The sequence below is a fragment of the Bacillus sp. 7_6_55CFAA_CT2 genome, from assembly GCF_000238655.1.
GTDB lineage: Bacteria > Bacillota > Bacilli > Bacillales > Bacillaceae_G > Bacillus_A > Bacillus_A cereus.
The window spans coordinates 1,307,948-1,365,618 of record NZ_JH414708.1; the positions used below are offsets into that span (position 1 = coordinate 1,307,948).

Sequence of the window (57,671 nt, forward strand, 5' to 3'; positions counted from 1 at the left end):
CAAATGGCCTTGAAGTTGCAAGGTTAGTGAATCAAAAAAAGAAAATTCCATATTTACTCCTGACATCAAGAAGCGAACCGCTAGATATTATGCAAGGCTTAGATATGGGAGCAGAAGACTATATAACAAAACCATATGACTTAACGGTGTTGCTTGCGAGAATCCGAACAGTTTTAAGAAGAAGTTGTAGTAACGATATTTCTAACGGAGGAATTACTCGATGCGGTAATATTGAGATTAATTTATTAACGCACAAAGTAATTGTTGAGGGTAAGCATGTTCATTTAACTAAACAACTTTTCGAATTATTACATTACTTCATCATTCATAAGGGACAAATTATTTCTAAAGAAGAATTATATAAAAATATTTGGGGATATGATCCTTCAGAACTTCAAGAAACAAATACTCTGGAAGTAAATATCCGTAGGTTAAGAAATTCACTTGATATTGATATAATCAAAACAGTTCGAGGTAAGGGTTATGTTCTTGAAGTCTCTAGTTGCTAGAAGGATAAAAAATAATAAATTACATATGAAGATAATGGCGGTGGCAGTCATTGCTGTTACCTTAATTACAATACCCATTCAGCTACTATTTTTTATTTCTGTTGTTTTAAAAAATGGGGAAGAAGCGTTTAGTCATATCAAGTACAGAGCGATTCAGATTGAAAATGAAGCTTGGAGAATTGGCGGGGTTGATAAGATACATCAGGAATTTTTTGATGGAATTCTATTAAAAGGTGAAGAAATAAAAGTTTCATCTGCAGCAAAAAACATTGAATACACTTTCTACATTAAACAAAACGAAGAAGCAATAAGTAGTGTAGATAAATACTTTGCAGCCTTTTTAATAGAAACTTTAGTTAAAAGACATCAAAAAGAAATAAATAAATTAGGTAACATATCAATTCGTAACGATGAAACAAATGGCCTTTATTATATGACTTATAAGCATACTTTTAAACATGGAGATAATAATGAAACGATTATAGTAAAAAGAAACGTAACACCAATTGTTATAAAGCTAATAGAGAAATATCAAAAAGAATTTTTTATTTACTTATTGTATTTCATTATTGCTATAAGTATATTTATCTATTTTGGGATTGGCCTAGTATTTCGCTTCTTTGGGAAAGCTCTTGATAAATCATTTGTGGAGTTAAAAGAAAAGGATTACAAGGCTAGAATAGACATAAAGGATAGTTATGGAAAAGAAATAAGCAATGTTCAGCATCAAATCAATGATATTCTTGAGCAAATGCAAAATCATATTGAAGTTAATATAGAGTCCATGCAGGATGTTTCACATGAGGTAAACAATAAGTTAACCTCAATTAAACAATCTATTGATATGCTACGATTTTACGGAACAAATAATAAACTAATTGTAGAACAAAAATTAAAGTCAATAGATGATAATATTGAACAAATTACAAAAGTTATGTCTACATTTCTCGATCTTGCAAAATTAGACCGGGGAATTCATATGGATGCTACAAAATCTCGGGATGTAAAAGAAATGATTGAGAATTACCTACAATATATAAAAAAGGTTTTTCCTGATTTTGATTTTATTGGTAAATATGATGTAAGCTCGCCAATTATTCATTTTAATAAAGAACATTTTGTATTAGCCTTAAATCCTATTATTGAAAATGCAGTTAGGTATTCATTGCATAGTAATGAGATAGTCATTCATATTCGAGAAGGTAAATATTCAAACTATGTATATATTGATATTATTAATTGGGGTATTCAAATTGAAAAAGAGGAAATCTCACAGTTATTTAATAGATATTACAGAGGGAAGAATATTGAAAATTCAATGAAAGGGTTCGGAATGGGTTTAACAATATCCAAAAAAGTGATGCATTTATATAAGGGGAAAATTCATGTAAAGAGTTATGAAGATGGCAAAAACATTTTTACATTAATCATACCCTTGCATCAGGAATCGAGAGGTGATACCTAATGGGAAATAAGATTAGGAAATTTCTCAATAATTTTGTGAAACGTGATAAACTACGTGTGCAAGTAGTTTTATTAACCCTTATACTTGTTCTTGTTTCAGCAATACCAGTCAATTTATTTTCTATTTATAATGAGCTACAACTAACAACTCAAAGAGAATTTGAATCTATGTTTTCCAGGGTAGAGAAAATACAGGACAAAATAGTTTCTTCAGGAATAGGTGCATCACAGGAACTTGATTCTGAGTTCTTTAAGCAGATTAGCTATCCAGGTGAATCAATGAAAATTCGCATGGGTGAACAAGGAGCACAAGATTATCATTATGCAGCTGAGTATGAACAGAATGATAAATTTGGTATGTTTGAAGCTCAAATACTGACCTTATTCGTCCCAACCTTTTTTGATTCTATTAAAGCACATATGAAATCACTAGATGCTACTGCTGATAAAGATAGTTATAGTTTTTATATTGATGAAAAAAATAAAGCATATGGTGAGATTTTACATTCTTTTAAACATAAAGGTCATTATGACACGATAATCATAAAAAAAGATATAACACCTAATTTGAAGATGCAAATGGTTAATAGCATGGAAAACTTCTTATATATGTTCATTTGGTTTTTCTTCTTTTCAGTTGTGTCAGTATTAGTATGTTTAAAATTTATTTTTAAACCATTACAAAGTGCAATCGATTCAAGTTTTGAAAATGTAGTAGATAATAATTATCAAACAAGGATTGAAGATCCTTTGTATGGAGAAGAAATATCAAAAATTGTTCATCGTTTTAATGCAGTGTTAGACAGGATGCATGATCTTGTACAAAACAATCTTAATTCCATGCAAGATGTATCGCATGAGATAAAGACATATCTTACGGCAATCAAACAATCTGTTGATGTTATTAAAATATATGGAAAAAGTGATGATAAACTAGTTGCTGAAAAACTAGATGCTATTGAAGATAATATAATTAGGGGAACGGCCATTATATCAACTACGCTGGAACTAGCCCGTTTGAAACAAATCCCAAATATTGATAGTGCCAATTACTATGACGTGAAATATTTAGTAAATTTCTTGTTAAGATTTAAGCAAGAAACCTATCCGAGTTTTATTTTTGAGACAGACTATGATTCTGAAGAAGTTGAGATATTTATAGACAGGAACCATTTTTTCTTAATGATGAATCCAATTCTTGATAATGCTGTTAAGTATTCAATGAATTCAAATATAGTTAAAATAGATACCATTTCTAAAAGAACTGATAATATGGTATATATTTCTATCACCAATACGGGGGTTGTTATTGATCAAAAAGAGATTCCTTTTCTCTTCGATCGTTATTATCGTGGGAAAAATTTGGGGAATTCAAAACAAGGATCTGGTTTAGGCTTGACCATAGCTAAAGAAGTAATGAATCTGTATAAAGGTCGAATAACTGTTCATGGCACAGCAGATGGAGTAACATCTTTTATATTAAGTTTTCCAAAGGCCATTAGAAGAGAAGACTCAGGAAATTTATCCTGAGTCTTTTTATTTTGATGGTGAGAAATAATAATTATATAGATACATTAATCTTAGGTGGCAAAGTATTTGTTGGAGTAATTTGAAAAATAATTTTTGGGGATTATAACTAGGGGCTGGACTATTTCTATCCCAATCTACTTCAAACTTGCTGTACATTCAAACAATAGAGATTGAATGTATTCATCTTGTGGAGCTTTAACGCTCGTATTTTTTTAAGTGGGCTAAGATATACTCCATTTTTGCAGTTGATTCATTTGAATTTTGTTTGCATTGGTACTCTGCAATTTCTTGGAATAGGCTTTCTTCAAGAGCTTGAATGTCATCTCTATTATAGTTCATTATTTCATCCATCTCCAATGTATATATGAGGTTGAGCAAGTCATCAATTTTCTCTTCATCTACTATAAGTCCGGAGAATTCTTCAAGAGATAAATCTACCCCTATATTACCACGGTAAATCTTCAAGCAACCACACCTCCCTTATGTAAGTCTACAAATATCTAACATAGACAGCACCTCTGAAATCATTGTATCTCTTACTTTTTGTATCTCTTAATTTATAGATGAAAATGATTTTATAGGAAGTGTCTTATTTCTTTACTTTACCGGTACTATAAAAGATTTTACGCTAACTAATCGTGTAGATAGGTTCTATCTCAGTCCTATATTTTTTATAAGATAAAGTATTGTGTCCAAAGCTTTTGTTAGTTTTTTTAATGTATTAATGTTTAAATTAATGGTTTAGTCCTTATAAAAGGTTTAGAAATTTTATATTCTCAAAAAGAGTATCAATTCACTCAATTCTTCTGTATTTTCTTTTTAGAGAGTTTTTAAGAAGAGAATTTTTAAATCTTAATTCAAAACGGTTATATCGTCGTTATCTGTCATTTCTATAACTTTTCACCTCAAACGTTAATAAATTTAAGCACAATAATTCCTTCCTGGACTAACTTATTTTAAGAATTTGAACCATTAGAAATGAGGGTGTAAAGTATTATCTCAAATATTTAAAGGTGAGTTAGCTCAATTTAGCATTTATAAGAAAAGGTACCTTTTAGCTTTTTAGCAAATGTGGTATAAAGGAAGATGGAGTGCTTGAGGGAGGAATTAGTCATGAATAAGCAAGAAGCGATAGAGATCATTAAGAATTCTTTTTATCATTTAATGTTCGAAGAAAATGTTAAAGTGGGTTCAATTAATGTTCTTTTGTATTTTCCATCTATAGGCATAGCAGTGTTAGAACCTAATAAAGATCGAAGACACTTACTTACAGAGGATAATATTGAAGATATGGATGAACTCTATATTAAAAAAGAATTAAAAGCTAAACCCATTTATTTAGATTTTGAAAACGATGAATTCAATATTGGATTTGTTATCAATGACATACTGTTGGAGGCAAGATTTGCACCAGCAGAGAATTTTTTGGAGAGTAGAGGTACCTAAGAGAAGGGGGTTAATTATTACATAACTCTTTTTGAAAGTCTCAAAATTTAATTATTGAGTCCTATTATAGGAGTATAAGACTTATCTTTCTTGATATGTACCTCACTATAAATGAACTATACTTGAAAGAAAGAGACGTATTTACGTCTCTCTTTTATTTTGAGGAAAATATAAGGTTTGTGAATTTCTGATATAACTCTAAGTTAGAATGTAACGTTTTAAAATCAAAAAGAGCTTGTTCCTCTTAATTATTAAATTGAAAAGTTAGGCGAACAAGTTAATTTACTAGAAGAAAGCACAGTGTTTTATAATCAAGTCCAACAGAGTGTGTTGTAATAAAATGTTTAGGTAATAGGTTTAAATATTTTATTCATTGTGAAATTAAAATAGTGGACACAGTAAAGAAGACTATGCTTCAAAAGGATTAAGAAAATTTGTATTCATAGAGTTTTTCCCTTCTTTAGAACATCTTAAAATTAAAGAGAGAAAAGAAATTTAAATTTTTATTTATTTGGTAAAAAATATCAAAATTTTGTTTTAATTTCTTATTATTTTTTATATAATAAGAACATCAGTTCGTAAAAGGTAGAAAAATCATAAACTAACAGAACAAGAGGGAATAGGAAAATGAGAGAAATGAGATATGGGTTATCGGGATATTTAGCACCGGATGGTATTTTCTATGAATGTGACTACGGTAAGCATAGCGAACTTGCCAATGAGCTTATTGAAAAATATAAAATAAAAAATAAAACGAACTATAACGAAATTGCAACTAGAGGAGAATTTTTAAAATTTGGTACATATCCTTGGTCAAGTAAAGAGGGGTGTAGTGGTTGCCACGTTTTTAAAAGTCTATTCCACCCATTATCTAATAAGCAATCTATATGGATAAATGAGAATTTGGATAAACTTACTGACAAGCAACGTTCTGAATTGAATAGATTACTTGATCAAGAAGAGCTCATAAGAAATAAATTAGCTATGGAGAGTAAGAAAGATGTGGAAAAAATACAGATTTCATATAGAGTTGGTACAAGATTATCAGCTGTCGGTGTTTAACGCTAACATTTTTATTAATTTTACTTAAATAGATAAAAAGTATTAATTAAATAGTTATTGATGCGGTCGTCGGAGTTAATAAATTTAGGGAAATGACAGCCTAGAAATACTAGGTTTAATCAAAAGGAAATTAAATTGTGGGGATAAGAACAATTAGAAAAGGAATTTGACTTATACTTTTCAATTGATAACACTTGCTTGTTTAAAGCACTTTAACTTTGTGTATTGAAGTGACTTTGAGGTTTCGAAATAAAATGTAACCGTATGGATAACAAATTCATTTTGGTGCAGTTACTAAAATTTTTGAATTCGATGAAGAAGTTTATGTTCCAACATAGCATAAATAACATATAGATGTGTATTTGACGTGGTACTATATGAGCATCATATAAAAAGAAAATACGTCAATTAAAAAACATATTATGGTTAATCTAATGATATTAATTATTTCAGATGTATACAGTAGATGCCAGATGATATCTTCTCAAGATACGAGGTATTTGGGGATTTTTTAAGAACCTATTAAATAATTCCAATCTACATATCGATTAATTATGCTGGTGATGATGTATTTCTTTCGTATCTTACAATAGTGTATAACCTGTTTATAGGATTTGAGCTAAATCCTTAATATAGTATTACAATTCTTTGTATAAATGCAGGCGGTTGAGTTTGCGGACATGATCATATTCAAGGTAATTTTGGAAAAGAAGATATTTAATTTCATATGAATATAATTGGTTGCCCGAATTATTATTCTAATTACCTTAAAAAAATGTAATACCAGAAGGGATGAAAAATGAACACAAACCAGTTGGTATTAAAGCATTTTATAATTTAGGCATAATAAAAAACCACGATTACTCGTAGTTTTCTTTTTTACTAACTTTAATCTTAACACTTTCAATTTCTTTCTCTAGATAATCAAAGTTTTGAGTGACTTTGTTTTCTAAGCTAGTGAAATTGAATTGTACCTCTTTTAATGTTGTAGCAATACCTTCAAGCTGTTGGGTGTTCTTTTCTAAGTTTACGAATAATTCTCTTTCACGATTGTCAGAGCGAAGCCGATCTTCCGCTATCATTTTATAATGGTCTTCACGCTGTTCTTTCATGTTTTCATTCATAGAGGTGATTTGTTCCTTGTGACTATCACTAACACTACGAACATATCCCATAACCTTTATGGACATAAAGATAACAAATAGCATGATAATCGCAAAGAGAACCATAAAAGGTTTATCACCCTCAGTAATGCTAACAAAAATCTTTTCGATAATGCCAATTTCATCCGGAGTCATGCAGCGACTACCTCCTTATCTGGAGCTAAATTTGTAATCCGTCGCAGTAGTTCATCATGGGGCAAGGTTTGCACATGAAACTTCACTGGCTTTTTTCGGTACGAACTCCTTTTAGTACGCCCTTAAGGCGTTTTGCTTTATTCTCGTCTCTATATAAAGACAAATTTTTATCTGTGTAATGTAAAAATAAAAAAATTAATCAAGCTTGGATTAGAATAGTTCATAAAAAGGATAATAGTAGTTACTCGTAGACTATGTTTGAGGGAAATTTAGAGGAAGTATCTGTTTTGTTATTGTTGATGTTAAAATTAATAATTTGAATCAAGCAATAATTGTGTGATTCAATTGATGAACTTTCCAATCAGTTTAAATTCGTCTGTTAGGAATAGGTTGTCTTAAATGGGAATAGTTATTTCGGGATATCTATGTTTTCTTTGTAGAAAACATAGATAATTTCTATACCCGGATTTAAAATCTGTGATGTTTGTTGTTGGTTTATTCATATACGTGAAGGTAAGAAGTGTCTAATTGCTTCAAAAATCAAGTAATATTGGTACGTATTTTTTATTCAAACTATTCAATGGTATCTTCACATTGTTTTAGTGTTGCTTCGTAATCAATCTCGCTCATCTTTTGTTCTTCTTCTATTAATGAAGAAATAGATTTTACCAATTTTTTAGCTAGTAAATTGTCAGAGTTTTTGAGTCGATACAATAATCGAACCTTGTTTTGAAAAGAATAGTTCGCCCATTCGTCTTCTCCAATATATATATTAACTTGTGGTTTATCTGAATTATTGTTTTCAATATATTCGCTCATTTTTTAAGCGCTCCAATTGCTATATTCACTTGCGGGATCTTCATGAGCATAGGAACCACAAACGGGGCAACCTTTTGTATCTCGCTCATCAATTACATACTCGATTACGTACTCTTGGGAACAGTTTAAGCATTCTACCCATTTTTCTGAAAATTCATATTCTTTTCTTTGACTTTTCAATTTTTATCACCTCTCTTACACGTATACAACAACCTTTAGTAATGTATATTGTCAATTTCTTGTTTGGACAATTCCTAACTGTAGTTCATGTTTAGTATTGATTTTTTAATAAAGGAAAGGTTGTAATAAGTTATTGTAGAGAGGTGGTGTTGAAAATGAATTATATGAAGAAGATTGATGAAGCGATTGAGTTATTCAAAAATTTAATTAGTGCAACTACAAATGAAGCAAAGTCGGCTGTTCTTGCAACTAACCAGGACAACGAGATTGCTGATAAACTTTTAGTTCTTTTAAAGAATAAAACGTTATATCTTCCAGCTCTGACTTTGTTGCCGTCCATTACTAAGAATGACAGCAATAAACGTTTAAGGAATTATGTTAGTTTTATTAATGCTATTGATAAGTTAGAAGGCAAAAAGCTAAATGCATATGTCTTTGATTACGTACTTCGTCATATTGATGAGGAAGAATTGAAAATGTACAAAGCTATTTTAACGAATGCTGACTTAGTACCAGTTGTTAAAGAACCAGTTGATGAGACTGTGTTAGAAGAAAAAATTCAAGAAGAAGTGGCTCAAGGAGAAAAGGTTCAAGAAGACGTTGAGTCAGCATAATTCTATATTTATGAGAAAACAAGCGGATAAGAGTTTCGGCTTGTTTTTTTTCTTGACTTTCTTCTAAAAAAGGTTATGTTACAAACGCTCCTGTGAGAGAAGCAAGACGTGAGACCAAAATGAATAATCAAATGCTTGTCCTTGCTCTAATGGTTATGGATGAAATTGTAAATTTAAAAAATCCTCACAGAAAAAACAACTATGACTCTAATCATGAATAATAAGTTATTAATGATATTGGAATTCGGCAAAATGAGTAGGGTTCAAGTGAGCAGGTGAGCGTTTCTTAAATCTGAATAGGAGGCATTTTTCTCTTTAAAAGCGTGATATAGTCTCAATTTGTGTAGTGAAATGTGGCTACACGTAATGGTGCGGGTTAGATGTAGTGAATCTACCTCAAGATAGTGGAATCCGTAAAGATTCTATATGAAGTAAAATTTGTAATGTTTTGCTACAAAGAAGTGTCTTGCTACGTGGTCAACAATCAATAGGTTATTAGCTGCGACCTGACATCAAAATAAACAATCAGTTTATGAGGTTCATATTATTAAAAATAATTTAAGTAGTTTTGGAGAGAGACTTTTCTTCGAATTCATACCTAAAATGGCATATTTAAGGGAAGTTTCTGAAGCAGGAGATAAGCAACTACGCTTAAATGGTAAATAGAGAGAGAGAGGAAGAAATGAAATATGAAGAAATTTATTGAGTCATTAAAAAAAGAAATAAAAGAGATTCTTGACTGCTGCAAGCAACCTTTATGGAAATTAAGATATTTCTTTTATGGATGGGCATTGGGGGGAGTTATAGGTACGGCTTATTTTTACAAAATTGGTGAGCTAGATGAATATGGAGTGCTTCTTCGTATAACCGCAGCCATAATTTTGTTTATTTTTCCATTGGCTTATGGAGAGAAAAATGAGGTAGGGCCTGGTTGAATCTATTGTTTAATGTTAATTCTGATATCAAGACAATGGAATCATTTATGTAACAAAAGATGATTTGTGAGGCAGGCAAAGAAGTACTGTAGAGGAACTATAACAAGATAAAAGAATTTCCAGGCCATCTTTATATACATGCATTGGGATTGAAAAGATTCCAAGAAAGAAAAATGGCATATTTGTTAAGAAAAAAGAGTAATTCTATACCGCAGTAGTGCATATGCACATTACTTGGAAGGTTTTTGAATTTTTAAATGGGTGTTTAATGGGTGACCTAAAAAGGAAATAAAAAGAATATATGATGAAGAAAAATATCATCACTTTAATTTGCATAGGTTTAGTTGCTGATGGAAAAGGGAAGAGAACCCTTCTTACTGGGATAATATTGTCGACGTTATCCAGTCGAGAGCTCGTGGTTTAGAAGATTGAGTGTTATATAGCAATAGCTTATATATAATGTAGCGTTCATCATATGATTTTAATGCTCATATGTGCTTGTTATGTTATTTACTCCTTTTTACTTCTCTCTTTTCTTGGGGGCCTCTAATTAGAGGTCCCTATTTTTTTGCTAAAATTGGAAAGGTGGTTTGCAATATGATAGTAGGCGATATTATTGTCGTAAGTGGAAAGTCTCTTATCTCAAAGATGATTCAAAAGGTGGCAGGTTCTAATTGGACACATGTAGCTTTGTATATTGGTGGAGGATATATCATAGAGATAGATTGGAATACTAAATCCTCTATAGTAAGGGAGACATATTCTATTAGTAATTTAGAATACATGGTGTTAAGAAATAAAAATGTGTTAACGAAAGAACAACAAGAAATTATTATCTCTACAGCGGTTTCATATCAGAGAAAAGGTTTTCAATATGATTGGCTCCGATTAATTTCTCTATATTTAAAGTCGAAATTTCCAAGTAGCAAACTAATAGATAAACTAGATAGAAGGAATAAATTTATTTGTACAGAACTGGTGGATGAGATTTTAAAAGAAGCAGGTATTGATCTTTTTCCAAACCAAGGTGGGGATATTTTCCCTCATGACTACCTCACTTGTGAACAATTAATAGCGTTGAACAAAGTTAAATGGTCGAGTTATAAAAGGGCTAACTGAATCTTTTTACCCAAGTAGTTGACTTGTAAGTTGCTAACTATTTATGTTTTATTTTTACTTTTGATGTTACTTTCTTAATGTTAATGACAAGAAGACCATCAATTTCAAGGTGCTCCTATTTATACTTTTATCTTGTAATGAAGTAGTTAGGAGATAAAATACTTTCCTATTGAACCTTCTAAAAAAAATGGTTATCTTTAGTAACTATTATAATTATAGGGGGATTTCAATGAAGTTTAAAATCCAATCAGATGTAATTGATATTCAATCAGTGGCACCTATACAAGTAATTGATTGGGGTGTTAATTTGATTCAAGCTCCTCAAATGTGGTCAATTACAAAAGGTGAGGGGATTAGGGTTGCTATACTAGATACGGGTATCGATGCTACCCATCCGGATCTTGCTGCCAATTACAAAAAAGGAATGAATTTTACTACAAATAATTTTACTGACATAATGGATAGGAAGGGGCACGGCACGCACTGTGCAGGTATAATTGCTGGGTGTGACAACTCAATTGGTATCGTTGGGGTTGCTCCTAAAGCTGAGCTTTACATTGCTAAGGTATTAGCAGACGATGGTTCTGGTTTAGTTGAGGCAATTGTAAAGGGAATTGATTGGGCTATTTCTGAACAAGTAGATATCATTTCTATGAGTCTAGGTTCTTCGAATGATCCTGGTCCTGTCCTACATGATGCAATTAAACGTGCCCATGAGGCAGGTATTATTATTGTTGCTGCTACTGGTAATGAAAATACTCATGTTGGGTGGCCAGCATCATATGATGAGGTAATTGCAGTGGGAGCGATTAATAGAAATCTTGATAGAGCCACCTTCTCTAACTTCGGCAGTGAAACAGATGTAGCTGCTCCAGGTGTAGATATTTATAGTACATATCCTGTCAATCGCTATGCAAAACTATCTGGTACGTCTATGGCTACACCAATGGTAGCGGGGGTAATCGCCCTTATTCTAGCTTACTATCGTGATATTGGCAAAAAGTTAACTCCTGATCAAATCATGCAACTAATTCGTGAGCATTCGGTTGACCTTGGAGAAAAAGGTGTCGATGATATGTTTGGTAATGGACTAGTAAATGTTTGTGAATTAATGAAAATTAGTTGAAAAGAGGGGGCTTCGGCTCTTTTTTTTGTTTTTAAAATTTATTTCTAGATTTTTTAAGAACCGTTTTATGTTATCTCAAAATTATCATATATCATAAGAGATGTAGTTTTAGTGTAAAAATATTTGAACCCTAACATAGACGGAATTACTTCTTTATAAAGGGATTATCGTGTTCTACGATGTGTTATGGATTTGAAATATGAAAAGGCTGCAAAGCTTTCCTGAAAAATCGCTTTGCAGCCTTTTAATTCGTTGTGTTGTTTAGGGGAAAATTATTTGTATTTTCTTTTGAATTAAAAATATCAAACAAATATATCTATTAAACTTTCACTTTGATATATGTTTCTTTCATTCTCCAAGAGTCATTTGCTTAAAGTGACGACGGATACGTTTATCCAATTCAGGTTCATGCTCACAATCTTAATATTACCTATATAATTCATATTTATATAGGACCGGATTCATGTAACCAAGTCGTTCAAGTTTTCTATAAGATGCTGCAGCCTTTTCATAGGAGGAGTAGCGATGAGATATATATTTTAATGTCATCCATGTATCAGAGTGATAGAATTGCAGTCCTATATAATAGGAACTATCATCCACTTTGATAACGGATACTCTCGTTGGATAGTTTTTCATGTAATCATCTTTCTATGTGTTTGTATGACAATTTGTTATTTTTCATAGTGACAGTAATGAATTCGTTCATGATAATCTCCTTCTATTTAATAGACGACTTAACCTAACCCTCTGACTGGAAAATTTATAGACTTGTAATATGGTTGAGAATGTGATATTGACATGGGAATTGGTAGTTATGTATTAAAAAAAGAGAGTAGTTATTCTTTAAATCTTAATTTTGTTTCACATCAGACATTAGCTTAGTCAACATCTGTTTAATTGTTTCAATATCTTCCTTAAAAGTTCTACCCGAGAGTTATCCTCTAATGGGATTTCTGCTTTATATAATTAAGGTGAAAATAAAAAGAACGCAATCTGTTGAGGATGCATTCTTTGTTGTGGATTCATAGTCGTGAACTTGTTCAGTGCAAATTCCGTATACCATTTTGTAATTCAAAAAGTACAAAAGATTCGCCTGTGTACCAAGTTAGATATAGGAGATTTGTTGATGAAGCTAACAGTATTTGATTGAGAAAATATGACAAATTGGTTAGGTTATGCCTGAAGTCATGAAAGGAGGGCGAGGACATGGAAGGACTTAGGTATGAACGATTTGAACAAAACTTACTTGATCATTGGGTGAAACGTAAGGAGTCAGCAAAGGTGGGACTAAAGACTACTGTTGTTTGTCTTCAAATGAACAATGGATTTGAAGTAGTTGGACAATCAGCTTGTATGAATCCAGATGAGTACGACTATGAACTAGGTGTCTATTACGCTACAAAAGACGCGCTTAAAAGAATCGCTGATATTGTAGCTTACATTGAACATGAAGGTACCTTTTAGGTGTTAAGTCAAACGAGAAGCGCGTGATGGATAATCTATGCTCTTAAGTGTTTTAACTTTTTCAAAATGAACCATACTTAAAAACCTTGAAATAACATTTATTTAAGTAACTCACCTATATGAGGAATCAAAATGAATTTTGGAAAGTATTAATTTTAGCTTTGGAAAAAAACTTTAAGAATAGTGTTAATTGTGTCATAGGCAAATTTCCTTGATGAGGAGAATCCATTATTGCAGACGTTAGATCAATCGCTGGTTAGTAATGCTTAGTTGAATCATTTTTATCATACACAGAAAGTAGGTACTATCTATGGCTACTAAAGAGCGTGAAATTGAAACTTACGATACATCTAGTTTTCTACAAAAGAACAAGTCAAAGGTTGCAATGGGGGCAGTTGGTAGTTTTGCCTATAGAGCGAAACACTTAATACAAACTCAACCTGTGCAAGGTTTAGTAAAAAGTGAAATTTTTGATGAAGAAAAAGGAATTTCCAAGAAAGCTAATAAGGGAAGTAGAATGCGATTTTCTGGAAAGAATCTTGAAACTGTTATGGGTAAGGGACATTATGCTGTTACTGCTGCTACTATTTTAGATGTAGGACGCCGAATTGAAGGATATGATGATACAGAAGAGATTAAAGGAGAACAAGAATTTCAACTTAGGAAAAAAATGAAGAAGCAAATAGAGAAGAATAGAAATTTATATGGGAACATAAATCAAGGAGAAGTCGTATTTAATCTTTTTGAATCCAGAACAGGTCATCATAAGATGGGGAATGCTAAATTTAATTAGAGTGGAGCAGTGTATGTTTTCAATTGCAGATAACTTGTTAGGAACCATAGAAAATACTAATAAACTACCTTAAAAAAAGTAATTGATGTAGAGAAGTTTATGCGTTCTAAAACAAATTGTTCAAGTATTTCTACTATTGGATATGTGAATCCCAATAATTGGGCATCAAATATAATGGGACTCAGAATTTAAAAGTAGGTATAAAAAAACTAAAATTTATTCATCTAGAAGCAAGAGCAGATAATCCAACAAACCCACTAGTCGAAAATTTTTAGAGGAGAAAAATTGGAAAACACTTCTTTAGTAGAGGTTATAAAATGAGCAATACAAGTACTCTTCAATAGGTAGGTGCACATGGTAAAACAAATTGATGACTAGTGCATTTTAGTACAAACGAGTGCTATACGAAGTTCTTTAGCAAGTGCTTGAAATTAATGATTAAATGCGTGTACATACGCAAATGTGGGGATTTACTACTAGACAAATATGTAGAATTTATACAAGAGCAAGAAACATCGCAATAAATTGATGTATCTATCCAATAAAACCAAGAATTACATCAAAAAAATTTTCTCAAGTAACAAAAGAAATTTTTAAATCTAATAAATAGGAGGATGAAAAATGGCTATTTTAAATTCACTCAAAAAATTAGCTGAACTAGGTGTTTTAAATACAAAAATCGGTTCAACGATGGCCGTGAATGGTGTTAAGAGTGCTCCAAAAAAGATTATTAAAAGTACCTTCATCGATACGAAAAATAAGGAAAAGAGCTGGCGTAATCTATACACTGGTAAAAAATTAAACCCAAAACACGTTTTGGTGGCTGGAGGGGGGTATCTTGCTTTTAAACAAGCTAAGTTTGGCTATGAATATCAAATGGAACCTCTTAAACGAGCTACGCTGAATAATTATCAGTACATTGGGCCGCCAGAAATTATGATGTATGATGGTGTAGGACAAGAAAGAGTTCCAAAAAATTTAAACGTTGATGGAAGCATTGTGTTTGATCTTCACAATAATAGAAGGGGGTAACCTAGATGAAAATAAGACCATTACTAAGTGGTGCTGGTTTTGGATACACTGCAGCAATGAGTTTGTATGGCGGTGATAGCTTAGGTACATCGGTGGCTAAAGCATCTGTCAAAAGTTTATTATCTTTTTCTAATCCTTATGCAATGGCAGCGATAAATGCTGTAGGTTTGGTGCAAAAAAAATTATGGGATCTACAAGAATTTAAACATCAAAAGGAACAATGGTGGAAAGCACAATATGCAACAAGTAACGTGGTTGGGGGGGATTTTGTAGATACGCGAGGGGCTCAAACAATGAGACAAGCAGCTGTACAGGCTATCCAAGGAAGTAAGATGAATGCAAGAAGTGCACTTGGTGGAGAAGCTAAAATATTAAGCCCTTACTAAGTTGCTACACGTCTAGAAGGTAATAGAGAAGAGGATTGGAAATATGAGTGGAATTATTAGTCTTGAACATGAAATGCTCGAAATTATTCATGATCCTGTTCAATGGGGAGAACAGAACCTAGGGGTAAGCCCAAGTTGGTATCAAGAGCAAATTATTCGACAGTCACATCATCGCGAAGGTTTACGTTATGGTGAATGTGTCGGCACATGTATAGAAGAAAACCAACGAATTATAAATCCTAACACGGGAGAATATAAGTCGATAGGAGAGCTTTATCAGTCCCAACTAGATGGTATCACTACACCATTATTAACATTGAATGAGTTCTATCAATTAAAGAACAGTAAAGCTTTTTCCATTGAAGATAACGGTGTTCAAGATACGTTCGCTGTTGTAACAAAACATGGGGCACGAGTTACCCTTACAAGAAATCATCCAGTACTAACAGTCGATGGATGGAAAGAAGTAGATGCACTCCGTATCGGAGAAAGAATTGCTACACCTAAGATCTTAACTGTGTATGGCACAAAACAAGTAGAAAAGAATAAACTTCGAATTCTTGCATATATGCTCGCTGCGGGGCGTTTAAATAAGAATAGCATTAGCTTCCAAGTACGTTATGAAGGTGTTGGTGAGTCGTTGCAAAAATCTTGTGAGGCAATTGGCATTACAACGTATCATGAGCATCATAAGAAGGCGACAGTCTATCTAATGGACTTTAGAAGTTTTGAGTTTTATAGGGAAATAGAAGAAAAAAAATCCCTTCTTTTATTTACGAGTTGGATAGGGATCACTTAGCGTTCTTCTTAGGAAGTCTGTATTCTGCAGGTGGGTGGTTTTGCGCCGGGCGTATTAGTGAAATCGGGTATGCTACTAAGTGTCGGCAATTTGCATTAGATTTAAAACACTTACTATTACGTTTTGGTATCCAAACGAATTTACTTCAGAAAGAAATGAACGGTTCTGTTTATTACCATCTTATGGTTTATCACTGTTCCTCTATTTTATTATTCCTCGAACATTTAGCTACACCAGAGCGTAATTATGAAGCAGTCCAACAAAGAGCACTGAAAATGAAACCTTCTGAACCAACACTCCCTAAAGAAGTATGGAAATACATTGAAAAGGAACGAATTGTTAAAGGAATGACGAAAGCTGAAGTGGTAGGAAAGGGTAATCGTCGCTATCGTACAGAAAAAGGTATCTCTTTAAGTAATGCTCGTGAATATGCAGAGAATTTACAAGTTGCAATGTTACATTACTTAATTGAATCTCATGTATTATGGGAAGAAGTAGTAGGAATCATTCCTTATGGTAAGAGACAGACTTATGATATCTTTGTTCCAGAGACTCATAACTTAGTAGTTGAAGATATTCTTGTATTTAGTCCATGTACAAATGTTTAGCATAGATAGTAATTGAATACACAAATGAAAAAAAGAGTAAGTGTTGTTACTATGATGTCTAACATCTTTACGATATATAACAACTTTGTAACGCCCCTTCAGGTAATCATTCCTGCTGGTAACGTGGTGAACATGGGGAAACTCTAATTTTTTAAAAGGAAATAACCCCCTGATCTGAGGCTATATAGAGTGCGTTCCTAATATCAATAACAAGGTGAAACGACTATTCCATTGGATGTGAAATGCATCAATATGAATTGAGTCCATACGGGCGGTTGAAGCACATTGATTCAGAGTATTACAATCTTCTTCTATATCTAGGGGGATGATAGAATCACGCATCATGTAAGAGTATGAATAGTTCATGAGGAAATAATAAAATAGTAGCGTGTTTTATGAAAATAGCAGAAGTAGATTACATGAGTGATAAAAATTTTGAATTTATATTTATCATTATCAAAGAAGCATCTATCATCCTGTTTACTCCAATATGCAGAATAGGGACATTCCTCAAAATATAGACTCAAATGAAAATGTATAAAGACGTAAAAATGAATAAAAAAACGTTTAGGATCTGAGAACATACTACCTTACTAGGGTTGCTTATGAACATGAGGTACTTGCTGAATTTTAAGTATTTAATAAAAATATATTGACGGAGCAGCAAGCAGTGGTTACAACTACACTACATTACTAACTCATAATAGTCGGTTGCTATAGATATTGAATGAATAAAAATTGAGCAGTTACATAAGTTGTTGTTACTCAATCCTACTTTACGATTTTCATCATGCAAGACTAGAATTTTAGAAAACAGATATATCATTTGGGAAATTTCAACTTATTAGCCGTGTTAAAATTTCTAAAGCGGAGTTTACATCAGGTAATTCAGCTAAGGAGATTATTGAGCAAGTAAGCCCACATTTACTTGCTTAGACGAACATGTTTTAAATGGATTATTAGTGTTCGTTAATAAATACCCTAAATTAACTATAATTTGTATTAATAAATTAAACGTTATGAAAATAACGAAGGTAAAGAAAATATCTATCAATTCTTGTAAACAGCAGGAACGTTCAGTTAGTTCTAATGATTTAGAACAAGTAGAGAAAGAAAACCCACCCAAATTAAAAAAGAGCTTGTAAAGTTTGGGGTTGAGGTATTCGTGGTTCCGATATGAACATGCCTTCCCGCGGAGGGTAGTAATAAAGGCGACAGGTATCCGCATTGGGCCTGTTGCTTTTTTTATAAGAAGGAGGACAACAATATGGATGAAGTATTAGGAAAAAAAGTTAAACTGGATACCGAATTAGAGCGTTCCATTATTGAATACAGACCACGCGTAAAGTATGAACCAAATAAACCTTTTACTGTTAATTTACCAACAGAAGAAATCATAGGGGAAGATCAAAAGGAATTTGATGAAGATGGTTCGTTTATTCCGGAAGAAAAGCCAGCTAAACAATATGATAAATTTGTAGGTACACTAGAGCTTATTAATGAACTTATTGAATATATTGAGAAAAAAATGAAAGGCTTACAAGTTCCTATTTCTATAGAAGAACTTGAGAAGGTATATGAGTCACAACCATTTTTTGAACAAGATATAGGGGACGAAGGTTTCATTGAATTTGAAACATATCAGAAAACTTTCGAAAATCCAGAAGCACCTGCAAACTCACTTATTCAAGATATTGTTCATTCGTACGCAGAAGATGTGGAGGGTAGCTTAGAGTTAGAATTTTATGAAGATCTAAAAGAGTTGCATTCCATAGTAGAGGAAGGATATTTCTTATTTAAAGAAACTATTTTAAAGAATTATCTTGATGGAAATATTCCTAAGACACCAGAAAAGAATCACGGTTTTACTGAGCAAATTGAAAAAGCAGTTAAGAAGCAAAAACAATGGTTTGATCAAGTTACAAGCCTCTATAGGAACAACGAGCGTAAATATTATGATGCCCTAAAAACACAGTACGGTTCACCTGAATTCTTCAAGATAAGTGAGGAATATACAAAAACAAAGCGCCATTATGACGTTGTGGTTCGTAAAGAAAAGACACTTAATGAGGTAAGTTCTCTTATAGATGGTCTTCTTATAGGTTCACAAGATTGTTCTGAATCTATTAAATTTGGATTAGCTATAGGTAGCGAGATTGATGGTGAAGGGGTTATGAATTTATTAGAAAATCAGGCTTCTACAAAAGAACAACTTACCGATTTGCTCAAATTAACTCAGCTATCATTGAAGTTACAAATTAATCAACAAATTGAAGATAAGAAACAATATCGAGACGTGTTAAAAAACATTAACAATCTTTCTCGTAAAAAGCGTGCGCACGATGAATTATTAATGGCATTGGAACTTCGAAATACGATGTACCTAAACATGTACGATTCATTGCAACATTTGGAATCTCCAAGCAAGGCACCTGGTGTGGAATCATTCCTAAATCAAATGGCTGGAGGATTAAGTCTTGTACAAGAACAGTATGACTCATTTCTACAAGATGTATATGCAATGTATATGTCTGAATACGAAGTAAGAAAAGAAAAAATCGATAAAACATTAAACAAGGAAAATGCAAGAGCAGGTTATTCTTTGGTATCAGAGTATCTATAAAAGAGGTTTACTTCATCCTAATCCATATAAGGATAGATGAGAAAACGCTGGCCAACTTATAGGAGGCTCTATTCCTTTTGAATATGGTGACTATTAGACAAAGAAAATAAAGTGACCTAAGAGGTGAATCCAGATTGTTCAGTTTATCTCGAGATGAATTATTTTTTTATCGTTGAAAAACATACCATTGGGATGTACTAAAAGTAAGTAGAAGGTGTTTTTGCAACAAAACTTAATAATTAGTAAAACAATTAAATGTAGAAGCAGATTGGGATAAATGCGGACAACCTTCTTATGAAAATGAAGGTATATGGAAATAACAAATGTGGGTCATACTTAAAATCTAGGAAAGTAATAAACTATCTACAAAATCTACTATACTAAGGTAGAATCTGTAAGAAGTAAGATGCGTGCTATCTGCATTTCAGAAATACAAGATTTTAAACAATACAATATTTTAATGGAGGGGTAAGAATGTATACGTACAATCAACTTATTTTCCCTTCTCATATGGAAAAGAATACTCGTTTTCTAGTATTAGCGGGCTTTTCTTTAAATGGGCCAGTAGGGACACCTTTTATTATTCGAGATAACATAGAGCCATCTTATATTCTTGGTGATTGTCGCCTGACGGAGAACGTAAGAATGGCAAAAAAATACGGAATCACCCCACTAATCCTTCGGTTAAATGGGTCTCATGGAGAATGCGTTGTTAATCATGATGAACTTAATACTCCAGTTTTCCGATTTAAAACATTTGAAGCAACAGATGAGTCAAATAACATAGCTATTCACCTATTTCCAACGTATATGATTATTAAAGGCATAAACACTAGTTATTCATACCTGTTTGCTGATTATAAAGGAGTAGATGACTTAGCTTTTGCTATCAAACAAGATCTTTATTTTGGGTCGGGAGAAGTTGATGTAGAAGTTATTAATCAAATTCCAATAAAAGGATTATGTGCTTCTGAGAAATACGTTAGATTTACTGGAGCGGATGATGGCTTCCATTATGTAAGTAATCATAGCAATCCAGACTCAGAAGATAAGATTCAAATGCAATTACAGCTATTAAAAGATAGTTTTATTGCTGAAGATGGAAGTGAGGTTTTCTTTACAGGAGAATTAAGTAGTTTTCAAGTAGATACACTCCTATTTACAGATATACCTTACGAGAAAGCACCTGGGCAGCTATCCTCTATATTCGGGGAATTTGCCAAGACTAAGACAAATGAACAATCTATTTTCTGCTCAGTTGTTTTATGCTCTGATCTATTCTCTAAAAGTCGTTTTACGGTAACAGGAGAAGATACATACGAGACTCAAGTGCAATCACTTGTAGAAAAAGCCTCTATTAATACAGAAGAACATCGTCATTTAGAGCACATAGAAGTTGTAGTTGGTATACAAAACTCTGAGAACCCTAAATATTCCTCTATGCCAGTTGCAGCAAATTATGCTTGTATGCGATATAAACTGCCGAATTTCTATAATTCAGCTACAAATAAACAACTACTAAACATAAATACATTACAAAATAGAGAACTCAAAAAGGTGGAAGTTGCTAAATTAACAAGTAGTGGTTATATATGTATAGTACCATCAATTAAAAAAGGATTTGTTCCTTATTCCTCAAGAAATCTTTACCCTCAAAACAAATTTTATTCAAAACCTCATTATCTCCGGAGTATAGGTTACGATGTTAATCGAATTGCTGGATTCTTTAATCAATACATTGGGGAACCATTAAGCTTCGTATTACTTCAATCTATCATTACGCAAGTTGATGCCTTCATTGATAGTCTTGCAGAAGATCATCCAATCTACAGAGATATAAAAATGGAAGTCTTACATTATGATCAAGAAAATCTTACTCTATCTATTTCATTTGAGTTATATGGTGAGATTGAAACGGTTAGAACTTCCTTTACTTATATTTCGTCAAGTGAGGTGAGTGTTTCATGGCAGTAGAAATCAATAAGCCAACCCAAGCAAATGGTTCTATGGACTATGAAGATATGACAAAGACAATAAAGCATTTACTAGATGCTGCTTGGGGAACTCAGTGGGGAAGCTTTACCCCGGAAGAACCAACTGTGACAGTTGACAAGCCTGTAGCATATCCAGTTATCATTCATTACCTTAAGTTAATGCAACCAGGACTAATTGGTAAAAGCATCAGAGAAATTAAACCTCGTCAACGTTACCTTGCTTTTAATGAAGATCCTAAAGGAACTCTACCACCTGCAACTAAGGTTTATGGTCAGGTATTTGATGCAGAAGTTGTTTTTGAGATTTGGGAAGAAACCAATGCGCGAGTAGACAAGCTCACAAAGGAGTTTCGTCAAACGCTTGCAACATTCACGGGATTCCTTAAAGAGAAGGGGCTTAAAGAACTTCAATTCGTAAAGATGGAAACAGACTTATCAAAAGCAAATATAAGTAATGCTAGTAAGGTTCGTAGACTTGTTTATTTTGCTAAATTTGAAGAATTAACAGAAGTTTCTGTAGAAATCCTTCGTGTGATAGATGTCGTAGAACAGAAACTTCAGGAAACCACAAAAACGTTAAGAAACAAAAAAATCCAACTGGATGAATAGCGCTTGTCGCTTTTCAAATATAACAAAATAAAGAGGAGGCAAACCTATGCTTTATGAAAATCTTCCTGGCATTAATGTCACACTAAAAGATGGTGGCTTAATTGTCCCAGAACGAGGCGGATCAGAATCGATCCTAATCATTGCTCCATCTCTTGCGAAAGATGCTCCTGAAGAACCAGTATTAATTCGTAGTTCAACTGAACTTGTACAAGCTGGATTCGGTGACTTCTATGTTGCAGGAGAAGTTAACCCAATTGCTGCAGAATGGAAAGCTGCTACTGATGCAGGAGCTAGAATGGTTTACTTAGTAGCCCTTAAAGAAATCAGCTTAGAGCGTGCTGCTGAACTTGAGAAATATGCAATTGATGCCTATGTGGCTGCAGGAAACCAACTAGTAGAAGCCCAAGCTAAATTCAAAGACGTTTTAGTTGGCTCTACAGAAGCTGTTCGTATGCGCCGAAAATTCATCTATTTCTACGACATGCTAATGAGTGACCTACTTGATTTCACTGTGGATCACGTAGTTCTTAAAGGGGTTACACTTGAGGACGAAGCTACTAACTTAGTTGGTGAGTTTTTCCCTGAAGTTCCAAACTCTGAAGATTTCCCTTATATTAGTGGAATGGTTACTTCTTCTTATGTAATGGAGTCTCACGCTATTAATTACCCAGTAGAAATCAAAACTGGTACAAGCGATACGCTAGTAGTAAAGGTTGATGGTAAAGATGTAACGTTTACGCTTCCTGCTAAAACTTACAATGGTAGTTCATTAACAATAGCTGACTTGGTAAAAGACTTGAAGGCTGTTATCGATGAAGATGCAACTGGTATTAAAGTTAATGTGAGAGAAGACAGTGGTAAAATTGTCCTTTACTTCGATGCTCCTGCTTCTATCCAAGCTGGTACAACAGCGGCTGGTCTTCAATTAGATAAGCAAGTAGCAACATGGAAGAAAACAAGCTTTGGTGTAATTCACCGTGGCTCATTCGCTCAAACAGTTGCTGATTATTGTTCAATGAAAACTTTAATGAAATCAGCTGCGATTGGATACATTGGAGTTAAATCTCCAGTAGATACAAAGGTTTCTACAATCCGAAAATATGTGGAAGAATTATCTAAGATTGATACAGAAATCTCACCTTATCTTCAAGTAGTGGGATCTGAAGTGGGAGTAATCATGCCAACAACAAACTCAATCCACTATGTAAATGGTGCGACTCACTACGCTGCACTACTTTCAACTCTTCGAAAAGAAAGTGCACCTACAAATAAACCTATCAAAGGTGTTAAAGCTATCCGTTTTGATTACTCTCTTCGCCAACTTTCTAAACTAACTAGTAAGAAAATCGTTACATTCCGTTTAAAAGATTCAAATCAGTTAGTTGTTACAGACGGAATCACAACTGCGCCATCTATTGTAATGGCTGGAAAAGTACGTGAAAGTGACTTTGCTCGTTTATCTACTCTTCGTATTACCCAGCTTGCTATCCAAGTTGTTCGTGAAGCAGTAGAACCATTTATTGGTGAAGCAAATGAAATGCCACAATACAATGCAATGAACACTGCTATCAAGTCTGCATTAGAGAAAATACGCGAAGCAGGCGCTATTCAAGGATACAAATTCTCAATTGAAAACCTTGGAGTATACTTAGATGAGGTAACTGTAACTTTAGAAATTATCCCGGCATTTGAATTACGTCGTGTACAAGTTCAAGTTAACTTAACTCCTCCTGAGTATATGCTACAAGGACTTAGCCAGTAAGAACTATTAATGAGAAGAGGGGATTAAATGCCCCTCTCTTATATAAAAGAATAACAGGAGGTTATTAACCTATGAGTACAACAGCTTCTCGCTATAGTAAAACTTTCACTACTTACGGTGGCTCTGACATCGTATGTACATTTAATGGACAGGTAGTTGGCCAATTACAAGCTATTACTTACTCAGTTACTCGTGAAAAAGGACCTGTGTATGTAATGGGTGATCCAAACCCAAAATCTTTCTCTCGTGGTTGAGATGTAGCCACCTTTCTATGGTGACATAGAATGACAAACTCCGTGAACTGCTGGAAACCCCTAAAGCTTTTGTTACTACAACGTAACTAGAAATGGTAAGCGTGAATGTTAAAAAAACAAAAGATATTTATATTCATGTTATGAATTGAAAAATTTATGGCGTAGAAAATAATGGGCAATCAGCAGCCAAGCTCCTGTTCCGAAAGGATGGAGAAGGTTCAACGACTAGAGTGTACTACCTGAAATGGTAATGAGACTTATTAGTGCGGAGCAAGTTGAACGTCCATTTAAGATGACAATGCTTTAATGGGCGAATTCACACCAAAATATAATTACAAAAATAACCTTATTAAAAACATCAATTCACCAGAATACTGGTATATTGCAGAAATGCAAGCCTCAGATGTAAGAGACATCCTTTGTCCGGATAACCGATTGAAACAGAACTCCCAAGCAAAAAATTAAAATTTTTACAACACCATGATGGCTTAGTGTTTTAAAAAATGTTTTTAAAAAGGAAAAAGAAAAGTATTTAGAGGTGTGTTATCAACTTGAAGATATAGTCTAGTCCGTCTGTAAAACAGAGTTAAAATATCTCGAAAGAGACGGTGTAAACGAAACGTGGTATTGCAGGAAGTTTAGTATTTACTATCTTCGACCGTGATGCACTATTTAATCTTAAGCAACAAGCTGCTGTTCACCGTCATGGCTTAAATCAAACGGATGCACTTGCTAGTAGCTCTACTCAGGTATTAGATGCTGATGCAAATGCTGCAGCTTTAACTCAGCGTAATGACTTAGTTCAGGGATGGCAGACAAAACGTAAAGCCAACTTCATCGACGAAATCCCTCCATTTGATATCACAATCAACTTCCTTAACGAATATGGACAAGCTAGTAAAATGGAAATCTACGGTGTAGAGATTCTTAACGAAGGAATGGGCTTAAGTGTAGATGACAACACTACAGAAAAAGCTTGTACTTTCATTGCTCGTAATATTGTTGAAATGCGTCCACAAGATGATTGGGAAGTAGAATAATAAAAACTTAAAGAGGTGCTTCGGCATCTCTTTTTGTATTTGGTAGCAAAAATATTATCGAGTGGTTATGTTCTATTTATAGAAAAATAGAAAGGCAGGTGTCTTCATGAGTAGTAGATATCAGAAGACTTATACGAGTTTTGCTGGTACAGATATTGTTGCTGTTGTAACCCCTGAAGGTGGTAAATCTGTAGTGCTAGGTCAATTGCAAACAATCTCTTATTCTGTTTATAGACCGACAGCTCCAGTATTTGCTTTAGGACAAATTGCAGCTAAAGGTGTTGTCCGTGGCGCAAGAACAGTAGCAGGAAGCTTAATCTTTACGGTGTTTGACCGCCATGTATTATACGAAATTATGAAAGATCATAATGCGAATGGGAACAGTTGTCCTATCAATAAAAGTGACGAGCTACCACCATTTGATATAACAATTAACTTTATGAATGAATATGGGCAATCTTCTAAATTGGTAATATATGGAGTTAACCTTATTTCAGAAGGTCAAACAATGTCAGTTGAAGACATGATTACAGAAAATACAATGGAATTCATTGCTCTAGATATCGAAACAATGAAACCAGATGTTTTTGATGAAGGGTGGTAAGAGATATGAGTAATGGGGCTTATACACCGGCAGGTAAATCTAAAAGAGGTTATGCAAATTATTACTCAGGAACAGATATCCGAATTTACTTTGGAGATAACTGGATAGATGAAATTGTAGAAATAGAATGGACAGTGCAGGAACAATTAGCACCAATCTTCGGATATGCTTCTTATACCTGGGATAAGGTAGCTAGAGGGAACAGGTTGGTTCAAGGTTCTTTTTCTATTAACTTCAAAGAAGCTGGTTATTTACAAATGGTACTTAATAGTTTAAGTTCTGAAATGACAGAGGAAAATGAGTGGTTTAGCCTAGCAGAATTTAATGGTGAAAATGGTCAAAGTGCCCATAAAAATACAAAGGTTGAAGACCTTATAGGTAATTTTCAAGCATTAGCAGATGATTATGAAAATGCACTATGGGGAACAAACTCTAACTCTTCAAAGTTAATAGATAGCCGTAGAACTGATACATTCTTTTATAGCACAAATAAAAATGAAAAAAATAGGAATTTGAAAGAACATGGTTTTAATATCTTACTAACTTATGGAAATAATCCTTGTGCTGTTAGAGGGACTGGAAGCTACAAGACCGTTCAAACAATAGTTGGAGTGCAATTAACAGGTGTTTCTCAAAGAATAGATCCGTCTGGGAACCCTATTTCTGAAGTATATACTTTTATAGCAAAAGATATCTCGGGGAATGTACAAAAAGCGTACTAATTTTAATTATGGGATTTATATGACTAAATGATTTTAACTTTTAAATTTTTATATTAACGAGAGAAAGAGGAGGAAGTATAATGACAAAACATATTAAAAAAGAAGAAGCTTTAATGGAGGGTACTCAAGAAGAAACTTCGGTTGTTAAAGTAGGAGACAAATTCGATGAAGATGACGTTTCAAAAGCAGAACAAGAAATCTTCCCAGGTGGCCCGACTTATAACGAACTTGAAAAATGGAAGTCTATGTATGCAGGAGAAGTATACTTAACTGAGTTTGATGAGGAAAACATTTTTGTATGGCGACCAATTAAGCGTAAAGAATACAAAGATATTGCTAAAATTCCAAATGCAGATAATTTCTATAAAGAAGAGCGTATCTGCGAAAAAGCAGTTCTTTTCCCTGCTAACTATGGTTTCATGCAAATGACAAATGGTAAAGCTGGTATCCCGACACTATTACACGAATTGGTACTAGAGAAGTCAGGGTTCGCAGCAAAAACAGGCGCAATGCGCTTAAGCTAAGAGCGGAGGAGGCGTATTATCGCCTCCTATTTTTATTGTAGGGAGGAAAAAACATGCTAATCGATCCTAATTTATTAGATGACAAGGTAAAAGAATTACCTATTGAATTTGAAACATATGAAGAAGAGGTAGGTTTCAAGGAGCAATTACGTATTTGGCATGAGAAATATGGGCATATCTTTATGCAAGAAATAAACGATGTCATATTTTTCTTCCGTGCATTAAGCAAAGAAGAATTGAAAATTGCACAGGAAGTATACAATGATGACTTTGAAAGAACTGAGTATATATGTAAAACTTGCGTTATAGAGCCAATTATTGAAGATTACTCGTTAGATATTTTTGCAGGTGTTCCAGAAATTCTCTGTCTTTCTATCTTAGAGGAGTCAGGTTACACAAAAGCTCAAAAAGTTAAAATTATGATAGCTAGATGGGAAAAACATATGGAAGAAGTAGAAAATCAACTTCCATTAGTAATAAAAGAAGCATTCCAAGATATCCCATTAAGCGAAATTGAATCATGGACAATGGCTAAAACAGCAGAGTATTATGTAAAAGCTAAATGGTTATTAGAAAATATACGAGGATTAAAATTATTGGGTGAAGAAGAAACTCAACAACAGTAGCCGTAAGGTGGTGAAGACGTATGGTCGATAAACGTTATATGGGTGAAGAGAAAGAGAAAAATCATGTGCTTAGAAATATAGCCAAAACAAGTTCTTTTATAGGGGAAGGGGTAATGGAATATCGCGATTTTTCAATGATAGGTAAGTCCGTATCTCATTTATCTAGTAACGTAGCAGTTACAGGTAGTGTTGCGTTAAGAAAAGATAATTATAAACACAGTACTGTATCCGATGCAGGAGCATTTATGCAGAGGAAATCTAATGGTCTTGGTAAAACTGCTTATGTTAGTAGAAAGTTACGCGGTGGTTTTGATGGTTATATACAGGAGAAGATGTATAAAAAATTAGAAAATTATATCCGTAGAAATATTAAAAAGAAGCAGCTACTTAATAAGCGTCTAAGTCAAAAGAATATGGAATTCACTACTCGTTATTATAACGAATTCCACAAAAGAAATATGTGGGGTTTTAACAAATTTGAATACGAAGCTACTCAATTATTCCGTCAAAATAAAATTCTTGAAAAACTTCAAAAACTATCTTCTATTAAAAACAATGGTGGGGACAAGATCCTCAAAGCCCTTATCCAATACTACAATCAGAATAAAGATATTTTCAATAGTCCTGGCGATTACATTAATGATTTTATAAAGCAACTGGAAAATGGAAAATATGCTCATAAAGTTAAATTCCTAGGTGATACGCAACGAAATGTATTTCAGAAGCAAATGCTTCAAACTCTTGGGTGGTACAAGGATATTAAAAAAATATTTGAAGAAAATAAAGGTACAATACTACCCCAAGCTAAGGCAATTGAAACCGCGTATGCTTACGAATTTATCAAAGATGCAATTAATCAGACCAACACATTAATGACTTATTTAAAGAAAACAGGCTTTAATTACACTACATTAAAAGATGCTGAAAAATTTGATATAGCTACTAAGCGTAGGTATGGGTTAATCATTAATGACATTGATGAAAAAGGAAATGAAAAATCTATTGATGTTACTGCAAAGTTACGAAATTTCTTAAATAACAATAAATACAATAACGATTTAAATATATTGTTAGATAAAAAGGGAATATCTTTCGACTTTGAAAATATAATTCTTGATAGTAATTTATACACGCATGCTAAAACAGGTGAAATGATTGAAAACAGGTACTTAAAAGCTGGTGCTATTAGTGCAATAGATTCTTTCCAGGAACGTGTTGAAGCTCCATTATTTATTACTAATTCGACGGATCTAACATCTTGGCAAGCTTTTTACTCTAGTCTATCTAAAGAAGAATTACAGGTATTAGATTCAGGACAAGTTCATAAATTCGCAAGCAACTTAGGCGATAAAGGATTTGATAGTGTAACTAAAACGAATCAAGAAGAGGATATTCGTAATCCATTAAATAATAATGGCCATGTTTATACTAGTGGAAATGTTTTTCGTTATACAGAATCTGGCGTAGGAGATTTAATTGAAACACCATTACAATTCGGTGCGTTCTCGCGTATGGATAAGTCTTATGCTCGTTCTGGGTATAAAGAAGAGGTAACAGATAGAGATGCCTCGGAACTTTACGAGGATAATTCTGTTGGGAAATTAGTAAGAGGGACATGGAAGTATATAAATCACTCTAAGGGATTTATATCTTTAAATGAACCAGCAGTGGATAAAAGTTTATCAACCTTAATGGAATTCATGATTCCGACATTTGATGACGACGTAGTACGTATCTCTGCAATTGAAAAACTTAGACGTTCATTCCATCAATTCGATTTAAGAGCATTAGATAATGAAACTGGAGTTTTTACAACGGATGTCGTGAAGAAGTTTGCAAAAAATAAGGGGATTTTATCTGAATTAGATATAAAGAATATAAAGGGGTTAGAAACATTAAACGAGTTTCTGGGTTGTGACAATATTCATACTATTGATGCAAGGCCTCGTGAAGCAAGGGTATTCCTTGAAGATGTTATAAATAATGATAAAGATAAAGTTAGTTTTATTAGTACTAAATTAGTTTCAGATAGTAGCATAAGTAAAGTTGGAAAAGCAATTGCATCAGAGATTAATATTAACGACTTAAAGAGTTCTGGAGCCATTGATGATGAATGTGATCTAACATTTAATACAAAAATAAATACTATCGACGCGGTATCACCCCTAGTTGGGCAAGGGCTAGCTGTTTCGAAAGAAAGGTTAGCGGGAAGTCATATTAATAGAGATACTTTAGCAAACGGAAAAAAATCAACTCAAGTTATTGACGATATTAGTCGAATTGATGAGTTATCAGATTTTTTTAAAGAGAAATTTTATAGTGCTTCAAAGTTAGATGATATCTTTGGTTTCTTAACGAAAACAGGAGTTGGATGCGAAGATTCCGGACGTGGGGAAACACTTGTATCATCAATATTAAGGACTTCGCCACATCAAGATTTTTTAGTTGGGAATCATGGTAGTACCTTATCAGGTATTGGTCGACGTTATGTTTCTCGTGGTCCTAACAAAGTTTATTCTTCGCGAATCCTAAATAAGATGTTTGATGATTTGCCTAGTATAGGTGAATCACCAGACTCATCGCTTAATGATCAAATACAGAAGGATGAAATAAAACTTTTTGGTAAAGCACATGAAACACCTGATAAGTATCATTTGGATGGAACAGGTTCTGATGAGATTACAAGGCTGATTTACGATAATCAAGGTACATATCATTGGAACAATAAGAAGTTCTCAAATGTTGAAATTCGAGAAAAAAATGGAACAGTTCCTAAAAGTATCGATACACATACGTTTATGGTTCAAGAGTTTGACACTTCAGTTAAATTAACTCAGGAAGATAACCAAGGTGTTATTGATTGGATGGCACAGTATTTTAAATTCGGTGAGAAAGATAAAATTGGTTTTACTAGAGATTTTGTTGCTCGAATGAATAATACATACGCCTCGGTAGCTGATGGGAAATATATTGAAATGGTAACGCATGATATTCTTCCTAAAATACCTTTCACCGGAAAAATAGCCGATATGTTCTTACAGAAACGTACATCCATTGAAAGTTATAAGAGAGACCAAGTATACGATTCAGATTGGAGACTTTGGCCCCAGCTATACGAAGGTAATACGGTTGTTTCTCAAAATCAAGTTATTACTGGCGAGGAAATCACAAATATGGGTGCACGAAGAATTATTTCTCGACTAAATAATGTTTTTGTTCCTCAAGTGCGTGAAGGCGAACGAGAAATTAATCAGTATTTTGATATTTTGGATAAATATAGTAAATCTGTTCAAAGTAAAGGAAGTGCAAGTTTAGAAGCGTTCTTTGATGATACAGATGGAAAAGAACGAAAAAACAAAGGATTAAAAGGCTACTCAACAGATAAGAAGAAAACATTGTCCTGGGCTAAAAAAATGGGTTATGGTGACACCGAAGCCGTTAAATCACAAATTAATGAACTTTTCGATGGACTAGAAGATATTTCGTCTACAAAAGAAACTAATCAAGCAGGGAAGTACCTACCCTTGGCTATAAAGTCTCGACAAGAATATAAAGGTATTTTTTATAGCATGGGTGAGACTGAAGACTCTGATGGCACATCGTTAATGGGAGCCTTAACACCAAAAGGGCAAAAATATATTCCTCGATTCTTTGAGACGAATAGCAGTAAAGAAGGTCAAGAGATTCTAGGATATGTTCCTGAAGACACAAAAGGAATTTTACAGGACAGTTGGGGGCTTAAAGTAGATAAACAAGAAGGCATTGAAGATTATTTTAATACTTATTATCTACCAACTGAAAATTGGACTGGATGGAACGCAAGCACAAATCTTGATGGTATAAAAATCAAGGTTATGCAGAAGAAGGGGGGAAATCCAATTACTTCTGGTGATTGGAGTAAGAATCAAACTAGAGCGGAAAAAACAGGAGAAAAAGTAATTCCAATACACTCTTTAAGTAGTTTGATTAATATCGGTCGCTTGCGTGATGTGTTATTAGGAATGGGACTATCAGATGTAGATGTTCAATTAACTACTTCTTATGGTGAAGGACCAGGTGGAATCAATACTTCCATCGACATCATGAAAGATGTGAGAAATGAAATTTTAGATGGTCTTAATGCGGGAGTACATTCCTCATTATTCTAGAATACATTAAGCGGCGTTCAGTCTTTTTAGACGAGCGCCGTTATTTATTAGGAGGGTATTATGGAAGATATTAAAAGAGTACCTATTAAAAACAGGGTGTTAATACCCGATTATGAATCAGCAGAAGATTTTGGTGAAATTAGAATAGAAAATCAAACTGAACGTGCAGCGTTTAAATACAGACAAAGTGCAATAGCTCAAACATATAATGAATTAACGAAAGATAATCGTATAAGTTCGTTAGGTATTTGGGAGTTGGCTCGTACTCCAAATAGTTTTAATGTAAATGCTCAACAAGCATTAGACCCTTTTATAAAATTAAAAAATGAAGACAATGTAGTATTCTTTGATATAGAAGCAATTGGAACGCCTGAACACATGAGAAGTAGTAAAGGATTAGACCTATTTGCTATGACTGGGTTATCTTTTGGTGGAACTAAGTTTAATGGAAAAGACTTTGTTAAAAAGAACGGGGCTATTCTTTCAATGGCAGTCGCTCCTGAAAAGGATGCGTATTCCCAATTAAAACAGCAAATTAATAAATTAAAGCAAAATCCGATCATGTCAGTTTCACAAGACATACATCGTATATTACTGGATCTAACTAAATATTCTGATGAAAGTAAATTTAAGCGTGCAACAAGTAATGGGAAATCCTATATGTCTCTATTAGGGCATTCACGTGTTCTTCCTACAGACACGGCTTTTACAAGAAATACAATAGAAGTAATTGAACGTGGTCTTAATAACCTGTTTCATAAAGGGACAAAACTTGAAGATGCCTTATCTATTTTTCAAGGCTATATTATGTCTAGTAATGCAAAATTAGGAGGATATAATATCCATCACTACGATTTACCAGCCATTCTTGGAATAATAAAGGACACAAGTACAAAAAAATTCTTTGCAGATGCAGCGAAAAGTTCACTAGACTTTTTTCATGGATACTCTGCAACAGTTGAAAATCCATATTCATTAACTGGTGCTAGTTTACGTCAAGAACATATTTACCAAGCTATTTTAGCGAAAAGGAAAATTAAAGCGGGTAAAGTAGCAATTGAAGGGAAAAGCCCTTCATATCTATATCATTTAGCAAAAAATGATATTCAAGCAAATATTGATATTGCTGGGTTTACTCACAAAAAAATCAAATCATTTATTGAGGGAGCAGAAAAGTCTGCTACTTATGATTTTTCTTCATCAGCAATAAAGAAAAATACTCTAGAAATAGGTAAGGAATTATTTTCTTATCAAAGAGGTTACTTTGACAAAGATAAACACAAATACAATCTTGTGGGTGAAATTGGTGAAAATAAGGAAAGCATAGTACCTCGGTTAGAAAATTTAAAGACATTACTCCCTTCAAATGAAACCTTCGTAATTCAAGAATTCCTCAAAGATGTAGCGTTAACAGGTGCAGATAAAAAAGGTTTTGGCGTAAGGCTTGATTCTAAAGATATAAAGGGGAAAGTCCTTTTATTAATGTCCGAAACGCAGGAGGGATTAGCACAGCAAATTCATAGTTCTTTCATGCCAATGGATGATGCAATTTCTAGAAATTTGCGTGACTTAAAGATAAAATTTGACGCTTCTTTTCGTGAATATGAACGAATGTTCGACACTAATGGATGGAATAAAATGAAGGAGTACTATCACTATCTAGATAAAGCGGGTAGTGTTGAAGAAGATTTTGACTGGAGATTACACATTATCAAAAATGGTGGGACAGAAGAATTAGCTATGAAATTCCCTTATATGGTCGCACGATTAGAGGGAGAAAGAGATGTCTGGAGAACAGCTATTAGTACTCTCAAAGATTCAGGATTAAATGACGAACAGAAGTTAATTGCACTGCGCCACATTAAAAATAAGTTAGATGAGAAAGGAGATAATAAAGCTCAAGTAACTGCTAAAGGAAATAAATTTTTTAATTTTAATTTTGATAAAGAAGACAATACAATATTTAATGCAAAAGACACGAATTCAATTAAAGCTTTTTTCAGTTCTTATATTAACGACAGAAGAGGGAATTGTATTGGGGATCTGGAAAAGTCATATAAGTTAGCTCGTATTGATGAATTGCAAAAAATAATCATTAATAATTTCAAAATTTCACAAGATAGAAAAGCCTCTAATGATGTGAAATATCTTGTGAATCAGATGAAGAAGGAAGTTATGTCGGGAAATAAAACTGAAATAGCTCTGATTGAGATGTCAAACCTCGTTCGTGAAAAGATAGAAAACATGGGTACAGACAATTTTGTTCGTGAAGTAACCAATCAGATGACAGATAGCCGTGTAACTGCAATTAAAGGTTTGATGAAGCATCTACCAAATGTTATGCGTGAAAGTATTGAAAATGCTCGTTCATACAAAAATGCTAACGAATTATTAAACGGTAATAGTTCATTAAAGAAATTTTTAAAAGAGCAAGATAACCGTATTAAGAGATTATTTGAGAAAAAATTTGGTACACATGGAATAAATGATCTAAACGTAATTAGTAAGACAAGCGGTATGGCTGCTAAGTACGAAGAACTTGTTGATAAAATCATGTCAGCTTACAGCGAATACTTCAACACTCAAATTCGATTTATGGACGGTGGTAATCCTATACTTATCTTAGCTAGTAAGAAGAGTATTATGGATTTAAGTAAAGTAAAGACATATGAAGAATTGGTTCGAAACCCTAGATTAGCAACTATTGAGCTTCCATCCTTTGATAAGAACATGAAGGTGAAATACGGTGGAAACCAAAAAGCTTCTGTTATTCGTTCTGGTATTGGTGTAAAAGGTGCTTATCATAGTACATCGGTAACAGATGCTCTTAATATGATTCTTGATTATTCTAAGAGAGCCAAAGAGCTGTCTGAGAGAGCTGAAAGTATAGGTGGCAATAATGCATTTGTTCAAATAAGACAAGGGCTACGTTACCGTATTGGAAGACAAATAAATTCAGTGCCTACTGATGCAAGTCGTAAATTACACTTTGATAATGGGGAAATGTTTGATAGCAAATCGGTTATGAGTGACGAATTCCTTTCAAGCAAATGGGATATCACAGGATATGCAGAGTCATGGTATCGTGCAAATTCTAAACGATTAGGAATTAGTGCTTCTGCCGACATTATTGCTCAAAATGCAATTGAAAAAGGAATTACATTCTTTGAAGCGATGGGACAGAGGGCAAAAGATTACGCTATTGCCGGAGAACTTCTTGATTTTGCAAAAGGTGCTTCTGGACTAAAAGGAAGTTTGGTTGGGATTAATAACCGGTCAGCTTCAAAAGAGCTTGTTGGGACTACAAATGTAAACGCTCGTACTTACATGGCATTAGGTAACTACTATGCTAAAACAATAGAGAGTCCACATAAGCTAATCAATTACCGAAAGGTAGACCACGAAGTTGCATCAAAAGTGTTACGTAACTTGGGTAAAAATCAATCGTTCCGTACAAAAAATAGTTTTATTTCATCAGCTTTATTCAAAGCTCTTGATGATGCAAATGAGGTTCGTGGTATTACAATGCAAACTGGTTATATGACGAGTGAAGAAATTGCATTAAAGCTGGAAGATGCTAACACTATTATGAAATATAAGAGTATGATTGACACAGCTCAATTAAAAAAACAAATCTCTCCTGTAGAAGCAAGACAAATGAAGGAGTCTTTAGACATAAGGATGCTTTCTAATAGTGAAGGTTACGCATTTATGGATTACAAGTTAATGAAGGCTTTTGATGGAATGGATGAGGTTCGTATCAATATGAACGCCGAAAAAGTAATGTTCAACAACTATATTGAGGTAGCTATTGAAAAAGAAGCTGAAAAACAAGGTCTTGGTAATGGTTTATGGAAAGAGAAAGGAATCGCTTTTAATAAACCATTAGAGATTGATATCAATTCTATGTTCAATGAGAGAAATCATCTTACTCTTGGAAAATATGAACTTAACAATATCAAAAATAAAATTATTGATAAAAAACGTTTTAAGAAAGGTGATACAGTATCTAACCTTGGCTTCAACGTAGATGACATCAATAAAAAATCGCTTGTATTAGGTAGACAACGTGAAACAGGACATGGATTTAAAGTGGTAACTGAGGGTGGTTTCCGTGCTACTATGACCCCAATGCTTGGTGATATTATGGGTGATTTATACGGCGTAGAAGGGGTAGAACAGGTGATTTCTCATCAAGTGGAAAAGGACGGTTCTACTGATTTACCGGCCTTAATCCGTGGTTACGATACTCAAATTCGTCAACAATTCAGTGGTTCTGTAATGAATAAGAAAATCACTAATGACTATGCTACTGAAGAAAGAGCGTTATCTTCATTCTATAAGGATGTTGAACAAATGCTTGGTATTAAAACAACTAATAAAGATGGCCAGTATGTAGTGGATTCTAATTTTGGTTTAAATGGAAAACAGCTAGACTATAAAGGACGTGAGGAGCTTTCATCTAAGTGGATGAGGAAGTTAGGTCTTAACCGTGAAGTATTTGCTGACATCACAATGGCCTATGAGGCTTGGGATCGTCATGGTGGAATTAATCATAGTAAGAACACGGTTAAAGAGCCTGGGGTATTAGATGATTCTGATTTTCGAACAGGGTTATATGTTCCGGGAGAATCCTCTATATATTCTAACTTTATGCATGATATGGTTTATAGTTCTAAAGTAAAGCCAGAAATTAAAGCACAACAAAAAGTATTTAATGAAATGGTTAAGTTTGTTGGTAACTATGAAAATAATTGGGAACCTAAAACAGGAGATGTAGTTATTGATTACACTCCTAATAGTACGAGGCTAATGACTGATGTAAATGCAAAGATGAAAGATGGTGTACTTCATGTAAGTAAGGATTCATTTGAAGCAATTCCACAAAAGTTTGATTATACCCAACCTTTCAATGTTGAGGATTACAGAAAAACTGTTATTAACGCTGGATTGATGGAATTTAATTTAGATCCTGGTGTTAAAGGTAAGAAAGTCCAAGAACACTTACTTAGAACAAAAGGAACGGCATACTTGAAGCTTCCAGAATTTGCAGCAAATCAATACATTCCTCTTTTGGATATTAACTCAATGAAACTACCTGGTAATGTTAATTTTATTGAGAAAACAGAATTCCTTGATACATTAAAAGGCTACTATACTTCTATTATTAGAAAAACAGAAGAGTACAATGACTTGTTTACAACAGATAAGTTTTCCGCAAGCGATACAGTGACGCGACGTGGAGTTCTAGAAACGGAAATTAATAGAGAAATTTCTCAACTTATTGCAAATTTTAGTGATTCAACTTCAAAAACGAGTAGGGTTAAGCATATTTCTGGGAATTTTAGTGGAGATAACTTAGCGGTGTTTTTAACTCCTTCTGGAATAAATGATGAGAAACAAAGAAATACTGTGGTGAATGAGATCATAAGATTGCGTGATTCTGATAAGGAAAATAACAAATTAGCAGTTGATGTAATCAATGCTTCTGAAGCATTCTTCTCAGAAAATAGTGCTGAGAACCTCACTCTTGGAAATCTATATGGTGCTGGAGCATACGAAAAAAATCGTAAAGGTACGGGTGTATATAATGACTGGAGAACAGCTAAGAATGATGAACCTGGGGTTGGTAAAGCCGAACAAGAAAAATCAATTCTAGCTCGTGCTATCTTTTCTACAATTGGCAGTATAGATAATACAAGTATGAGGATATCTGCAGAGTTTATGAAGATGACAAAATCAAAAAAAGAGCCATTCGATGAGGCAGAAGGTTCAGGTCAAAACGTAGAAGAAGTAATGGATAAAAGAATAGCTGTTGAGCCAGAATTTTTCTTGAATAAAGCAATGCCACTTCATCATACAATGCATAATGGGATGAATGAATCACTATTAGATATTGCGACTGTTGGTAAGAAAGTATTCAGTGGAAGTGCTACAAGTTTAGCTGGGATGGGGACTATAGGATTTGATGAATTATGGGCGACAAGCGCTCTAATGAAAGGTACACCAACACCAGAAGGCCTGCAAGAGATGGCACCAGTAGCACCTGAAACTTTAGGGTCCCCTACGGCCCGTATAACACCTAATCAAAATGGTGAGTACATTAACATCTCTGTAAAGGCATCAGCTAGTAAGAGAATGAATCATAATAATCTAGCAGCGATGATAAACAATGAAATCATGGCAATGTCGAATGTCAAAATGAACACGAGTGTTAACGTAAATGATAATTCGAAAAAAATTGACAGCAAGTGGTTAGAGAGCGCTATTGCAAATGCGATGAATAAGGGTTATGCATATTAATAGACAAATGAGAGTTAACATTTTGTTAGCTCTCATTTGTTTTAATACAGAAAAAGAGGTGACCAGGTTGAAAGAAAAAATATTAATTACCTCTCTAACAAGAGTTAGAAAAAATGCGCCTTGGCGTGTTGGTATATACATAAATGAAAACTACACATTTATTAATGTAGGTGACAAAGGGAATGTAACTGCAAGCCCAAGATTTAGTGTGTTCCTTTCAGAAGTCGAAAAGAAAGTATCTCGGTACCCCGTAGACATTAGTTTTTATTCAATTGAGAATAATAGAGAGATGGAAGTCATAATGATGCGTGACCAAATTGTTTATCTGGATTGTGGTTACAATTCTCATAGGCTATTATCAAATGCTCGTTTTTACTACGAAAAAAAAGTGCGCTCTAACCCATTAGAATTAGCTCAGCAAAAGGTAGAAGAAAATAGTGAATCCTTTAATGTAATGGAGAGACGTGAAGAAAAAATTGCTTCTTCAGACTACATTGCGGTTGGAAGATTAGAAAAAGTTATAGACGGTGATACAATTGATGTGAAGTTGGTAAAGTTATCTAATTTTTTATCCGATTATTTGAAAGTAGAACAAACAATTACAATTCGATATAACGGTGTAGAAACACCCGAAATATTTCAACCGGGAGCAGAGTCCTACAAAAACCCTAGAAATACTAAGTTAGGAAAAATATATGGGGTTACAATGCAGGATATGTACACGATTGGAGAAGAAGCGTATAAATACAACAAGGAAATCTTGGGGGGAGAAGCAGCTCAAAAACCACTTGTCCTTATTCATTTTGACCGTAAAAAAGGTGGAGATGCACCTTTAATGGATAAAAAAGCTGGTTTTTATATAGCTGATATTTATGCAACAAATGAGAAAAGTGCTGATATTTTGCTAGATAAGGTTAAGCAAGATGAAAAGAAAGATATAACATTTGTTCATGTAAACAAATCCCTTTTAGTAACCAAATCTGAGCAATTCCCGCATATTCCTCTCGGTCTCTATCCGTTTGAGTCTGCCAACACTTTAACAGTTCTTAATCCGTGGTATTGGATTGCTGAATTAGGTTTAAAAGCATATAGTATAGGAGTTGGTACTCCTTCAGCAGGCTCAAATAATGGAGATAGTACTCCTGATATTAGTAGTGACAAACCGTATGATGAAGACTTCAATCCTGAAACAAGCAACATCAAAGGTACAACAGGCCCAATTGATAACGCGCTAAATTTCTTTAGTCCTTACGATGATAGATTGCCTGTTTTTACAGATGGAATAAAAACAATAGATGATTTAAAAAGACATTCAAAGGTTAGGATTGGGGATGTTATCCTTACAATACCGCCTACTTCTATTGAGATAAACAAAACTTCGAATATCTCAAAAATAAAAGCACTTCGTACAAAATCCTCTGTATTAGTTAACAGTGGTCAAACACTTACTACTTTAAGTATGGATCTTTATTTCCACGATATTGAATCAATTAATGGTAAGAAATATCCGTGGAAGAAAGAATATGCAAAAGGAGAAGAAGCTAAGCACTTCTATGTCGATGGACTTAGACCATTACTTGGACAATTTTCTAAAGCGCCGTTTCTTCCAATTGATAACTACTACATTAATGATGTGTTAGGTATTCGTGATGTAGCTTTAATGAATATTGAAGTAACAACAGTCCCTAATTTCCCAGAGTCCTTAATCGCCAAGTTAACGCTTGTTGAATTTAATTCAGAAGCATACTTAATGGATAAAAGCACATTGGGAGACTCTATAAATTATCCAATGTTAAGATGGTATTATAATCAATCTCTATCGAATCGTGGAGACAAGTATCGTTTCTTCAAAGGGTTAGAAGGTCCAATTAAAAGTGATATCAAATTCACTCTTGCTGATGAAACTATCCTATCTACACGAAAGCACGCTATTGATTATATGAAAAATGCAGATTCTCCAGAGCAAAGACGAAGTGATTTAAAGACAAAGAATCAGGATTACAAAAATAAAAAAGACAGATGCATCTGTTGTTAACGAAATCTTGGATCAGTATAAACGTTATAAAGATTCTAAGTTTGAGGAAGAAATGATTATTGATGACCTTCGAAAAGGTTTTGGTGATGTTAACTATTGGTACATGGTCAAAGAACTCCAAAAGAAATACAAATTAAAAACAGAAAAAGCAGAAAATGTTCTAGTTAAAGGAGCGGAAATGTTTTCTGAAATTTATGATGGTAAATACAAAGGTTCGTTTGTCAATCTTGTTGACCAGGAAATCTTTATCCCATATCAATCTCGTGTATACTTTAAGACTCGATTTGATTGGTCGGATGTATCCGCAATACTCAATTACTATGATGAAGACCCTCCAGTGGATTATTCAGAAGAACAATACAAGGGAAAAGAAGAAAGCGGTCTTATTATCTTAAAGAAACTTAAAGATGCAGGTAACCAAAAACTTCTTGAAAGTCAATTCAAGAAGTTTTATGCAAAAGGAAAATTCTGTATTCCTGCTGAGTCTAGTGTGATAGAGACATTGAAAAAAATTGCTAATGGTACAAAAGCGATGGAAGAAGAAATAAACAAGTACGAGGATGCTTTCAATGAAAATATGAAAATTATTGAAGCTACTGAACTTGTGATTCCAATGAAAGAGTACCCAATATCTGGGGGAGTTATCCCCATTTCTATCAATGCTCGTTTCTCAAATGAGTTTAGCATGTCTAATGTTCAATCCAGTGAATCTGCAACTTTACAATTTATGGGGGGGGGAGACCCATATATTGATTTAATCTTAGAAGTTGATGAAGGTGGTGCAAGAGATTTTAATAATCTTATTGCGATTTCTGATTACTACGCTAAGACATATAATCAGGGTATTACAAACGGATATATTGGTATTGAAAACGATCTTGCACAATTATTTGGTATTCGATATGTAATGTTTGAAGGTATTTCTGTAAATACAGTTCCTAACTATCCTGGAAGATATCAAATTATGCTTCAAGGTATTGGGTTTAATAAGACACAACGTCAAAGTGAGGAACTAAAAGATTTACCTGGTAACAGTAAACATATGGATTCTGAAAAGCTAAAGGCTAATAAAATGGCATTTATGAATGACCGTTTGATTGAAGCTAGACTTCACAAACTGGAAGTTTATCCAGATATGGAACTCCCAACTTACGCTGAAATTAATGCTGTATTACCAGAGATGGATGCAGGGGTAACAGAGTATCAAAACCTAACAAAAGGAACATATCTTGACCCAGACTTCTATTTCTCTACAGGTAGCACGTTAAGACAGTTAATTGAAGAGTCATACAACGGAAATCATCAGGTAAACATGTTTGATGCTACAGGTGTAGCTGCTTATACAAGCAATATGTCTGAAAAACTGTTTGATACTACCGAAGAAGACTGGAAAAAACTTAAGGAAATGCAAGATACTGAAGGTGTAGAGCCCCTTGATTGGAAGTTTAGTTGGGGCAAAGCGTTAGAAACTGTGAAATATGATACACCAAATACATCAGCAGGAACTGTTATAGCAGATCAAAGTGGTACTGCTGCAGTAAAGAACGCAGAAGTTCAAAAGTTTTTAACAGAGAAAAAAGATGATAAATTTGCGTACGAAACCTTCCCAACTATGGAAGAATGGAAAACACTTTTCCCTGATGGTGGAAATGATTATGGTACGTTGGCTAAAGACCCTAGTGGTGATGAAGCGCTTATCTACCAAGAGCTTAATAGTTTAGTTGATAAGTATTTCAAGAAGTACTATTCAGCCCCTGAATTCATTGAAGAGTGTCGTGGAGATTTAAAAGATGCAGATTCATCTAAAAAACTGGTTTCTTATGAACCTGCAGATGCTCTTTATTCTGCAAGTTTTGAAGCAAATCGTAATAAGCTACACAATTCTGATATGACTAGTGTTACTAAGCTAATCCAAAAAGACACTATTAAATCACCGCAAAAATCAGAACGTATTAAGTCGAATGATTTCCACAAAACAGATTTAAAAATCACAAAAGAGAGATTCATGACACTTATGAAAGCATTCCTTGATAAAACAAGTCAGTGGAAGCATTTCAAAGGAACAAAACCTTCTGTAAGTAAATCCGGACGTGTAGGATTAGCTCAAGTAGATGTTTCTTCAGCCGACATGAAGGTTGATGAAGTAAAACGCTTGATGTATAACTGGAGATACAATTTACAAACAGCAGTTAAGCAACTCGCAGAACATTACGAGAAGTTGATTAAGTTAGATAAAGACTATATGAATTTTGAAGCTTATTGTCGCCCTTGGGATGGAATGTTTGCTCTATATGAAAAGCCGGATGCAACAATTAAAACGGCTAAAGACATCGAAGATAACTCTATGGCAAGCGGCGTTATGAACCGATTTAATCATTATGCGACTAAGCCATTTAATACATTTAGTGGTTACAATAAAGATGTGTATAAGACATATGCAAATTTAAGTATGGACGAGTTCATTACAATTGGTAATGGAAACAAAGATGACTATGTTGATAAACTTCTTGAACTTGAATACTATGATTTATCAGTATTAAAAGAAAATAACTTAAAAGTTGATTCTAATAAGAAAGAAATTAAGAAGGTAATGAAAGTACACCTTGAAAAAATGGATAAGGAATCATTGTACACTACTTATGAAAAACATCTGAAGTTCTTATACGAACTAAAACAGAATGATAGCATGTTTGAGAAGGTTGTAGATGGAGTTGCTGGATCGAAATATAATCCACTGAACTGGGTAACTGGTGGCAAATCTGGTGAATTTGTTGATGGTCTTACAGACAAGGTATCGGGACCTAGAGCAGACAAAAATGGTTATAAATATTCTCAAGAAATCATGAAGAAGGCTACAAAGCTTTACGAGGCAATTCGTGGTGTTAATGAAACAGCTACTGCTTCAACACAAGCCACAGATACTCGTTTGTATAATGATGTTGATCCGCGTGTACTTTATGAAGAAATGTTCTATGATTTAAGGTACCATGATCAACGTGGAAGAATGCTTCGTGCGTTCCCGGGTTTCCAGATGTTTATTATCCATGAAGGTGCTTATTTCGGGAAGTATAAATTCTGGGATAACATGTACGGATTCAATGCTATTAAAAGTATTGATGTTCACCGTTCTCGTAAAATAGCTGCAGATACAGCAGTCATCTCAATGACTAATGTTTATTCTAACTTAACAACTCGACGTACGGATGTGGACTATGTGGATCGTGAGTTGAAATTTTGGGATAATTATGTTTGGAATGAAATACCTCAAGATTTAATTGAGAAAAAAGAAAATGAAGTTAATAAGAATCTCTTCATAGAAACAGGAGCGCGTATCCATTTAAGAATGGGATATGGGTCTACAGCTAGTGCTTTACCAATTGTATTCAATGGTACGATTTCAGAACTTCAGATTGGTGACGTAATTGAAATCGTTGCTCAAGGTGACGGAATTGAATTAGGGAACGTTGTATCTGGTGATCCTGATGATAATAATGATGGATTATTCCAAGTAACTGAACCAAGAGACTTAATTTGTAGCTTTATGAGTTCAAAAGGAAGTTGGTTCAAAGACTTTATGAATGGCGTAGTGGATGAACGGCTGTTTAAAGACAATCCACTAGGAATCATGCACTTTGGTCAACCATTTGATGTAAACTCAAGTAGTTCAACCGATTCAAAACCCTTGGGTAATCTATTATGGTTCAACGATGAGTATGGAGAAGTTGCTCAAAATATATATTCTTCTAATGGAACCCCTACATTCTCACAATGGTTACATCCTAACGGCGAGCGAAATAATATTTTCGAAGATTTTAGCTGGAAACGTCTATGGGAAAATAAGTTTAAGATTTTTAACCCTGGTGATGAAGATAACATAGTTATTAAATTCTATAACAATACAGTTTGGGATATTATTCAAACAATTGCATATTCGACTCCAGACTATATGGCCGCTGTTCATCCATTTGAATTACGCTCCACATTATTCTTTGGAAAACCATATTGGCGCTGTGCATTTGATTATGATTCTCGATATGAATTTGATGTCGCAAATAAAACATGGAAAAGGTACCTTATAGGTGAGGCAAGACGACCATATATGCAAAATAAATTTTACATGTCGGCTTATGATATTATTGAAAATAATATTAAAGCTAGTGAGGATAATGTTTTCACAAATGTTATTGTGAACTATGACGGAAAACAAACGCCTGTACTGTATGCAGATGCTGATATTCGTTTTGACAAGCAAAAAACAAGAGTAGTAGAAGCAGACATTGTAGCAAAGTTTGGAGACTTTTATACCTCGGAAGTCATGGCCACATACTTCGGACACTCTACACTTAGAGATAGTATGAAAGATATGTATAAAGGAAATCTATTAGTATTAGGAGATCCTACTGCTAAACCGTATGACATGATGTATATTAATGATGAAATTAATGACATGCAAGGAAATGCTTTAATTAAATCAGTAACACATCATTTCAGTATGGAAACAGGATTCATTACTTCTATCGAACCAGATTTATTGGTAGTAAACGATGACCAAGTAATTATTGAAATGGGTAAGTGGTATGCGGGTTTTGGGCAGTCAATAGCTGCTACGCTGGCAATACGTGCTGCAGCAAATAAAGCCGGAAGAAACCTAAGCAAGTGGATCACAAAGTCTAAGAATATCCCTGCTAATGTAGGAAAATGGGTATCAACAAAAGGTTTCAGACATACTGTAAGGATGGCAAATAATAATGGGGATATGGATAAAATCCTAAAAACACTTGATGAGATCATCTCTAAAGAAGATGGTGATGTTAAAGCTCTCCAGCAGAAACTAGCAACAGAAATTGAAGAAGCAAATAAAAACTTACAAAAAGTCACAGGCAAAGTAAAAGATAAAATAAGATTTATCCAAAACACAAGTAAAAAGGCTATTTTGCAATCAGGAACAGCTTTTGCAAAGATTTTATCAAGCTCTAATGATATAGCAAAGATTGGTAAAGGAGTAGTGAATTCGCTTCGAGGAGCAGCTTCTTTCACACCACTCGGATTCATTGTTAATTCAGCAATATGGATTGGTACGGAAATGTTGTTTGAACACTATCGCCGTTTTAAGGAAAACCTTCAATGTGTTGTGGCAATGCCATTAACTTATAGAGGGAAAGAATTAACAGCAGGTATTAATAACCATGCAGGTATGATTTATGGTGATGCACCAGGTCGATATGATAAGATGTTCAATGCAACATTATTCCATGACGATGGGGATGCAGAGTTCTTCGGTAACGCATTTATAGAAATAGCTAACTTCTTTACCGATTCAGGGGGGGAAGAAGGTGTATATGCAAAAACTGAGAAAGCTCATCAACTTAATGAGTTAGCCAAGAAACAGCAATAATATAACGAAAGAAGAGGTATAGCCTCTTCTTTTTCTGTGTTAACTATAGCGAAAATCAAAATAAATGGTTAGTTTATCAAAATAAGGAGGAATAGCTATATGGCACAAAAAGACAAACAAACATATAATATCGAATTGTATATAAAGAAAATAAAAGCAGCGAAAGAAGTATATGCGGAACGTAAGAAGTTTCTAGAGGGTTTCTCACTTAAAAAGAAAAAAGACAAGCCCAAAGATGGAGGCGGAGAAGTTGCAGCATCAGGTGGTGGCGGTTCAGTAAACTTCAATGGAGAATTGCCTACGGTTGCTCAGTACACTGGACCAGATGTTTACACCGACAAACTCCTAAACGGAGGAGTATACCAAAATGGACTTAAAGGTAAAATAGCTGGTACTGATCAATGGAATCAGCATATTAAGGAACAAGCAGCAAAAGCTGGCGTAAACCCTCTCTTGGTTAAAGTAATTATGGCAACGGAATCCGGTGGAGTACACGATTCGACCCCAAACTCTTCTAACTGTGTTGGGTTAATGCAAACGGAAAAGGATATTACTGAAAATCTAAAGTTAGACTTTGGAAGAGCATGCAGTGATCCAGTCTATAATATCTATGTAGGATGCATGATTCTTAAAGAAAAACATAATTATGCTGGAGGCGTTATCTCTAGGGGTAAAAATCCATATGCAGAATATAAGAGTAAAGGATTTGAGTTAAAACAAAATGGTCATGGGGTTTCTTGGTTATATAACGGTTTCAGTGTGCCTTTTGACGGAAAAAACAAGGTTTATCGTGGTGGATATGTTTATGCGAACCAAATAGTTGCAATGTATAAAGGTTTTGGAAGAGACGCATACACGGATACAATGTTAACCCTAGATGTTTTATCGGGTGGTGGCGGTAGTGGCGGCACTGCAGCTGGACAAGCTGGCGGTAAAGGAACAGGTGGAAAGTGGGAGTACAACAAAATTTTTGCAAATGGTGATGAAGTAGTTAAATTCTTAAACACTGTAGATACGAGTATGATCAATGGGGTTTTTGTTCACCACACCTATGATCCAGACCATACAAAGGCTAAAGGTCAGACACTGACAAAGCTAAACGATGATATGAAAAAGTTCCACACAGTATACCAAGGCTGGGATAATATCGCGCAACACTTCACTATTGGTGTGGATGGACAAGTAATTCTTGGACGTGATATTGCATCTGTACCATGTAGTGCAAAAGGATATAACGGTACAACTTCTAGTCACCCCGCCATGTATGAAATGATTGGGAACTTTGATATAGGTAAAGACAAGTTGGAAGGTAAACAGTTAGAATCTGCTGTTGCTATCGCTAAATACTTTGCTCTTAAAGCAAAGGGTGTACAGTTTCACCGTGAAGGATTAGTTAATGGCAAAGAACCGAAAAGTTGTCCTGGTAGTGGAATTAATAAAGACTGGTTTATGGGATTAGTTAAAGGTAGTGCGAAAGCAAGTGCATTTTCGGCTCAATCAACAACTTTGTCGGATAAAGATATCGAAGAGAATTATGCAGCAGGCTGTGACCTTTCTCAAGATCCGATAAGAGAAGATTTCATGGATACACCAGTCAAGCTACCACCAACAGAAGATGAATTAGCACACGCTAGAAGTTTTGCAGTTAAGATAAGTATCCCTACTGCACAATTAAAAGAGAGCAGAATTATTGCTCCAAAGTACCCAAGGTCAAACTATGTGGAAGACTTTAAACTGTCATCCAGTTATGACATGAAGAAAAATTACTCCCCATTACCTCCACATGAGTTTATTCATCTAAATGGTCCTCAAGAGAATTTCTACACAAGTGAAGCAAGACAAGCTTTCCGTCTTCTTAAAGATCGACTTGGATACAAAATTTTAAGAATAGCTAGAGGGTTTGATCCTTCTGATGGAGAGTCTTCTCATTCTATTGGTATTTCTATGGACATATATGCTGATTCAACAGAAGAAGCAATTTATATAGCTGATACTGCATGGTTAACAGGATTACGAGCTATTGCGGTTGGTCCTAAGTTTGTTCATGTTGATATTGGTCCTGAATCAGCTTGGGGATATGATAATCTACCACTTTATCAGGGACCAGGTACGTTAAGGGCGGGTGAGTTTAGTTATGGCTACAAACAAAGAAACCTATAATCTCGAATCATATAAGAAGAAAATTAAAGCAGGTAAGGAAGAGTATCAAAAAAGAAAAGAGTATCTTGCTAAATTTGAACTTCCTAAAACTGATGATGAAGAGGAAGAAGTAGAAGAAACTTCCGATGATAGTAAAAAGCCTGAAGACCAAGGTAACGCCGTAAAAGAACCTGATGGAGGAGTTGGTAACTTCACAGGTTCGGGTGAACTAGGCGTTCCCGCAGAACCAAAATCATATAGATTCACTTCTGTTATGGGAGCACGTTGGGGAACAAATCATAATGGAGTGGATTTAGCTCCAAACACACCTGGAGATACCAACTGTAAGATACTTTCTGCAGGTGATGGAGTTGTTCTTCAAGCTAGAAGTGGAGTAGGTGGATTTGGTACTTGGATAGTTATTAAGCATAAGGATGACTTATATACGATTTATGGTCACATGCCTCCTAATACATTAAAAGTAAAAACCGGTGATACAGTAAAAAGAGGACAACATATTGCCAATATGGGTATGCAGGGGCAGTCAACAGGTGTCCATTTACACTTTGAGGTTTGTACAGACTTTGTTAATAACAGAAGAGGAACTACAAAGAACCCTGAAGACTATGTTGATATTCGAGGCAGCGCTTCAGCTATTCAAGTAAAATCTATTGCACCTAAGGCTAGCTTCTCAGCAAAAGCGGATGAGAAAGAAGAAGGTAATGAAAGACCAATGCACGCCCTTTATGAGAAGGATGGAGCAGAATTATCGAAAGAAGAAAAACTAATTGATCAGACGTACAGAAGTTCTTTCCCGTACCTACCAGTTCAATTCATAGGAGACTCTCTTAAGAAAAGTGACATCACAAGAGAGTACTTTCTTCTTAATCGTATTGGTTGGGCCCGAACTACCAAGTATGAAAAGATGGTTTCCTTAAATAAGGAAAGATTTATTCATAGTGACAAATACGATGGTCATGAAGGAAATCTTTATTCACCAGATGCAAAAAGGGTGTTTGAAAGCTTGCTTTTGAAAACCAAAAAGCCTTATTTTGAAGTTATTAGTGGTTTTCGCTTTAGTAACCCTGGTCAACTTTCACCCCATGAAGCAGGTTGTGCAGTTGACATTCTTGTTAGAAGTATTGAAGAGGTAAGGGAAATTGCAGACTGTGCCTGGCAATTAGGTTTGAGGTCGATTGCGATTGGTGGAGATTTCAAAAACAAAAAGGGTTTTATTCATATAGACATTGCGCCAAAAGGAAAGGACATTATGTACGATGGAGTTCCTATTTATGGGGGACCAGGAAAGTGGGTGACAGCATGAAAATTAAGAGGAAATTGAACAGTATAATAGCTGAACATGATTGACTATGGAAATCCATTCATTGCTATTAGTGAGAATTATGACAAATTATTTATCTATCATAATGAAGAAAGGAAAATAAAAAATCCGTATTAATTCTATGTAGCCTATGAGAATATGCACAAATCAATCTATAAACCTATGAAAGATGATTTCATAACTCAAGAAAGTATTAAAGAGAAGGTGATTCAATGAACTTTAATAGTCAAATCCATCAGTCTATTTATAGTAAAGTAGTTGTACCGTCTTTAAATAGACTACAAGGAACCATTGAAGGTTATGTAATTCAAGTAGATTACACAAAACTAACCTGTGAAGTAGTCTACTCAGATGAAAACAGTCATGCTTTACGAACAATGAAAGAAGTATCTTTACCTAAAGATGGAGACGGTGTATTTACACAAGCTGTTAAAAACGGTGATAGAGTTTCAATTTCCTTTAAAAATAAATCTAAGGAATCACCTTATATTTCTACAGTATATAAATCAAATCACAGCGAAGAAAATTATCTTAGTCCATATGGTGGAAGAACAATTAGACAATCCCGTGTTTTTTAGAAAGGAGGATTCCAATGAATGAAGCATATATAAATAAAACATATGGAGATGGAGACAAAGATATTCATTATCCTTATTGGCGCCAAGTATTACAAAATGAACTTGTTAACTTTAAGGCCAAGAGTTTAGAAAAGGAATTAGAGAACTGGCAATTTATTAGCGAAGATGAAATTGCATTAAAACACCCAGTGACAGGTTCAACCTTTAAGCTCTGTGATGACGGCTCAATCGAAATGTTTGTTAATGAGGATACTGGCATTCGTTTGGATGCGAAAGATAATACAATCATCTTTTATGGTGACAGTATTCATTTTGCTACAAAGGAAATGAGAATGCATACAAAACCATATGGATTCATTTGGAATAATCATAACCTAAATCCTTATTTATATTATGGTGATAAGGTAGGAGAGAAGAGAAATATTCCAAAAGCTTCAATGATTTCTACACTAGAAGATGGACAATCCGACATCAATGTTCCTTTGTTCCAAGAGCAAAAGAGAAAACATTATTACGATGCGAAAGTTACATCTATGATTGAAGATCTAGGAATAGAAACTTCAAGAATAAAGAGAGGAGGATAACAAATGAAAGTGGATTTTCGTTTTTCACCTGAAGGGGATTTAGAGCTTGGTTCTCCTAGTTACAATGACTTTGATGAATTACTCTATATCGATTCAGTAGGAAATATCTCAACAGATAGCTCAGAAGGATTATTAATAAGGGATATTCCATTACAAGTATCTTACTTAAGCGAGAAGCAAGTAATACTCAATAGATTAAGAACAGACAATCCGGACTGGTTTATACATCGGGAGATAGGGGCTGATTTATCGGAATTAATTGGTCTTCCTAACACAAGAGAAACAGGAGACTTAGGAAAGTCCCTAATTGAAAAAAGTTTAACTCGCGACAAGTTTCTACTTCCTAGTGATCTAAATGTTAGACCCGTCCCTGTTAATTCGAGCGAAATACTCTTCTATATTACTGTTAGAAGAAAAATAGCAGATTTAGTTATACCAGTTCTATTTAATTTAGAACATGGTTTATTATCAGAATATGAGGTGAACAGCTAATGAGAAAATCAAAGGATGAAATGCTCGAAGCGGTTTTGACTCGACTTCGAACTGAAGGTGGAATTACTGAAACAAGTCCAGGATCGATTGCTCGAATGTTTGCAGAAGTAATGATAGAAGAATTTAGTCCATTCTACGATGAATTAGATTTAATTACTAAGATGGGTTTTATTTCAACATCAACAGGCGGATATCTGGACCTTATTGGTGAACTGTTAAACTGTACTCGTGATGGAGATGAATCAGACGATAACTATCGTGCAAGAATCTCTAATCAAGTATCTGTTGAACAGAGTGCAAATTTAATTGCTATACGATTAAAAACACTACGAATTGATGGTGTTGCTGATGCTCAGTTTAAAAGATTTACAAGAGGAACAGGCTCGTTTACATGTTATGTTACTCCTCAAGTTTATCCAATTGAAAACGATCTATTAACTCGTGTAGAAAGCGTTATATCTGAAGTAGCTGCTTATGGCATGAATGTAGAAGTAAAAACAAGTGAATACAACCCCGTGGACATTACTCTCAACTTAATTTTCCACTCCAAAACAACTTCTCTTGAAAGACAACATATCCGCAATAAAGTTGTTCAAAATGTTGGAGCATACATGAAACAATTAAACATGGGTTCTCCAATTATTATCAATGAAATTATTCAACGTGTAATGGAAACAAGCGAACAAATTCTTGATATGGAATTTAAAAAACTTGTTGTCGGTGAAAAAGAGTACTTCATTAAGAATGTAGAACCTTCATTAGAAGAACGATACTTCTTAAGAAAAATTAACGTAGCATAGAAAGTAGGTGGCACATTGTTAAACAAACATACAACGAGTATGATGTCCATGCTTCCTCAATGGATGAAGATGGCCAAAGATCCGAAATCGATAGGGGCCTTATTTTTAGATGCATTTGGTGTTGAATTATCAGAGATTGAACGTTACATAGAGCAAGCTTGGAACAACATGTACATCGGTACAGCAAACTTACAAACAGCCGATTACTGCTATAAGATTCCGCTTGCTACTCGTGACGTTGTGGATGTTGAAACACCAGATCTTCATGTTCGTTTAGTTATTGATGGTGTAAAAAGAGATTGTATGCCAGTTGATACTTTGCGAATATTTTTTGAAAGTGACGACAACTCCTACATGATTGATACTATCGAAGGTTATGTGTATATCAAAGTAATGGATTACTATATGAAGGATAATATCTTCAAACCATTCGATGCAATTGAGGTAGGAGATACTCTTCATTATGAATATATGCTTCATCATATCTGGAACGTATTTGACGAGTTTGGTATGTTGTTAGGTATTTCTAGATTACCAGGTGAAAGAAACGAAGACTTTAAGAATCGTATCTTAGATGTCTTTAAGAATCCTGGTGGAGCAACAAAGAAAGGGATTATTAATGGTATTAGTAGAGAACTTGGCATTGATAAATCTCAAGTTGAATTAGGCTCGCTATCTGATGATAAGTATGTTCAAACAAAACTTATGAATACAGATGGGACACCTTCTCAAACATATATCCAATACGTAAATCAGATTAATAGCAATCTAGGTTTCTCTTGGGATCATATGAACTGGGGAGAAGCTTATTGGCGTAGTATTGAAGAAAACAATATGGGGTTTCATTATCTACCTCATATCTGGGATGGTTTCTCTGCTTCATGGAAAGATAACGAAGTACAATCAGGTATTGGTAGCGGTGACGATTTATTAGTAACTGCTCCAAAAGAAGAGTCTTCTGTTCGAGAATTCAAAGCTTATGTTGGACTACATGGAACAGAGGAACAAATTGAAGAGAATCACCCAGAAATCCAATTCAAATACAAGATAGTTGCTAAAGGAAAAATACCAAATGATGAGTATGATTTAGAGAATTATAAATATACAGTAATGGCTTCTGAAATTATTCCGCTTCATTACGTATTAGTAGCTTTACGTGAATTCCTATATCAAACTCATATCACTTGGGACAATCGTTATGGTTATACATTTAGCGACAATACGTCCCCTGGTATGGAAATCGTTACCGGGGAAGATGCTCTTCATAATAATGAGGAGCCACAAATTAAAATTCATGTAGATATGAAAACTGCTGATAGAACAGTGACACCTGTTTTAGAAGAGCTTATAGTGGATTGGACCGATCAGAATGATACGCCTCAGTCTTACAAATTAACAACAGATGAAGACTTTACTCTAAATAATACAATGACCCAAACGACGTTAGCTGATGTAGAAGTAGGCAGCGGTTCTGTAACTCTTGGTAAAGGTTCATTCTCTGCCGTTATAGATACAGAGGGATCATTCTCAAGAGGATCACAAGGTATATCAGTAAGAGTTAACCGAGAAGGTTCTTTATCTCTTAATCTACCAAATTAACAAGGAGTGGATAAAATATGGCTGAAACTGGCTCAGTACAAAACGCAGTTGGGAATAATGTTTACCCAGATTTAGTTCTTACTCGTTTCCCAGAATTATTCGACGAGCGAAGTGGTTCTAAATCGAACCCCAACCTGCAACGATGGACAAACCTTAAAGATTATAATATGGCTGAGCATGTAAACTCTCTACAAGATGCTGTAATGGCAGTACAGCGTATGCTAGGAGAATTAGCTCAAATGCCAGCTGCACCAAAGGATGTAAACGGAAAACCTATTACAGACCCAAACGTGCTACTAAACCTTAAACGAACTTCTACCGTTAAGTCTCGTATAGATGCACTTGAAACTCATGACTGGTATGCTGAGTTCGATAAACGATACGGTGGACCAGTATGGAAGTTTGATAAGGACAAACCTACAAATCCTACAATTCAGCAACACCGTCACTTAGGTAGCACTTCAGGAATCCCTGGTATGCCAGAGAAGATTATGCTTACACAAGAAGTACAGGGTAAACTTCCGAAGGCAAACGTTGATTTAACAAAGACTGCTACGGGAATCACCGGTTCTGACATCTACGTAGAATCAACTTCAAATACGAGAGTAGCTGATGCGATTAACGACAAGATTTCTGAAACAACAGGTGGGACAATTGCACAAAATGCAGAGTTGAAAGTATTAGGGAAGACAAACACTCGATGGACAAGAGAGTTTGATTCAAATGATGCATCTTCAACTGGTAACACTGTAGTTGCTGACTCAAAAACATTATTAAACAAAGCAATTGAAAGTGGTGCTACTGCTGCTTCAGACCTGTTAAATGCTCCGTTAGATGGAATGCATTATGGTCGTTATGTTGCGATTGTAAGATTATTAACAAGTAGTCTTCCTTCTAATGCGGTTGTTGAGATTTCTGCAGTTAACTCAAAGACAAACCAAGTTATTAACAAAGCTACTTTAAACGGAACAGACTTTGATACAAGTGGACAGTATAAAACATTCTACTTGATCTTCAATCATGACGGTTCTACAAAACTACGTGTTAGAAAACTAGCTACAACATCTTCTGTAAAAGTTCGTTTTGATTATGCGATTGTTGAACCAGTTCACCCAGCGGTATTTGATCGCTAAGAAAGGATGTTATACAAATGGCAAAACGACCAGAAGGATTATCTCCTAATTTTAACTCCATCGTTTCTCCAGACGTTCCTTCCTCACTCATTTTTTCATGGACATTCATTAAAGAAAATTCTGGTGATTATCAGAAAAATGCAGAAGTAAAGGTATATAAAACGGGCTCTAACAAAGCCCTTATTACCTTCTCTACAGGAACAGATCAACAAGTAGACATAACATCTCATCACGTTGTTCTTGACCTAGAGCAGACTTATGAATGGGAAGTAAAAGTAACAGCTGCTAACGACTCCACTGCTTTTAGTGGAAGAAAAAGATTTAAATTTGGACCTGTATTTTTACAGGATGGACTTGTATGGCGAGATGGACCAGACGCATATGAATACATCGGGACTCGTCAATACTTTGAGGAGATTAGAGAAAATGCTGCCTCAGTATTAGAGGATTATGTAATAGATTCTATAGAAGAAAACGATGCATTAGAAAAGGCTTTGGCTTTATTTACTCGTGAAACGGTTCCTAGTCGTACCGATTTTGAAAACCTCGAAAGTATCCTGTGGTTAATTGCAAAAAAAGAAGATACATATCGAGATGAAATTCAAAGACTTATTGAAGATGGCCTAGGGGCTCAAGACATTCATAAGATATATACAATTTTTGACCGTCTTATTAGAATTCCACCAAGAGAACCAAGTAATGTGTACTTAACATTTGGAGGTCTTGAGCCGATTTATGTAAAAAGTGGAAGGGCGTACAATAATGGTAAAGAGGACTTATCTGTTGATGTTAACTGGCAGCCCTCAGATCTTAAACCAGGTACATGTACGGTTAACTTTTTAAATGAGCTATCAGAAGATGTTTCGTATTACAAGATTGAGCTAGAGGTTGGTTTCACTGATAAGACTTGTACTCATACATTATTTTATCGAGTAGAAGATGTAGAATCATTTGGAAGAAAAATCAATATTCCAATGGATCATATTAACTTTGTACATCTTTCTTCCTCAAAAGAAACGCGTTATGTTTTACGAGTTTCTGCAGTAGATAAAAGAAAAGAACAATCAGTGCCTTACTACAAACCCTACAAAGTGGATAATGTTCCCCTTGGTGTAGCAAGTTACAACCTACGTGTTCAACAGTATGATTTATCAAATCAATGGATCATACAGTATTACCACGATATTTACAACGGTCCAAATAAAGCTTATGTTCATAACGTAACAGGCAATGTAGATGGTGTTTATCATTATGCTGTTCGTGTATTTGATATAAATGGGAATGTAAGCGATTGGTTTTGGATCTTGGATTATATAAAAATTGATCCATTAAAACCTCCCGCAGCTCCAAAACCTCGTATGGCGTGGTCTTCACAACATGAACTAAATTTCATTTGGGATGCTGTTCCTACAGCTGAGTATTATGAATATTTACCTACCTGGTGGGCAAACCCGTCTATACAAAGAACGAACACCTTAGACTCACCTCATGAATGGTTAAATCCAGATACAACATATGTTGAAAAGGTAAGAGCTGTAAACCGAGCGGGCGCATCACCTTGGGCTACTGTTAGTGGTAAAACACAACCACGACCAATTATTGAGAAGTACCAAAAGGGTGCAGGAAGTAGAACATGGCGTACAAATTATGTCATTTTAATGCAGAACGGTAGGGTTGTAAGAAATCCGTCTGAATGGCGTTACGAGTACGATGATAGAGAAGTGTTTCATGGGGAATGGATAGAGCTTGAAAACAAAAAACAGGACGGTCTTTATGTTAAAAAAGGAACAAGATGGGGTAATAATAAATGCTTGTTCTTCCTTGATCATAATGACTGGAGACAAAAATTACAGGGAAAAGAAATCCTAGATGTTCAGTTTTATATACGTAGAAGAAATACTGAACATGGATATCCACATGATGGTCGTTTTCTTCATGTATGGGCTCACAACTATGCAGGGAAATGGGATTTACCTTCAGCATCTCAAGGACCTCAATTGTTTAATCATCAAAAAATTGAAAGAATAGACTTCAACCGAGGTGAATCTCACTGGATTTCTCTTAATAAGTCGTTTGGTGAAGGATTACGTGACGGGTGGATTAAAGGAATTGCATTCTATCACCCTGAGGCAGAGTATGGCCCATATTCTTACATGCGTTTTGATGCTTATACATTCCAATTTTACGTTAAATATCGATAGGGAGAGAGCAATCTCCCCCTTATTTTTTTAAGGTGGTGACACAGATTGGCACAGTACCAAAGAAACTTTTATTCTAGTTCATTATATGGACGACTAAAAGCATTTTATGGAGATTATCTAACAGAAGAATTTGATGCTCAAGAACCTTTTAGCTATCATATTGATGCAAAAATCCAAGCACAATTACCTTCTACGTTTTACGCAGCAACAAGCAGGGAATTTAAACGGATTGATTCAACGAAATGGACGGTATCAGGAAAAGATATTAAAACAAGAACTGCTAATACACCTGTAGAATTTGTGGCTACAGGTGATAATTTAGAAGTGCATGTGCGCCTTCAAAATGTGGGTACTCAGAACATCGAAGCAAAGCTATATAAAGAAGAATTGGTAGCAGAAGCATACCAATGGGTAGAGAAGCAAACAAAGTCAATCAATACATTATCTCTAACAAACCCTAATAAGGTAGATAAAATTGCTTTTGACTCTTACGGTTTTGGTGATTACAAAGTAATTATTAAAGCACTTGATACGACAGCAGATGCAATCATTGTGGGAGGTAAATTAAGAACAAGTGATTTTAATATTGAGATTCGTACCTCTGCCAATAAAACTACATGGTCGAAATGGGAGCTAATTACTTTAAACAAAAAACTTATTCAAGGGCAGAATTATTTATCTACAGGACAGAGCGTAACGCTTTACAAAAACGTTCGTTACGTTCAAGGAAAAATAATTTTATTATCTTCAGATAATGCAACTTCCCCTATTATTGATAGGGTTGAGTTACGTTCGGAAGATAGTGGATTATATGACCAAAATGGTGATTACACCGTTAAAATTGATATGACACAGGTGGCAACTAGTGTTGGAAAGTCATTCAAGCATGTAGATAAGATACGTTTTATTCAGAGGCAACCAGCTGGTACTGAAATGAATATTCGTTCTTCTTCTAGTCGAGACAACATATTCTGGGG

At 34.4% G+C, this 57,671-nt stretch carries 41 protein-coding genes and 2 pseudogenes (2 of these 43 running past the window's edge); 38 read left to right on the plus strand and 5 right to left on the minus strand.

Annotated elements, in window-relative coordinates; all coding sequences use genetic code 11:
• The 3 genes in view from HMPREF1014_RS06955 to HMPREF1014_RS06965 are tightly spaced (each overlapping or abutting the next) and all read left to right on the plus strand, a layout consistent with a single transcriptional unit that may run on beyond the window.
• Positions 1–509, plus strand: partial view of a response regulator transcription factor gene (locus tag HMPREF1014_RS06955; RefSeq protein WP_000286076.1) — the 3' portion only. The gene continues 199 nt to the left of window position 1, outside the view; the window shows 509 of its 708 coding nt (coding positions 200–708); the start codon falls outside the window, past its left edge; the stop codon is at positions 507–509.
• Positions 484–1,974 (plus strand): sensor histidine kinase, encoded by a 1,491-nt coding sequence (locus tag HMPREF1014_RS06960; RefSeq protein WP_009326642.1) that lies wholly within the window; start codon positions 484–486, stop codon positions 1,972–1,974. Before HMPREF1014_RS06955 ends, HMPREF1014_RS06960 begins: the two co-directional genes overlap by 26 nt.
• On the plus strand, positions 1,974–3,503 hold the full coding sequence (locus tag HMPREF1014_RS06965) for a sensor histidine kinase (protein WP_000527038.1): 1,530 nt from the start codon (positions 1,974–1,976) through the stop codon (positions 3,501–3,503). The genes HMPREF1014_RS06960 and HMPREF1014_RS06965 overlap by 1 nt, the downstream gene beginning before the upstream one ends.
• A 195-nt stretch (positions 3,504–3,698) precedes the next feature.
• Here HMPREF1014_RS06965 and HMPREF1014_RS06970 read toward each other — a convergent pair whose 3' ends face one another.
• A complete protein-coding gene (locus tag HMPREF1014_RS06970; RefSeq protein WP_000708628.1) occupies positions 3,699–3,968 on the minus strand; it encodes a hypothetical protein in 270 nt (89 codons plus the stop codon).
• 648 nt (positions 3,969–4,616) lie between these two features.
• Between HMPREF1014_RS06970 and HMPREF1014_RS06975 the strand changes: the two genes are divergently transcribed.
• Entirely contained in the window at positions 4,617–4,949 is a 333-nt protein-coding gene (locus HMPREF1014_RS06975; protein ID WP_001041141.1) for a hypothetical protein, read from the plus strand.
• 627 nt (positions 4,950–5,576) lie between these two features.
• Positions 5,577–6,011 carry a hypothetical protein gene (locus HMPREF1014_RS06980; RefSeq protein WP_001208833.1) on the plus strand — a complete coding sequence of 145 codons (435 nt, stop codon included), beginning with the start codon at positions 5,577–5,579 and terminating at the stop codon, positions 6,009–6,011.
• Positions 6,012–6,871: 860 nt separating this feature from the next.
• On the opposite strand, the gene HMPREF1014_RS06985 is transcribed toward HMPREF1014_RS06980, so the two are convergent.
• The 3 genes from HMPREF1014_RS06985 to HMPREF1014_RS31490 form a co-directional block, all read right to left on the minus strand.
• Positions 6,872–7,309, minus strand: a complete 438-nt coding sequence (locus HMPREF1014_RS06985; protein ID WP_000186692.1) for a hypothetical protein — start codon at positions 7,307–7,309, stop codon at positions 6,872–6,874.
• Positions 7,310–7,882: 573 nt separating this feature from the next.
• A complete protein-coding gene (locus tag HMPREF1014_RS06990; protein ID WP_000006035.1) occupies positions 7,883–8,128 on the minus strand; it encodes a hypothetical protein in 246 nt (81 codons plus the stop codon).
• Between the two features lie 3 nt (positions 8,129–8,131).
• Positions 8,132–8,308 carry a hypothetical protein gene (locus HMPREF1014_RS31490; RefSeq protein ID WP_000842045.1) on the minus strand — a complete coding sequence of 59 codons (177 nt, stop codon included), beginning with the start codon at positions 8,306–8,308 and terminating at the stop codon, positions 8,132–8,134.
• Positions 8,309–8,463: 155 nt separating this feature from the next.
• Between HMPREF1014_RS31490 and HMPREF1014_RS06995 the strand changes: the two genes are divergently transcribed.
• The 4 genes from HMPREF1014_RS06995 (at position 8,464) to HMPREF1014_RS07010 (ending at position 12,102) form a co-directional block, all read left to right on the plus strand.
• Positions 8,464–8,922, plus strand: a complete 459-nt coding sequence (locus HMPREF1014_RS06995) for a hypothetical protein (protein ID WP_001108692.1) — start codon at positions 8,464–8,466, stop codon at positions 8,920–8,922.
• Positions 8,923–9,611: 689 nt separating this feature from the next.
• Positions 9,612–9,857, plus strand: coding sequence for a hypothetical protein (locus HMPREF1014_RS07000; RefSeq protein ID WP_000713421.1), 246 nt, complete (start codon positions 9,612–9,614; stop codon positions 9,855–9,857).
• Between the two features lie 597 nt (positions 9,858–10,454).
• Positions 10,455–10,976, plus strand: a complete 522-nt coding sequence (locus HMPREF1014_RS07005) for a C40 family peptidase (RefSeq protein ID WP_000634975.1) — start codon at positions 10,455–10,457, stop codon at positions 10,974–10,976.
• Between the two features lie 229 nt (positions 10,977–11,205).
• Positions 11,206–12,102 carry a S8 family peptidase gene (locus tag HMPREF1014_RS07010; protein WP_000669390.1) on the plus strand — a complete coding sequence of 299 codons (897 nt, stop codon included), beginning with the start codon at positions 11,206–11,208 and terminating at the stop codon, positions 12,100–12,102.
• A 322-nt stretch (positions 12,103–12,424) separates the two neighbouring features.
• Here HMPREF1014_RS07010 and HMPREF1014_RS32555 read toward each other — a convergent pair.
• Positions 12,425–12,516: pseudogene (locus tag HMPREF1014_RS32555) on the minus strand (IS6 family transposase); the annotation flags it as partial.
• A 795-nt stretch (positions 12,517–13,311) separates the two neighbouring features.
• Between HMPREF1014_RS32555 and HMPREF1014_RS07015 the strand changes: the two are divergent.
• The 29 genes and pseudogenes from HMPREF1014_RS07015 to HMPREF1014_RS07145 form a co-directional block, all read left to right on the plus strand.
• Complete coding sequence (locus HMPREF1014_RS07015; RefSeq protein ID WP_000398755.1) at positions 13,312–13,569, plus strand: Gp49 family protein; 258 nt, start codon at positions 13,312–13,314, stop codon at positions 13,567–13,569.
• A gap of 310 nt (positions 13,570–13,879) precedes the next feature.
• On the plus strand, positions 13,880–14,362 hold the full coding sequence (locus HMPREF1014_RS07020) for a hypothetical protein (protein WP_000201536.1): 483 nt from the start codon (positions 13,880–13,882) through the stop codon (positions 14,360–14,362).
• 621 nt (positions 14,363–14,983) lie between these two features.
• Entirely contained in the window at positions 14,984–15,394 is a 411-nt protein-coding gene (locus tag HMPREF1014_RS07025) for a hypothetical protein (protein ID WP_000996298.1), read from the plus strand.
• Positions 15,395–15,399: 5 nt separating this feature from the next.
• Positions 15,400–15,780 (plus strand): hypothetical protein, encoded by a 381-nt coding sequence (locus tag HMPREF1014_RS07030; protein ID WP_000702380.1) that lies wholly within the window; start codon positions 15,400–15,402, stop codon positions 15,778–15,780.
• A gap of 43 nt (positions 15,781–15,823) precedes the next feature.
• The gene (locus HMPREF1014_RS32015) at positions 15,824–16,579 is read left to right on the plus strand and encodes a hypothetical protein (RefSeq protein ID WP_009326643.1); all 756 of its coding nucleotides are present in this window, start codon (positions 15,824–15,826) and stop codon (positions 16,577–16,579) included.
• Positions 16,561–17,187: an LAGLIDADG family homing endonuclease gene (locus HMPREF1014_RS32020; RefSeq protein ID WP_009326644.1), complete on the plus strand. Its 627-nt coding sequence runs from the start codon at positions 16,561–16,563 to the stop codon at positions 17,185–17,187. The genes HMPREF1014_RS32015 and HMPREF1014_RS32020 overlap by 19 nt, the downstream gene beginning before the upstream one ends.
• A 1,267-nt stretch (positions 17,188–18,454) precedes the next feature.
• Positions 18,455–19,810, plus strand: a complete 1,356-nt coding sequence (locus HMPREF1014_RS07040) for a hypothetical protein (RefSeq protein WP_000344681.1) — start codon at positions 18,455–18,457, stop codon at positions 19,808–19,810.
• A 474-nt stretch (positions 19,811–20,284) separates the two neighbouring features.
• On the plus strand, positions 20,285–21,784 hold the full coding sequence (locus HMPREF1014_RS07045) for a hypothetical protein (RefSeq protein ID WP_000288990.1): 1,500 nt from the start codon (positions 20,285–20,287) through the stop codon (positions 21,782–21,784).
• Positions 21,775–22,413, plus strand: coding sequence for a hypothetical protein (locus HMPREF1014_RS07050; RefSeq protein WP_000257578.1), 639 nt, complete (start codon positions 21,775–21,777; stop codon positions 22,411–22,413). Before HMPREF1014_RS07045 ends, HMPREF1014_RS07050 begins: the two co-directional genes overlap by 10 nt.
• A gap of 46 nt (positions 22,414–22,459) precedes the next feature.
• On the plus strand, positions 22,460–24,175 hold the full coding sequence (locus tag HMPREF1014_RS07055) for a hypothetical protein (RefSeq protein ID WP_000965155.1): 1,716 nt from the start codon (positions 22,460–22,462) through the stop codon (positions 24,173–24,175).
• A 71-nt stretch (positions 24,176–24,246) separates the two neighbouring features.
• Positions 24,247–24,429, plus strand: a complete 183-nt coding sequence (locus tag HMPREF1014_RS07060) for a hypothetical protein (RefSeq protein ID WP_000108095.1) — start codon at positions 24,247–24,249, stop codon at positions 24,427–24,429.
• A gap of 902 nt (positions 24,430–25,331) precedes the next feature.
• The gene (locus tag HMPREF1014_RS31495) at positions 25,332–25,469 is read left to right on the plus strand and encodes a hypothetical protein (protein ID WP_000409223.1); all 138 of its coding nucleotides are present in this window, start codon (positions 25,332–25,334) and stop codon (positions 25,467–25,469) included.
• A gap of 106 nt (positions 25,470–25,575) precedes the next feature.
• Positions 25,576–26,073: a hypothetical protein gene (locus HMPREF1014_RS07065; RefSeq protein ID WP_000098835.1), complete on the plus strand. Its 498-nt coding sequence runs from the start codon at positions 25,576–25,578 to the stop codon at positions 26,071–26,073.
• A 5-nt stretch (positions 26,074–26,078) separates the two neighbouring features.
• On the plus strand, positions 26,079–26,795 hold the full coding sequence (locus tag HMPREF1014_RS07070; protein WP_000064653.1) for a hypothetical protein: 717 nt from the start codon (positions 26,079–26,081) through the stop codon (positions 26,793–26,795).
• Between the two features lie 80 nt (positions 26,796–26,875).
• A complete protein-coding gene (locus HMPREF1014_RS07075) occupies positions 26,876–27,319 on the plus strand; it encodes a hypothetical protein (protein WP_000160472.1) in 444 nt (147 codons plus the stop codon).
• 53 nt (positions 27,320–27,372) lie between these two features.
• Positions 27,373–27,945, plus strand: coding sequence for a hypothetical protein (locus HMPREF1014_RS07080; RefSeq protein WP_000904181.1), 573 nt, complete (start codon positions 27,373–27,375; stop codon positions 27,943–27,945).
• Between the two features lie 20 nt (positions 27,946–27,965).
• Entirely contained in the window at positions 27,966–32,093 is a 4,128-nt protein-coding gene (locus HMPREF1014_RS07085) for a hypothetical protein (protein WP_000227948.1), read from the plus strand.
• 60 nt (positions 32,094–32,153) lie between these two features.
• Positions 32,154–38,396, plus strand: coding sequence for a hypothetical protein (locus tag HMPREF1014_RS07090; protein WP_000389461.1), 6,243 nt, complete (start codon positions 32,154–32,156; stop codon positions 38,394–38,396).
• 67 nt (positions 38,397–38,463) lie between these two features.
• Positions 38,464–45,826, plus strand: a pseudogene (locus HMPREF1014_RS07095) (nuclease).
• 99 nt (positions 45,827–45,925) lie between these two features.
• Complete coding sequence (locus tag HMPREF1014_RS07100; protein WP_000057446.1) at positions 45,926–47,986, plus strand: transglycosylase SLT domain-containing protein; 2,061 nt, start codon at positions 45,926–45,928, stop codon at positions 47,984–47,986.
• Complete coding sequence (locus tag HMPREF1014_RS07105; protein ID WP_000224635.1) at positions 47,961–49,289, plus strand: M23 family metallopeptidase; 1,329 nt, start codon at positions 47,961–47,963, stop codon at positions 49,287–49,289. The genes HMPREF1014_RS07100 and HMPREF1014_RS07105 overlap by 26 nt, the downstream gene beginning before the upstream one ends.
• 230 nt (positions 49,290–49,519) lie before the next feature.
• The gene (locus HMPREF1014_RS07110) at positions 49,520–49,885 is read left to right on the plus strand and encodes a hypothetical protein (protein ID WP_001010565.1); all 366 of its coding nucleotides are present in this window, start codon (positions 49,520–49,522) and stop codon (positions 49,883–49,885) included.
• 14 nt (positions 49,886–49,899) lie between these two features.
• Positions 49,900–50,469, plus strand: coding sequence for a hypothetical protein (locus tag HMPREF1014_RS07115; RefSeq protein ID WP_001001211.1), 570 nt, complete (start codon positions 49,900–49,902; stop codon positions 50,467–50,469).
• A 3-nt stretch (positions 50,470–50,472) separates the two neighbouring features.
• Positions 50,473–50,961 (plus strand): hypothetical protein, encoded by a 489-nt coding sequence (locus tag HMPREF1014_RS07120; RefSeq protein WP_000861690.1) that lies wholly within the window; start codon positions 50,473–50,475, stop codon positions 50,959–50,961.
• Entirely contained in the window at positions 50,961–51,761 is an 801-nt protein-coding gene (locus tag HMPREF1014_RS07125) for a baseplate J/gp47 family protein (protein ID WP_001232162.1), read from the plus strand. Before HMPREF1014_RS07120 ends, HMPREF1014_RS07125 begins: the two co-directional genes overlap by 1 nt.
• A 15-nt stretch (positions 51,762–51,776) precedes the next feature.
• A complete protein-coding gene (locus tag HMPREF1014_RS07130; RefSeq protein WP_000932582.1) occupies positions 51,777–53,360 on the plus strand; it encodes a hypothetical protein in 1,584 nt (527 codons plus the stop codon).
• Between the two features lie 17 nt (positions 53,361–53,377).
• Positions 53,378–54,493 (plus strand): hypothetical protein, encoded by a 1,116-nt coding sequence (locus tag HMPREF1014_RS07135; RefSeq protein WP_000852186.1) that lies wholly within the window; start codon positions 53,378–53,380, stop codon positions 54,491–54,493.
• A 17-nt stretch (positions 54,494–54,510) separates the two neighbouring features.
• Complete coding sequence (locus HMPREF1014_RS07140) at positions 54,511–56,694, plus strand: glycoside hydrolase family 78 protein (protein WP_001129304.1); 2,184 nt, start codon at positions 54,511–54,513, stop codon at positions 56,692–56,694.
• Between the two features lie 45 nt (positions 56,695–56,739).
• A protein-coding gene (locus tag HMPREF1014_RS07145; RefSeq protein ID WP_000090030.1) for a LysM peptidoglycan-binding domain-containing protein crosses the window boundary here: on the plus strand, positions 56,740–57,671 show its beginning. The gene runs 1,693 nt beyond the window's last position; 932 of the gene's 2,625 nt are visible here — the first part of the coding sequence; the start codon lies at positions 56,740–56,742; its stop codon lies beyond the right edge, outside the window.

Excerpts from the sequence above, each read along its gene's own strand:
- HMPREF1014_RS07090 (WP_000389461.1), top strand. The coding sequence starts at position 32,154 with ATGGAAGATATTAAAAGAGTACCTATTAAAAACAGGGTGTTAATACCC.
- HMPREF1014_RS31495 (WP_000409223.1), top strand. The coding sequence starts at position 25,332 with ATGGAAATCTACGGTGTAGAGATTCTTAACGAAGGAATGGGCTTAAGT.
- HMPREF1014_RS07120 (WP_000861690.1), top strand. The coding sequence starts at position 50,473 with ATGAAAGTGGATTTTCGTTTTTCACCTGAAGGGGATTTAGAGCTTGGT.
- HMPREF1014_RS06960 (WP_009326642.1), top strand. The coding sequence starts at position 484 with ATGTTCTTGAAGTCTCTAGTTGCTAGAAGGATAAAAAATAATAAATTA.
- HMPREF1014_RS07025 (WP_000996298.1), top strand. The coding sequence starts at position 14,984 with ATGGCTATTTTAAATTCACTCAAAAAATTAGCTGAACTAGGTGTTTTA.
- HMPREF1014_RS07015 (WP_000398755.1), top strand. The coding sequence starts at position 13,312 with ATGGAAGGACTTAGGTATGAACGATTTGAACAAAACTTACTTGATCAT.
- HMPREF1014_RS07030 (WP_000702380.1), top strand. The coding sequence starts at position 15,400 with ATGAAAATAAGACCATTACTAAGTGGTGCTGGTTTTGGATACACTGCA.
- HMPREF1014_RS07045 (WP_000288990.1), top strand. The coding sequence starts at position 20,285 with ATGTATACGTACAATCAACTTATTTTCCCTTCTCATATGGAAAAGAAT.
- HMPREF1014_RS06995 (WP_001108692.1), top strand. The coding sequence starts at position 8,464 with ATGAATTATATGAAGAAGATTGATGAAGCGATTGAGTTATTCAAAAAT.
- HMPREF1014_RS07110 (WP_001010565.1), top strand. The coding sequence starts at position 49,520 with ATGAACTTTAATAGTCAAATCCATCAGTCTATTTATAGTAAAGTAGTT.
- HMPREF1014_RS07065 (WP_000098835.1), top strand. The coding sequence starts at position 25,576 with ATGAGTAGTAGATATCAGAAGACTTATACGAGTTTTGCTGGTACAGAT.
- HMPREF1014_RS07100 (WP_000057446.1), top strand. The coding sequence starts at position 45,926 with ATGGCACAAAAAGACAAACAAACATATAATATCGAATTGTATATAAAG.
- HMPREF1014_RS07135 (WP_000852186.1), top strand. The coding sequence starts at position 53,378 with ATGGCTGAAACTGGCTCAGTACAAAACGCAGTTGGGAATAATGTTTAC.
- HMPREF1014_RS07075 (WP_000160472.1), top strand. The coding sequence starts at position 26,876 with ATGACAAAACATATTAAAAAAGAAGAAGCTTTAATGGAGGGTACTCAA.
- HMPREF1014_RS06980 (WP_001208833.1), top strand. The coding sequence starts at position 5,577 with ATGAGAGAAATGAGATATGGGTTATCGGGATATTTAGCACCGGATGGT.
- HMPREF1014_RS07060 (WP_000108095.1), top strand. The coding sequence starts at position 24,247 with ATGAGTACAACAGCTTCTCGCTATAGTAAAACTTTCACTACTTACGGT.
- HMPREF1014_RS07070 (WP_000064653.1), top strand. The coding sequence starts at position 26,079 with ATGAGTAATGGGGCTTATACACCGGCAGGTAAATCTAAAAGAGGTTAT.
- HMPREF1014_RS07005 (WP_000634975.1), top strand. The coding sequence starts at position 10,455 with ATGATAGTAGGCGATATTATTGTCGTAAGTGGAAAGTCTCTTATCTCA.
- HMPREF1014_RS06990 (WP_000006035.1), bottom strand. The coding sequence starts at position 8,128 with ATGAGCGAATATATTGAAAACAATAATTCAGATAAACCACAAGTTAAT.
- HMPREF1014_RS06965 (WP_000527038.1), top strand. The coding sequence starts at position 1,974 with ATGGGAAATAAGATTAGGAAATTTCTCAATAATTTTGTGAAACGTGAT.
- HMPREF1014_RS06985 (WP_000186692.1), bottom strand. The coding sequence starts at position 7,309 with ATGACTCCGGATGAAATTGGCATTATCGAAAAGATTTTTGTTAGCATT.
- HMPREF1014_RS07000 (WP_000713421.1), top strand. The coding sequence starts at position 9,612 with ATGAAGAAATTTATTGAGTCATTAAAAAAAGAAATAAAAGAGATTCTT.
- HMPREF1014_RS07020 (WP_000201536.1), top strand. The coding sequence starts at position 13,880 with ATGGCTACTAAAGAGCGTGAAATTGAAACTTACGATACATCTAGTTTT.
- HMPREF1014_RS07040 (WP_000344681.1), top strand. The coding sequence starts at position 18,455 with ATGGATGAAGTATTAGGAAAAAAAGTTAAACTGGATACCGAATTAGAG.
- HMPREF1014_RS07055 (WP_000965155.1), top strand. The coding sequence starts at position 22,460 with ATGCTTTATGAAAATCTTCCTGGCATTAATGTCACACTAAAAGATGGT.
- HMPREF1014_RS07125 (WP_001232162.1), top strand. The coding sequence starts at position 50,961 with ATGAGAAAATCAAAGGATGAAATGCTCGAAGCGGTTTTGACTCGACTT.
- HMPREF1014_RS07010 (WP_000669390.1), top strand. The coding sequence starts at position 11,206 with ATGAAGTTTAAAATCCAATCAGATGTAATTGATATTCAATCAGTGGCA.
- HMPREF1014_RS07050 (WP_000257578.1), top strand. The coding sequence starts at position 21,775 with ATGGCAGTAGAAATCAATAAGCCAACCCAAGCAAATGGTTCTATGGAC.
- HMPREF1014_RS07085 (WP_000227948.1), top strand. The coding sequence starts at position 27,966 with ATGGTCGATAAACGTTATATGGGTGAAGAGAAAGAGAAAAATCATGTG.
- HMPREF1014_RS07140 (WP_001129304.1), top strand. The coding sequence starts at position 54,511 with ATGGCAAAACGACCAGAAGGATTATCTCCTAATTTTAACTCCATCGTT.
- HMPREF1014_RS07115 (WP_001001211.1), top strand. The coding sequence starts at position 49,900 with ATGAATGAAGCATATATAAATAAAACATATGGAGATGGAGACAAAGAT.
- HMPREF1014_RS06975 (WP_001041141.1), top strand. The coding sequence starts at position 4,617 with ATGAATAAGCAAGAAGCGATAGAGATCATTAAGAATTCTTTTTATCAT.
- HMPREF1014_RS07105 (WP_000224635.1), top strand. The coding sequence starts at position 47,961 with ATGGCTACAAACAAAGAAACCTATAATCTCGAATCATATAAGAAGAAA.
- HMPREF1014_RS07080 (WP_000904181.1), top strand. The coding sequence starts at position 27,373 with ATGCTAATCGATCCTAATTTATTAGATGACAAGGTAAAAGAATTACCT.
- HMPREF1014_RS32015 (WP_009326643.1), top strand. The coding sequence starts at position 15,824 with ATGAGTGGAATTATTAGTCTTGAACATGAAATGCTCGAAATTATTCAT.